We start from the raw sequence: 57671 nt of genomic DNA on the forward strand, positions 1-57671 counted from the left end.
TAAGGGAGGTGCTCTCCCAGCTGAGCTAATCACCCGATACTGCGCTGGATACTACTGTCTTACTGATGGGTCGTGCAGGATGACTCGGCTTTGCCTCGCCCTACGGCGCCGTTGCTGACGCAACGTTATCCTTCACGTTTGATTATCGCTTTCCACCGTAACGATTGGTGGGTCGTGCAGGATTCGAACCTGCGACCAATTGATTAAAAGTCAACTGCTCTACCAACTGAGCTAACGACCCACTTTTGCGCTGCTTTCGGTTTGTTTGATATCCCGTGGCAACGGCGGCATATATTACTGATTTCAGATTTCAGCGCAACTAAAATTTCGATGTAGATCACTCAACTGCTTATGAATCGCACGACACGACCAGAAATAATTCGATTTCTGGTCGTATGGTGTGCATTACATCGCGCCGAGACGTTTTTGCGCCTGTTTCGCCCCATCAGTACCTGGGTATTTGCTGATAACCTGCTGATAAACCGCTTTCGCTTTCGCAGTATCACCTTTGTCCTGCATGATCACACCGACTTTATACATCGCGTCAGCGGCTTTAGGCGACTTCGGGTAGTTCTTCACCACCGAGGCGAAATAAAACGCGGCATCATCTTTTTTACCCTTGTTGTAATTCAACTGACCGAGCCAGTAGTTGGCATTCGGCTGATAGGTTGAATCCGGGTATTTCTTGATGAAATTCTGGAATGCCGCAATCGCGTCATCCTGGCGGGATTTATCCTGCACCAGCGCAATTGCCGCATTATAGTCGGTATTGGCGTCACCGCTTTGGACCGGCGCGCCAGTGGCTGCCGCCCCTGCATCCGGTGCTGCCGTCGCTGCGCCCGTCGCCGTCCCCCCCTGAGCGCCGCCCGCAGACTGCGCGGCTGCGCCACCGCTGTTCAGACTGTCAATCTGCAGCAGGATCTGCTTCTGGCGTTCAACGACCTGATTCAGTTGATATTGGCTTTCCTGAATTTGACCACGCAGGGAATCGATATCGGCCTGATTATCAGAGAGTTGTTGCTGGAGTTGGGTTAAAAGCTGGCTGTGAGCATTCGAAATACGCTCGAGTTGAGTGACACGGTCTTCGACCGAGCCTGAGCCGACACTACTGATTGGCGCTTGAGCAAAAGCGGCCCAGGGGGCCGCTATGCCAACCAGTAACGACAGACTCAACACATGATGTCTGAAGTTACTGCTCATGCAATTCTCTTAGTAAACCAGTACGGCACGACGGTTTTTGGCATACGCCGCTTCGTCATGACCCAGTACTGCAGGTTTTTCTTTACCGTAAGAAACGATGGAGATCTGGTCAGCAGAAACGCCTTTACCCTGCAGGTACATCTTAACAGCGTTCGCACGACGTTCACCCAGGGAGATGTTGTACTCAGGCGTACCACGTTCGTCCGCGTGACCTTCTACGGTGACTTTGTAAGACGGGTTGCTACGCAGGAAGTTTGCGTGCGCATCCAGCATCGCAGCGAAGTCAGAACGGATATCGTACTTGTCCAGATCGAAGTAAACGATGTTGTTCTGCTGGAGCTGTTGCATTTGCAGACGCGCCTGCTCTTCGGAGGACATGTTGCCGCCGCTGCCGTTTGCATCCATACCAGTGCCGGCACCCAGCATGCCTTCGCTGCCGTCATTGCTGGCGTTCTTGTTGGAAGAACATGCCGCAATAGCCATAACAGGCAGAGCAATCATCAGCCCTTTCAGCACTTTGTTCAGTTGCATTTCAATGATTCCTTTATTAATCAATTATTTATTATCACAGATACGGCGACCAGGCAGGGAATTTAACCTGTCCATCAGTTGCCGGAAGACGCGCTTTGAAACGCCCATCTGTAGAAACCAAATTCAGCACGGATCCCATCCCCTGAGAAGAGCTGTAGATAACCATAGTGCCGTTAGGTGCCAGACTTGGCGTTTCGTCCAGGAACGTTGACGACAGAACCTGTACGCCACCCGCTACCAGATCTTGTTTGGCAATGTGCTGCTGACCGTTAGTCGTGCTTACCATTACCATAAATTTCCCGTCGCTGCTGACATCAGCATCCTGGTTTTGTGAACCTTCCCAGGTAATACGCTGCGGAGCACCGCCGTTGACGTTAACTTTATACACCTGTGGACGTCCGGCCTGGTCAGAGGTAAAGGCCAGGTTCTGGCTGTCCGGGAACCAGGTCGGTTCCGTGTTGTTGCTGCGACCATCGGTTACCTGACGGATCTGACCGGAGCCGATATCCATCACGTACAGGTTCAGACTACCGGTTTTTGACAGGGCAAACGCCAGTTTGCTGCCGTCCGGAGAGAACGCAGGCGCACCGTTGTGACGCGGGAAAGAGGCAACCTGACGCACCGCACCGTTAGATAATGTCTGAATAACCAGCGCAGAACGACCGCTTTCAAAGGTGACATAAGCCAGTTTCGAGCCATCCGGAGACCACGCCGGAGACATCAGCGGCTGCGGGGAACGGTGAACCACGAACTGGTTATAACCATCGTAGTCAGAGACGCGCAGCTCATACGGGAACTGACCGCCGTTTGTCTGCACAACGTAAGCGATACGGGTACGGAAAGCGCCCTTAATGCCGGTCAGCTTTTCGAACACTTCATCACTGGCGGTATGGCCCGCATAGCGCAACCACTGCTTATTCACTTTGTAAGAGTTCTGGGCCAGTACAGTACCCGGCGCGCCGCCAGTGTCAACCAGTTGATAGGCGACATTATAGGAACCGTCCGGATTCGGCGTTACCTGACCGACAACCACCGCGTCGATACCCAGCGCAGACCATGCCGCAGGCTGAACCTCCTGCGCGGTACCCGGCTGCTGCGGCAGACGGGAGCGATCTAATGGGTTAAATTTCCCGCTGTTACGCAAGTCTGCGCCAACGATGCCGCCGATATCTTCAGGCGCCGCCCCCGGCCCCGCCCACTGGAATGGCACAACGCCAATCGGGCGCGCCGAGTCCACCCCCTGGGTGATCTCGATACGGACTTCTGCGTGCAGCACCGCCGCCCACAGCATCAGAAAACCAAATGCTACTCGTAATGCCTGCTTCATCATATCTCCCTTATCTGGACGGAAAGCCCACGATAATTTAGCAGAATGTTAACAAACTCAAATACACAAAACTACCGAAACCCAGGGACTGCCGACGTTTGTTTTCCCCGCGGTGACGGGGAAAGTTTAGCTTACGGTTTAAAGTCCAGAGGCGCGTTTTTAAACACTTCATACACTGCCTGGCTTGGCGGTTTTGGAATCTTCGCCTGTCGGGCCGCCGCAAGCGCTGCCTGACAAAGCGCCGGATCGCCACCTTCAGACTGAATATCCAGCAGCAGGCCGTCCGGCGCGAGTTTTATCCGCAGCGTACAGGTCTTGCCTGTATAGGACGATGCGTCATAAAACTTGCTCTCGATAGCAGATTTGATCTGCCCGGCATAGTTACTGATATCCGCGCCTGATGCGCCATTATTTTTAGTATTACCACTCCCCGCCGGAGAAGCGTTGTTCCCTTTCGCCCCACCGCCGGTTTTCGGCGCATTCTTACCGGAGCTTAAGTCGCCCAGCAGATCGTCCACGCCAGCTGCTGCCGCGGCCTTTTCCGCAGCGGCTTTTTCGGCGGCCGCTTTTTTAGCCGCTGCCGCTTTCTTATCGGCAGCCGCTTTCTCCGCAGCGGCTTTTTTCTCTGCGGCGGCCTTTTCGGCGGCGGCTTTCTTCTCGGCCGCCGCTTTTTCAGCGGCTGCCGCTTTGGCTGCAGCGGCTTTTTCTGCGGCCGCTTTCTTCTCCGCGTCGGCCTGAGCCTGCTTAGCAGCCTCCGCTTCCGCCTTTTTCTTCGCATCCGCGGCCGCTTTCGCCGCCTCGGCTTCGGCTTTCTTCTTCGCGTCAGCAGCGGCCTTTTTCGCCGCCTCCGCCGCTTCTTTCGCCTGCGCGTCCGCTTTCGCTTTTGCGTCGGCGGCAGCTTTCTTCGCGGCTTCCTCAGCCTGTTTCTGCTGCTCCTGCGCTTTCTTCGCCTCAGCCTCGGCCTGCTTTTGCTGTTCCTGCGCCGCTAAGCGCTCTTTTTCAATCTGCTTAAGCCGTTCCTGTTCCGCAGCCTGCTTCTCGCGAAGCTCTTCCGCCTGCTGTTGCGCCAGTTTTTCACGCTGCTCTTTAGCACGCTGCGCGCTGGACTGTTGCTGCTGCTGACGTTCGTACTGCTGAACCACGGCGCCAGGATCAACCATCACGGCATCGATGGAAGAACCACCGCCGCCGCCGGCTGAAGCCTCTATATGCTCATCGAACGAACTCCAGATCAGCACTGCAAATAAGATGACATGCAGCACCGCTGAAATAATTATCGCCCGCTTGAGCTTGTCGTTTTGTTCGGTTGCCTTTGACACTCTCGGTTCCCAAAAACTGTTCGCCTGTTACACGCTCTTTTCACGCCTGAGAAGCGGATGATCAGATAGGCTGGGTCATTAAGCCGACCGACTTCACACCCGCGCTGTGTAACAAGTTCAGCGCTTTAATTATTTCATCGTAAGGCACGTCTTTCGCGCCACCGATTAAGAAGACCGTTTTCGGATTGGATTCCAGGCGGCTTTTCGCTTCCGCAACAACCTGTTCCGGTGGCAGTTGATCCATACGATCTTTTTCCACTACCACGCTGTACTGCCCTACCCCGGACACTTCAATAATCACCGGCGGATTGTCGTTACTGCTCACCGCCTGCGACTCCGTGGCGTCCGGCAGATCGACTTCCACGCTCTGGGTAATGATCGGCGCTGTCGCCATAAAGATCAGCAGCAGCACCAGCAGCACGTCGAGCAACGGTACGATGTTGATTTCGGACTTCAGGTCGCGACGACCCCGTCCACGCGATCTCGCCATGGTTTACCCCTTGTTGCTCTCGCTAACGGTAAACGCCTGACGGTGCAGAATCGCGGTAAACTCTTCCATAAAGTTGTCGTAATTCAATTCCAGCTTGTTCACACGCTGGTTCAGGCGGTTGTAGGCCATAACCGCAGGGATCGCCGCAAACAGACCAATCGCCGTCGCGATCAGCGCTTCCGCGATCCCCGGCGCGACCATCTGCAGGGTGGCCTGTTTTACCGCCCCCAGGGCGATAAACGCATGCATAATCCCCCACACGGTACCAAACAGACCGATATACGGGCTGATAGAACCGACGGTGCCGAGGAACGGAATGTGCGTCTCAAGATTCTCAAGCTCGCGGTTCATTGAGATGCGCATCGCCCGGGAGGCGCCTTCAACGATCGCTTCCGGTGCATGGCTGTTGGCCCGATGCAGGCGGGCAAACTCTTTGAACCCGCTATAGAAGATTTGTTCCGACCCCGCCAGACTATCGCGGCGGCCCTGGCTTTCCTGATACAGGCGAGACAGTTCGATCCCGGACCAGAATTTGTCTTCAAACGCTTCGGCTTCACGCGCAGCAGCGTTGAGAATACGGGTCCGCTGGATGATGATGGCCCAGGATGCGATTGAAAAACCAATCAAAATCAACATGATAAGTTTAACCAGAAGGCTAGCCTTCAGGAACAAATCAAGGATATTCATGTCAGTCACTGCTTAAACTCCGCGACAATGGACTTGGGAAGCGCACGAGGCTTCATTTTGAGTGGATCAACGCAAACAATCAGCACTTCTGCTTCATTGAGCACCGTGTTTTCTGCGTTGACAATGCGTTGCGTGAACACCATTGAGGTACCACGCATTGACGTAATTTCAGACTGAACTTCGAGCATGTCGTCGAGTCGCGCAGGCGCATAGTATTCCAGCGTCATTTTACGCACCACGAAGGCCACTCGCTCTGCCAGCAAAACCTGCTGACTAAAGTGGTGATGACGCAGCATCTCTGTACGCGCTCTTTCATAAAAAGCGACATAGCTGGCGTGGTAAACCACCCCACCGGCGTCAGTGTCTTCATAATAGACACGAACCGGCCATCGAAATATATACTTATTCATTCCTGCGGCCTCGTTGTCGGCGCCATCCGCTCATCTCCGTCACTTACGTTTGCAAGTGTCTGGTGACTCGCGTCATTGCCCTCGCGACGCATCAAGAATGCTGTTGTATATCGCGTTGTATTCACTTTACATCCCGGTAATGCAACAAAAGAGAGAACTTTTAAACGTTGCTACTATACGCGCGCTATCAGGGCTTGGGAATGGGGGGAAGTTAAGGGAGAGTAAAAATATATGGGCTTATGCAAGCCCATCGTTCTTTCAGGATGTTTCTTATTCAAAAGAAGAAGAAAAACAGCCCCACGATAAGGACTATGTCGGCCAGCAGAGGGGAGAAGATCCCTTGCCAGTGCACGGCGCGAGGGCGAAAACCAACGCCATGTATGATGCCTGCGCAGACGGCCCACATCAGCAGTAAACCGTGCCAGATTTCCAGCGTACTGGTCTTTGCCGCGAAGCGGGAGGGATCCCAAAACATACATCCTGCTAACACCAGCGCCATGACGAAAGAAAGCGCCCGTAACGGGCGCTTGTCCATTATCGCATACAGCATCGCGATAAGTTTCATCAGTGTTCTTCTTGACCGTTTTTGCTTGCCTCGACGTGCTCAAGGGCCAGCGCGGTGATGATCCCAAATGCACAGGCAAGAAGCGTTCCCAGAATCCAGGCGAAATACCACATACAATTGCTCCTTACTTAGTACAGAGAGTGGGTGTTGCTTTCAATGTGTTCTTTGGTAATACGACCGAACATTTTCCAGTAACACCAGCTGGTGTAGATCAGGATGATCGGCACGAATACCACAGCAACCCAGGTCATCAGGTTCAGCGTCATCTGGCTGGACGTCGCATCCCACATCGTCAGGCTCGCATTCATCATGGTGCTGGAAGGCATCACGAACGGGAACATCGCGATGCCCGCGGTCAGGATGATGCAGGCCAGCGTCAGAGAAGAGAACAGGAACGCCCATGCCCCTTTTTCCATCCGCGAGGTCAGGATCGTCAGCAGCGGCAGTACCACGCCCAGCGCCGGAATCAACCACAGGATCGGTGCGTTGTTAAAGTTCACCAGCCATGCGCCCGATTCACGAGTCACTTCTTTGGTCAGTGGGTTAGACGCGGCATGGTGATCGATAGCAGAGGTCACCACATAACCGTCGATACCGTACATCACCCAGACACCCGCCAGCGCGAAGCAGACCAGCGTGACCAGCGCGGCGATCTGTGAGGTCGCGCGGGCACGCAGATGCAGTTCGCCCACGGTACGCATTTGCAGGTAGGTCGCGCCCTGGGTGATGATCATCCCAACGCTGATCACGCCTGCCAGCAGACCGAACGGGTTCAGCAACTGGAAGAAGTTACCGGTGTAGTAGAGACGCAGATACTCGTCGACATGGAACGGTACGCCCTGCAACAGGTTACCAAACGCCACGCCAATCACCAGCGGCGGCACAAAGCTACCGATGAACACGCCCCAGTCCCACATGTTGCGCCAGCGCGGATCTTCAATCTTGGAACGGTAGTCAAAACCGACCGGACGGAAGAATAACGATGCCAGCACGAGGATCATCGCCACATAGAAACCGGAGAACGCGGCGGCATAGACCATCGGCCAGGCGGCGAACAGCGCGCCGCCGGCGGTGATCAGCCACACCTGGTTACCGTCCCAGTGCGGGGCGATGGAGTTAATCATAATTCGACGCTCGGTGTCGTTACGACCGAGGAAACGGGTGAGCATGCCCACCCCCATGTCGAAGCCATCGGTAACCGCAAAACCAATCAGCAGAACGCCAACCAGCAGCCACCAGATAAAACGTAGTACTTCATAATCGATCATTTGACGACTCCTGTCTTAGCGTGCCGGCTGAGAAGCCACGGTGGACTGCTCAAAGTGATAGCGACCGGTTTTCAGGCTGCTTGGGCCAAGGCGTGCAAACTTGAACATCAGGAACAGTTCTGCCACCAGGAACAGGGTGTACAGGCCGCAAATCAGGAACATGGAGAACAGCAAATCGCCTACCGTCAGCGACGAGTTCGCCACGGCGGTGGGCAGCACTTCGCCGATAGCCCATGGCTGACGGCCATATTCCGCAACAAACCAGCCCGCTTCTACGGCGATCCACGGCAGTGGAATACCATACAGCGCAGCGCGCAGCAGCCATTTTTTCTCGCCGATGCGGTTACGGATAACGCTCCAGAAGGACAGCGCGATGATCGCCAGCAGCAGGAAGCCGCATGCCACCATGATACGGAACGCGAAATACAGCGGCGCAACGCGAGGAATAGAATCTTTCGTCGCCTGCTGGATCTGCGCTTCCGTCGCGTCGGAGACGTTCGGAGTATAGCGTTTCAGCAGCAGACCGTAGCCCAGATCTTTCTTCATGCTGTTGAACTGATCGCGAACGGTCTGGTCGGTAGAACCGGCGCGCAGTTGCTCGAGCAGTTCATACGCTTTCATCCCGTTGCGGATACGTTCTTCGTGCTGGACCATCAGGTCTTTCAGACCGATCACCGGCGTATCGACGGAGCGGGTAGCGATAATACCCAGCGCGTAAGGGATCTGGATCGCAAATTTGTTTTCCTGCGAATCCTGATCCGGAATACCGAACAGGGTAAAGGCAGCCGGTGCAGGCTGGGTCTCCCACTCGGCTTCGATGGCGGCGAGTTTGGTTTTCTGCACGTCGCCCATTTCGTAACCGGACTCATCACCCAGAACGATAACAGACAATACAGCGGCCATCCCGAAGCTGGCGGCAATGGCAAAGGAGCGTTTAGCGAAGGCAATGTCGCGGCCTTTCAGCAGATAGTAAGCGCTGATACCGAGGATGAACATCGCACCCGTGACATAACCCGACGCCACGGTATGAACGAATTTCACCTGTGCAACCGGGTTGAGCACCAGTTCAGAGAAGCTCACCATTTCCATGCGCATGGTTTCAAAGTTGAAATCCGACGCGATAGGGTTCTGCATCCAGCCGTTAGCGACCAGGATCCACAGCGCAGAAAGGTTAGAGCCTAATGCCACCAGCCAGGTAACAGCCATGTGCTGGACTTTGCCCAGACGATCCCAGCCAAAGAAGAACAGACCTACAAAGGTGGATTCGAGGAAGAAGGCCATCAGACCTTCGATCGCCAGCGGCGCACCGAAGATATCCCCAACGTAGTGGGAATAGTAAGACCAGTTTGTCCCGAACTGGAACTCCATGGTCAGCCCTGTTGCCACACCCAGAGCAAAGTTGATACCAAACAACTTGCCCCAGAACTTAGTCATATCTTTATAAATCTGTTTGCCGGAAAGGACGTAGACCGTTTCCATAATGGCCAGCAAAAACGCCATACCGAGCGTCAGTGGCACAAAGAGGAAGTGGTACATCGCGGTCAAGGCAAACTGTAAGCGCGACAGTTCGACTATATCTAACATCATGACTCCTTGCTCATCGCATGAAGACTCCGAGAGTGAACCCCGTTAGAAAGGGTCACACGCATGCCCCAATACAAATTTGTTTGCGCGCCTTCACCGGTATCCTTTTTCCGTATAAGGAAATAGAATGGGTGAAAGGTTACAAACATGTTAATAAAAAACTCAAATTGATCCCGCAATTATATTACGCCGCAAAATCCTTACAATAAACAGGTTTTTATTGAGGAAGATTTGCGTTTTTCGACAGTGATCAATTTATAGCGAATTTCTCACTTTTCCATCAATTTGATCGGCGACAATTTATCGCGTTTCCTTATCTTTTTCCAATCATTAAACATTGATTTAAATCAAAAACGCCCTTTTATGTTAACCATGTTTAGATGTGGTGACCGAAGTAAAAAACATGTTGCACATGTGTGTCTTTGATTGATTGCGGAGTTACGCCAATAAAATTCTTATATAAAAAGACGGTGTTTTAATTAACGTGGCAGGCCGTTCTACCAGGGTTTGCTGAGGGGCTATTTTTCGAAGTCCGGGTATCATTTTCGTCGCGTCTGAAAAGCCCGCCTTTCATCATTCACATTAATTTTACTTTAAGGTTAATTTGAATTAACACCACAACGTTATTATTGTGAAAATAACAACGCCACGCTAAGCGTGGCGTTGTTCCGATTGCTGACATTTCAGACAAGCTGGTAGCGGAAGGTCCGCGATTGCCCGGGTAAAAACGTCCCGGGAAGGATATCGTCCCGCTCGTGAGCCGAAACGACCTGCTCGCTCATCATCACTTCCGCGCAGTTTGCCACCGTCCGGGTAAAGGTGACGGTGGTATCACTCGACGTGCTGTCCGACGGATTAAACAGGCGCAAAATCAGCGCTTCGCCGTCTTCCGCTTTCTTTAGCGCGCTTATCTGGCAGCCGACGGGCGGCATGGTCAGTAAACTGTAACGCTCAGGTACCGTAAAACGGGCCTTGTTGAGCTTCATCGCGTCCCACGGAATTTTATTGTAACACTGTACCGGCGTCAGCCACGCCCGCGCCTGTTGCGCCAGACCCGCAGAGAACGGCGTACCGCTAAAGCTAAACAGACTTAGCCGACAATGCAGGGTTCCCCGCAGTTGTGAATCCGGTACCGGCATTTTGATGCCGGAAGGACGCCCTGGGCGCAGCAGTAAATCCTCTTTACCCAGTAGCCCCACGCCGCGCAAGAGCGTAATGGCGAAGGTTTTTTTCTCCTCGCCCGTCACCTCAAATTCGCGCAAACCTTCCGTAAAGACCGCCAACCCGTTACGCCCTTCCTGTAACGCAGCATAATTGAGCAGATTCCAAACCGGCACAGGCGCCTCTTTCCACCCTTCTTCCCGCCAGTTAGTCATCGCGTCGTCCTCTACCGGACGCGTCACAGAGCCAAACTGGGTATCCGCCAACACCTGATCGGTAGTAAAAGGCGTTGGAATTAATACCCGCACCCGATGATCGTCGGCCTGGTTGTCCAGTGTTATTCCGACATCAATTCGTCTGCTGTTATGGGAAAGCGTCACCGCAATCTCCACCCCTACCCTGCCGCTGCGCTGGCGCAGGGCGCGTTCAGCGAGATCACGCGGAACCGCCAGGTCATAACGGATCAGCGCCTGGCTCTGCCACGCCTCATGGCGGATCTCGCAGTGGGGTTGCACACCGGCCGACGTCAGCCGCCACTCTTCTCTTGCTGGCGAATAATCATATTCATCGCCATCGTCAGAACCTTCTTCCAGCTCCAGCACCCGGTCATAGCAGACGCCGCTGTCTTTATCATACAGGCGCAGCGTGCCGTCTTCGTTGAGCGAAATTTGCCAGAAAGCGTTCTCCAGCAACGTTTCCGGGGTCGTTTTCGCAGTATGCTGAAGTCCAGGGACATTGGCATCAATGTACAGGGTGCGGTACCCCATCGACGGGACGATCTGATGAATCTGGATGTCGTACTCCATAAACGGGTCGTAGTTGCCGTAGTGAACAATTTGCCGGTCGATCAGTCCCGGGTCCAGCTCTCGCGCCTCACGAATGAAATAAGGCACAGCGTTCCCTCTGTCATCACGCAGGCTGAACTGGCTGGCGCGCAGGCGAAGGGTGGTATTAATGACCTCTTCGCGCGGCCACGGCATCAGGTTAAACAGCACCAGTTTGTCGGCGTCGCTGTGGGGCATGTTGTCCACCACTTTACGCAGATAAAAACGGATCAGGTTGTCGGCCATGTCTTCCGCCAGCATAAATCGCGCCGCAATTTCGCGGTGCACCGGGTCACTACAGCAACAGCCGATGCTGTCGTGGGCGTGATTCTTTAATATCTCCTTCCACATTTTTTCCAGCAGACCGTGGTGGTAATCAAAACCCAGCGTCCATGCCAGCGTCGCCAGCGGTTCGAGAAGATTGACGATTTTATTTTCGATCCGCGCGTGAGCGATTTTGATGTCCATCCGCGTCGAGCCTATGGTGCGGTGTACGCGCATGTATTTGCCGTCGATAAATTCGCCCTTCAGGGTGGCTAATTGCTCGCGATGGGCCTCTGTGCGTTCAAAGACCTCCTCGAAACGACTCATGACAAAAGTCCGTTGGGGATAAATTTCCCGCAACTTATCCATCACCGCAAAGATATTTTGCTGAAGCGGCATCTGGTCGTGACCGTTAGGCAGCAGGATCTCTTTTGTTACCGATGCCTTTTCCAGCACCTCGAAATAACCGTCGAGTCGTTTACGTAATCCGGCTTCGTCCTCCGGTAAGTACTTACCAATCGCGTAGCCCAGCGGCAGCACCTGCGCCACCACTTCGCTGCCATCGCGACTCTGCCACAGAAACTCGGTTTTATCGGTGCCGTGGCGTTCTGAACAACCGCGCCAGAACAGGGTGCGGGTGATGCCAAAGCCGTTGTAAATATGCGGAAGCTGGCCGGACATGCCAAACGAGTCCGGCAGATAGCCAATTTTCATCGGCTCGCCAAAGGCCAGACAGTCACGCATCCCATACATCAGGTTACGCACAATCGATTCACCGGAAACAAGAGTGGTATCCGTCTGGGTATACCACGGGCCGATAATCAGCTTCCCGGCCTGAACCAGTCGTCTGACCCGCTCTTTATTTTCCGGCACCACCGCGAAGTAGTCCTCCAATATCGCCGTCTGCCCGTCCAGCACGTAATATTTGTATTCGGCATCCTGCTCCAGACGGATAAGGATCTCCTCCATATTATTGACCAGCAAAATGCGTGATTCTTCGGTGGTGAAATACCACTCACGATCCCAGTGCATATGCGGGGTGATGTGAACACGAGAGACTGCTTTCATCGTCGTTTCCTGTTAGTGAGTGTTTACCGGCACGCGGTCGGTGACGTATTTGCCCTGCTTCACCGCCTGACGACGCCAGAGCAGCAGAATCAGCGTGGAAATCAACGTTCCCGCCAGCGCCGCGCCAAACCAGCCTGCCGCCGCCATGACGCCGCCTAATCCGCCATCATGGAGTAAAAAGAGGGAGAAAATCCCTGCGCCGGGCGTCGACAGCCCAATATTCATGGCGCCAACGATCGCCCCGGTGATCATCGACCCGAGGACAAAAGCGCTAATGACCCGCAGCGGATCTTCTATCGCCATCGGGATAGCCCCTTCGGTGATCCCCGCCAGCCCCAGTAGCCAGGTAGATTTACCGGTTTCGATTTCAAACTCTTTAAATAAACGTGGCGAGAGTAGCGTGGAGGCCGTTACCGTAAAGGCTGAAACCATTTTGACGGAGGCAAAAATGGCGTAAGGCCCGTAAACGCCGTTGGCCATTGCGCCCAGGCAGAAGGCGTAGGCAGCTTTATTCACCGGCCCGCCCAGGTCGAAGGAGCACATAAAGCCGAGGATAGCGCCAAGCAACAGCGCGTTGGCGCCGCTTAAGCCATTCAGCCAGGCCGTCAGCGCGTTGTTGATCCACGCCACCGGCTCGCCAACCACGAACAGCATCAGGCTGCCCGCGCCGAGCGTGCCGATGACCGGGTACAAATAGAAGGTTAAAAACCCGTTGAACTTACTGCTCAGCCGGAGATGATTTTTCACCCAGCGCATCAGGTATCCGGCGATAAGCCCGCCCGCTACCGCGCCAAGAAAGCCGGAACCGATCATATTAGCGGCCAGTCCGGCGGCGAAGCCCGGCGCCAGCGCGGGTTTATCCGCCAGCGAATAGGCGGTATAGGCCGCCAGTACCGGCACCATGAGAATGCCAAGCATTCCGCCGCCCAGTTTGCGGTACATCCACAGCCAGGAGTTTTCCTGATCGAAAAGGTGTTGCAGCCCCAGCATCTGCGCCAGCAGTACCGCGACGGCAAGGACGGTGCCGCCCGCGACGATCAGCGGCACGGCGAATGAGATGCCGCTCAGCAGCGCCTGTTTGAGTTCGGTTTTTAGCCCCTTCGCAGGCGGCGCATCCTGCTGAAGCGCGCGCGTTTCACGCTGCGGTAGCGCCAGCGCCTGCTGGATCAGTTGCTCCGCATGGCGAATCGGCTCCGCGACCGGTACCGTAAGCGTCGGCAGTCCGGCAAAGCGTTCACTCTCTTTTATGGCCACCTCAGCGGCGAAAATACACGCCGTCGCCGCATTCAGTTGGTCCGCCGTCAGCCTGCCTTCAATGCCGTTAGCGCCCTGCTTTTCGACATACACATTCACGCCCAACTTACGACCCGCTTTTTCCAGATACTCCGCGGCCATATAGGTATGCGCAATCCCCGCCGGACAGGCAGTCACGCAGACCAGCGTTGGCGCCTGCGCCAGCGGCGGTGTGAATGCAGCATGAACCTCGTCGTCCAGCGCCGCCAGCAACGCATCTGCGCTTTCGGCAGCCATCACCCGTGCCCGCGTCTCGTCGTCCGCCAGACGGGTGGTAAGCGCGGTCAGCAAGTGCATATGCGTACTGCCCGCTTCATTCTGCGGGATGGCGAGCAGAAAGATCAGTTCCACCGGTTCGGGTCCATCGACACCGTCCCATTCCAGTGGTTCGCTGAGGGTCGCCACCGCGAACGCGGCCTCCTTCACAGCGGACGTTTTACCGTGCGGTACTGCCAGCCCTTCGCCCAGCGCGGTGGGACCGAGACTTTCGCGGGAAAAGACCTCCGTTAAAAACGCCTGGGGATCGGCAATCTTACCCAACGCCGTTAGCCGTTGCGCTAATGCGGTGATTGCCTCGTCACGACTGGCGAAGCGGGCATTCAGGCACAGCGCATCGCGGTGGGTTAACGTTGTCAGGTTCATCATGTTCCTCACCCTGTGGTGGTTTTATGCGCGAAGAATTGTGCCAGACGAAATAATACATTTATGTGATCATTTTCACTATTGCGCGATAATTTGTATTAAATTTGTATTATTTACAGCGCCGGGATGTCAGGCATAATGAGCGAATTCGTATTAACCTTCCCGGAAAACCATGAGCCGAAAGCCGCTATACCGCCAGATCGCAGACCGTATCCTTGAGCAAATTCAGCGAGGTGAGTTGAAGCCAGGCGACGCCCTGCCGACGGAATCCGCGCTGCAGGCAACGTTTAACGTCAGCCGCGTCACGGTGCGCCAGGCGCTCAGGCAGCTTACGGAACAGCATATTGTCGAAAGCATCCAGGGTAGCGGCACCTATGTGAAAGCGGAGCGGGTTAATTACGACATCTATCAGTTAACCAGCTTCTATGAGAAGCTCGCCGACCGTAACGTCGACACTCACAGTGAAGTGCGGGTCTTTGAAGTGATCCCGGCAGATGACTTTTTGCAGGAACAGCTCCAGCTTGCCCAGGGCAGCCGCGTCTGGCACGTCAAGCGGGTACGCTTTATCAAGCAAAAACCGGTAACGCTGGAAGAAACCTGGATGCCGCTGGCCCTGTTCCCGGATCTGACCTGGGAAGTCATGGAAAAATCGAAGTACCATTTCATCGAAGAGGTGAAGCAAATGGTGATCGACCGAAGCGAGCAGGAGCTGATCCCGGTGATGCCCACCGAGGAGATGAGCCGACTGTTGGCTATCGATCCCGGCAAGCCGATTCTGGAAAAAGTCTCGCGCGGATATTTGAAAGATGGCCGGATATTTGAATACAGTCGAAATGCGTTCAATACCGACGATTATAAATTTACCCTGATCGCCCGTCGTAAACAGCGTTAAAATTTCCCTTGCGCCACAGGCGATAAATAAAAGTGATGCGCTGCGCGAAAAAACACGTTATACGGCGATACAAAACAAATCATTAGCATTTGTTTATTTTTATTAACAACCAATAAATGCCGTATCTCAAGCACTTTTTAAATTCCGTTACCTTACTCACAATTCTCTCGCTTTCATTATTTTTCATGAATATTTTTGTTGCTGATTATAAATAAGATTCAGATCACAAAGGTGACATTTCGTTTTTCACCATTATGGTTATATAAATATATTCCCACTCGGAAATAGAATTTAACCACATGATATTTATGGTTAAATTTTATCAGCATCCAGTATCGCCGTTTTACGCATGATTTTTTGAAAATAGATCAATTGCATCGATAACGCCGCCCCAGGACACTCCCTCACTATTAAAGGCCGCCACCCCAGAGGGCGCCATATATCATCATTTTTATTTTTACCCTGAGTCCTGGAGAGGATTACCCATGAAGAAATCAACACTTGTTATTGGCGTCATTGGTGCTGACTGCCATGCAGTAGGCAATAAAGTTCTGGACCGTGTTTTTACTGCCCATGATTTTCGCGTAATCAATCTGGGCGTTATGGTAAGCCAGGATGAATATATTGACGCCGCCATCGAAACCGGCGCCGACGCCATTGTCGTTTCCTCTATTTATGGCCACGGTGACATTGACTGTCTGGGGCTACGCGAACGCTGCATCGAACGCGGTATTGGCGAGATTCTGCTTTATGTGGGCGGAAATCTGGTTGTCGGTAAACATGACTTTGCCGATGTGGAAGCGAAATTCAAGGACATGGGCTTTAACCGTGTCTTCGCGCCAAGCCATGACCTGGAAGATGTGTGCCGGTTAATGGCCGCCGATATCAACCAGCGCCACGGCGTCGCGCAACGCTGTCTGGAAGAGGCCATCTGATGCAAATCGTCTCTGTCGACATCGGCTCGACGTGGACCAAAGCGGCTCTCTTTGCCAGGGAGGGCGACGCACTCACACTGGTCAATCATGTTCTGACGCCGACCACGACTCACCATCTGGCAGAAGGTTTCTTTGCCAGCCTTAACCAGGTTCTGAACGTGGACGATGCGCGCCCGCTGCTCAACAGCGGCGATGTGACGCTGAAATATTCCTCTTCCGCCAAAGGCGGGCTGGCCGTCGCGGCGATGGGGCTGGTGCCTTCAATCACCCTGGAATCCGCGAAAGTCACCGCCCACTCTGCGGGGGCGAAAATCGCGCAATACTACGCCTACAAGCTCAACCGCCACGACATTCAGGCGCTGGAAGCCTCGCCGCCTGACATCCTGCTGTTTACCGGTGGAACTGACGGCGGTGAAGAGAGCTACGGTCTGGCTAATGCCCACGCGCTGGCGAACTCGCGTCTGGACTGCGCCATCATCTACGCGGGTAACCGCGACATTCAGGACGAGATCCAGGCGATTCTGGGCCATAAAGATCTCATCACGGTGGACAATATTCTGCCGGATCTCGATCACCCAAACCCGTATGCCGCGCGCAAAGCGATTTGCGACGTGTTCCTGTCACGCATCGTCAAAGGAAAAGGGCTGGATGTGATTGTCGGCGAAACAGGTGAAGAGCCAATGCCGACGCCGTGGACCGTGTATGAACTGGTGAAAGCGATCAGCGATGTCGACAGCGCGTGGAAGGAGTTCATGCTGATCGACATGGGCGGCGCCACCACCGACGTCTACTCCGCCAGCGCCAACACGCTCTCCCCTGACACCGTCCTGCATGGCGTCCCGGAGCCATTTGTTAAACGCACGGTGGAAGGCGATCTGGGTATGCGCGTCTCCGCGGTGGTGGTGGGTGAGAGCACCCGGGATCTGGTCAACGTCGTTTTTGCCCGGCAGCCGCAGCGCCAGGAGGCCTTCTTTGGCTATCTGCGTCATCTGGTGGCCCATCCGGACTACCTGCCGCAGGGGGAGGAGGAGCGTTATTTCGACAGCCTGTTAGCCGGACTGTGCGTCGGCTATGCCGCAGAACGGCATGCCGGCACGAAAAAACAGGTCTGCACCTGCGTGGGCAACGTCGATCTCCAGATGGGACGCGATCTGACCACGGTGCGTAAAGTGGTGGGATCCGGCGGCTGGCTGTCGCGCGCCAGTCAGTTCGACATTCATCACTGGCTTAAGTACCGCGAACTGGACGACGACGGCAGGCGCATTCTTCTTCCCACCCAGTTTGACTATTACCGCGATGCAAAAGGTCTGCTCCCGCTGCTGGCGAACGTCGCCAGGATCGATCCCCAGGCCGCGGCACGCACCAGCATTCACTGTTTAACCCTCTAATCCCAAAGGCAGCGACGAATGGAACTTCGAAATAAAAAACTGACCCATGACGAGTTTATGACCGAACGGCACCAGGTGTTGCAGACGTGGTCAACCGGCAAAGATGTCGAACAATTTGAAGATGGCGTGAAGTACCAGCAGACCATCCCGGAGAAAAAACGCTTCTCTCATGCCCTGCTAAAAGCCGATCAGCAGGGAAAAACCCTGAGCCAGCCGCGCGCGGGCGTGGCGTTAATGGACGAACACATTGCGCTGCTGAAAACGTTGCAAACAGAGTGCGATCTTCTGCCCAGCACCATTGATGCCTACACCCGTCTGAACCGCTATGAAGAAGCGGCGATCGGCATTCAAAAATCGATCGAAGCCGGCACCTCAAAACTTAACGGCTTACCGGTGGTAAACCACGGCGTAGCGGCTTGCCGCCGGATGACCGAAGCGCTGGAAAAGCCGATTCAGGTACGCCACGGTACGCCGGATGCCCGCCTGCTGGCGGAAATCGCAATGGCCAGCGGCTTCACCAGCTACGAAGGTGGCGGCATCTCTTACAACATTCCTTACGCCAAGCGCGTCACGCTGGAAAAATCGATCCGCGACTGGCAGTACTGCGACCGCCTGATGGGGCTGTACGAGGAACACGGCATACGCATTAACCGCGAGCCGTTCGGCCCGCTGACCGGCACATTGATCCCTCCGTTTATGTCCCATGCCGTAGCGATTATCGAAGGCTTACTGGCGCTGGAACAGGGAGTTAAATCCATTACCGTGGGTTACGGACAGGTCGGCAGTCTGACCCAGGATGTTGCGGCGATCCAGTCGTTGCGCGAGCTATCCCATGAATACTTCCAGAACTACGGTTTCGATGACTATGAGTTGAGCACCGTGTTCCATCAGTGGATGGGCGGCTTCCCGGAAGATGAATCGAAAGCGTTCGCCATTATCTCCTGGGGAGCGGCGGTGGCGGGGATGGCTGGCGCCACCAAAGTCATCACCAAAAGCCCGCACGAAGCCTTTGGTATTCCTACCGCAGCGGCGAACGTGCAGGGGCTGAAGGCGTCCCGACAGATGCTCAACATGGTCAGCGACCAGAAATTCCCGCCGTGTAAAGCGGTCGAGCAGGAAGTCGAGCTGATTAAGAGCGAAGTGCGCGCGGTGTTGAAGAAAGTCTTTGAACTGGGCAACGGCGACGTGGCGCGCGGAACGGTGCTGGCCTTCGAAGCCGGGGTGCTGGATGTGCCGTTCGCGCCTGCCGCCTGTAACGCGGGCAAAATCCTGCCGGTGCGCGATAACAGCGGCGCGATCCGTGTACTCGAAGCCGGCGCGGTGCCGCTACCGAAAGACATTCTCGCGCTGCACCATGACTATGTTGCCGAGCGAGCGCGCTTTGAAGGACGTAAACCCTCATTCCAGATGGTTGTTGATGACATCAACGCGGTATCCCACAGTCAATTAATAGGAAGACCATAATGAAAATCAAAAAAGCCCTTTTCACCGCTGGCTACTCCTCTTTTTATTTCGACGATCAGCAGGCGATCAAAAACGGCGCGGGTCATGACGGGTTTATTTACACCGGCGCGCCGGTTACGCCAGGCTTTAGCGCCGTGCGTCAGGCGGGCGAATGCGTATCGGTCCAGTTGATTCTGGAAAATGGCGCGGTGGCGGTTGGCGACTGCGCCGCCGTGCAGTACTCCGGCGCGGGTGGCCGTGACCCATTGTTCCTCGCAGAGCATTTTATTCCGTTCCTTAACGATCATATTAAACCGCTGCTGGAAGGCCGTGATGTGGACGCGTTTCTGCCCAACGCCCGCTTCTTCGACAAGCTGCGTATCGACGGTAAGCTGCTGCACACCGCCGTACGTTACGGCCTGTCCCAGGCGCTGCTTGACGCCACGGCGCTGGCCTCCGGTCGCCTGAAAACGGAAGTGGTATGTGACGAATGGCAACTGCCGTGCGTCCCGGAAGCCATTCCCTTATTCGGACAAAGCGGCGATGACCGCTATATCGCCGTCGACAAAATGATCCTGAAAGGCGTTGACGTCCTGCCTCACGCGTTGATCAACAACGTCGAAGAAAAACTTGGCTTCCACGGTGAAAAACTGCGTGAGTACGTGCGCTGGCTGTCGGATCGCATCCTGACCCTGCGCACCAGCCCACGCTATCACCCGACGCTGCACATTGACGTTTACGGCACTATCGGCCTGATTTTCGATATGGATCCTGTACGCTGCGCTGCGTACATCGCCAGCCTTGAAAAAGAGGCGCAGGGGCTGCCGCTGTACATTGAAGGCCCGGTGGATGCAGGTAACAAGCCGGATCAGATCCGCATGCTGACCGCCATCACCAAAGAGCTGACCCGTCTGGGCTCAGGGGTAAAAATTGTCGCGGACGAATGGTGTAACACCTACCAGGACATTGTGGACTTCACCGATGCCGGCAGTTGCCACATGGTACAGATCAAAACCCCGGATCTCGGCGGCATTCACAACATCGTTGACGCGGTGCTGTACTGCAACAAACACGGCATGGAAGCTTACCAGGGCGGCACCTGTAACGAAACCGAAATCAGCGCCCGTACCTGCGTTCACGTGGCGCTCGCCGCGCGGCCAATGCGTATGCTGATCAAGCCGGGCATGGGCTTCGATGAAGGTCTTAACATTGTGTTTAACGAAATGAACCGCACTATCGCGCTGTTACAGACTAAGGATTAACTGATGGCCCGTACTTTTAAGATCTTATCACCGACGGCCATTCTCGGTTATGGCTTCCCGGAAGACAGTTTTCGCAAAGCCATGGAAGCGTCACCGGATCTGATCGCCGTTGACGCGGGTTCTTCCGATCCTGGCCCCCACTACCTGGGGGCGGGTAAACCGTTTACCGACAGGGCCGGCGTGAAGCGCGATCTGCGCTATATGATCGTCGCTGGCGTGAAAAACAACATCCCGGTGGTGATTGGCACCGCCGGGGGGTCCGGCGCGGCGCCGCATCTGGAATGGTGCCGCCAGATAATCCTCGAGATCGCGCAGGAAGAAAACCTGTCATTCTCGCTGGCGCTGATCCCTGCGGATGTCGATAAAGCGATCGTGCATGCGGCGCTGGACAACGGCAAGATCACCGCGCTGGATTTCGTTCCCGAACTCACCCATGAGGCGATTGAAGAGAGCACCTACATCGTGGCGCAAATGGGCGTAGAGCCCTTCCAGCGTGCGCTCGCCGCCGGTGCGCAGGTCGTGCTGGGGGGACGTGCTTACGATCCGGCGTGCTTCGCAGCCCTGCCCATTATGCAGGGATTCGATGAAGGCCTGGCGCTGCATTGCGGGAAAATCCTTGAATGCGCGGCGATTGCCGCCACGCCGGGGTCCGGTTCCGACTGTGCGATGGGGATCATTGACGACAACGGCTTCACCCTGAAAACGTTCAACCCGAAGCGGAAGTTCACCGAAACCTCAGCCGCGGCGCACACCCTGTATGAGAAGTCCGATCCTTACAGCCTGCCGGGGCCTGGCGGGGTGCTGAATCTGAAAGGCTGTCATTTTAAAGCGGTCAACGATGGCGAGGTGTACGTTAGCGGTTCACGTCACGAAACCACGCCGTATGCGCTGAAGCTGGAAGGGGCGCGCCAGGTAGGATTCCGCTGCCTGACCATCGCCGGCACGCGCGATCCGATCATGATTGCCGGAATTGATACCATTCTGGAAGACGTGAAAGCCAGCGTGGCGCAAAACCTCTCGCTAAATGACGACAGCATTCGCATGACGTTTCACCTGTACGGCAAAAACGGCGTGATGGGCAACCATGAGCCGGTCAACACCGCCGGGCATGAGCTGGGCATTCTGCTGGATGTGGTGGCGCCGACCCAGGATATCGCCAACAGCGTCTGTTCGCTGGTGCGCTCTACCCTGCTCCACTACGGCTATGAAAACCGGATCGCCACCGCGGGCAACCTCGCCTTCCCGTTCTCGCCTTCCGATATCCAGAGCGGGCCGGTGTATGAGTTCTCGGTCTATCATCTGATTGAAGCGAGCGACGATCTGCGTTTTGACTTCCGCCTCGAGCAGGTGACGCCAGAAGGAGTAACGGCATGAAATACCCTATTTGCACCCTGGCTCAGGTGATTCGCTCTAAAAATGCCGGGCCGTACGAACTGGTGTTAGATATTTTATTTAAAACACGTGAAGACTATCAGCGGGTTAAACGTTCAGAGCAATTAACGCCACAGTTAATTGCCGGCCTGTATAACGTGGCGCCTGACTTTATTCATCGCATTGTCTGGTTTGACCCGGCGAATGCGGTAAAAATCGTCATGCCTCGCGATATTATTTCCGGCAATGTTGGCGACAATGATGTTTATGGCGCACAGCAACATGCCCCGCTGTTAAATATTACATTCGACCTTGAGTAATTAATAACAATAACATCCACCGGCGTACAGGGTTTCGCTGTATCACTGTATTCCAGTTTATTTAAATGGTTGGTCACAACAGGTTGGCGTCCGGCTGCTGCTGCTGCGGTGCGGACGCCCCTTCTCCTGCTGCCGCCAACCCTTATCCGTATCCGATGGAGTGAAAATGAAAAAAATAAGTCTGACCAAAATGATCATATTAGGCCTGATTCTCGGCATGATTGCCGGGGTGGCTATTAATAATATGGCATCAGCCGATACTGCAAAAACCTATGCGCAGGAAATTTCTATTTTTACCACCATATTTCTGCGCATGGTTAAAATGATTATCGCGCCACTGGTTATTTCAACGCTGGTGGTGGGTATCGCCAAAATGGGCGACGCAAAGACGCTCGGACGTATCTTTTCAAAAACCTTTTTTCTGTTTATTTGCGCTTCGCTGCTGTCAATTGCGCTGGGTCTGGTGATCGTCAACCTGTTCCAGCCGGGGGCAGGCATTAACTTTGTCGCCCACGACGCGGGCGCCGTAGCCGCCGTCCAGTCAGAACCGTTTACTCTGAAGGTGTTTATTTCCCATGCGGTGCCCACCAGTATCGTGGATGCGATGGCGCGTAACGAGATCCTGCAAATCGTGGTGTTCTCCATTTTCCTCGGCTGTAGCCTCGCGGCGATAGGCGAAAAAGCGGAACCGATCGTCAAAGTGCTCGACTCGCTGGTTCACGTGATGCTTAAACTGACCGGCTATGTCATGCTGTTCGCTCCGTTGACGGTTTTCGCCGCGATCTCCGGCCTGATTGCCGAACGCGGACTGGGCGTCATGGTGAGCGCCGGGATCTTTATGGGCGAGTTCTACCTGACGCTGGGGATGCTGTGGGCAATCCTGATTGGCTTGTCGGCAATGCTTGTCGGTCCGTGCATTGGCCGCCTGACCAAATCCATCCTCGAACCGGCGCTGCTGGCCTTTACCACCTCCAGCTCAGAGGCCGCCTTCCCCGGCACGCTGAACAAACTGGAAAAATTCGGCGTCTCGTCCAAAATTGCCAGCTTCGTCCTGCCGATTGGTTACTCCTTTAACCTTGTCGGTTCCATGGCCTACTGCTCGTTTGCCACTGTGTTTATCGCCCAGGCGTGCAACATTGAGCTGAGCATGGGCGAACAAATCACCATGCTATTGATCCTGATGCTCACGTCTAAAGGCATGGCGGGCGTTCCACGCGCCTCAATGGTGGTGATTGCCGCCACCCTCAACCAGTTCCACATCCCTGAAGCGGGGCTGATCCTGCTGATGGGCGTCGATCCGTTCCTCGATATGGGCCGCTCCGCCACCAACGTGATGAGTAACGCAATGGGCGCGGCGATCGTTGGCCGCTGGGAAGGCGAGCACTTCGGTGAAGGCTGTCGCGGCACCGCGCCCGCGCCGGTTAAGGCCCCCGAGCAGGAACGTCCAGCGACTGAGCCGTCAGAAGTGGCCATGTCCTGAGCGCGCAACAATGCCGGATGACGCCACTGCTTATCCGGCCTGCGAATCGCACATTTTTCCAGGCCGGATAAGGCGCAACGCCGTCTTCCGGCGTAATTTGTCGAGCGAGATTGCACCATGAACGTGAAACTTTTTGGCTCAGCTATCATTATCGCCAGCCTGTATTTCAACGCCCCTGTGCTGGCACAGCCTGCGCCGGACTATGCCGCGCTGATTGAACAGGCGCACCAGAAATTCAAAAGTAACGCAGACGGAAAAGTCGCCGACTACATTCCTGCGCTGGCAACCTACAGCCCCGCTAATTTCGCCATTACCCTCGCCACGGTGGACGGTAAAATTTACCAGACGGGCGATGTGAAAAAAGCGTTTCCGATGGAATCGCTCAGCAAAGTGTTCACGCTGGCACTGGCCATGGAACAGCATGGCCCGCACGTGGTGCTGGAGAAACTCGGCGCCAACGCGACTGGCCTGCCCTTCAACTCCGGCCTTGCTGTCGAGCTGACCAAAGGCGCGCCGGAGAATCCATTGGTCAACGCGGGCGCTATCAGCACCGTGAGCCTGATTGACGCGAAAGACAAAACGGACCGCTGGAACAAAATTCTCAACAACCTCAATGCCTGGGCCGATGCAACCCTCACCGTCAATGAACCGGTATTCACCTCGGAAATGGAAACCAACCAGCACAATCAGGCACTGGCAGCGTTGATGGCGTCATACGGCAGCCTCTACGGCGATACCGACGAGGCCGTTGAGATTTATACCCGCCAGTGTTCGGTGGATGTCACCGTTGAACAGCTCGCCAAAATGGGCGCGGTGCTTGCCAATAACGGTAAATCCCCCTTCAACGGCAAGCAGCTTCTGAATGTACGCTATGTACCGCAGGTGCTGGCGGAAATGGCGATTGCCGGACTGTATGACGGCAGCGGCAAATGGCTTTATACCGTCGGTATTCCGGCGAAATCCGGGGTGGGCGGCGGCATGGTTGCGGTCGTACCGGGACAATACGCCATTGCCGTCTATTCGCCGCCGCTGGATGAAGCGGGTAACAGCGTTCGCGCACAGCAAACCATCCACTATGTTGCTAACGCCACGCAGGCCAATCTTTTTATGACACGTTAAACCCCGTAGCGGATGGCGTTTGCGCTTATCCGCCTACGACTCGTTCATTTTTGCAGTTCAAACGCCGCCATCCGGCAAAAAAACAGAAAGGTGAGAAGTCCTATGTCTAAACCCTTTGTCTGGCAGGAACTCTTTGTACAAAGCAAAGAAAGCACAGAATATGAACTACTCAGTAATCAGCATATTACGGTAAGCGAGCTTGACGGTGAGGAAGTGATCAAAGTGGCGCCGGAGGCGTTAACGCTGCTGGCGCAGCAGGCATTTTATGAAGCGTCATTCTTCCTGCGCGCCAGCCATCTGAAACAGATTGCCAGCATTCTGCACGACCCGCAGGCCAGCAGTAACGATAAATACGTCGCGCTACAACTGCTACGTAATGCCGAGGTCTCGGCGAAAGGCGTACTGCCAAACTGTCAGGACACCGGTACCGCGACGGTAGTCGCCAGCAAAGGGCAACGGATCTGGACCGGCGGCGATGACGCCGAAGCGCTGAGCAAAGGCATTTACACCACCTTTCAGGAGCATAACCTGCGCTATTCCCAAAACGCGCCGCTGGATATGTATCGCGAAGTGAATACCGAGACCAACCTGCCCGCACAGATCGATATCAGCGCCACGCCGGGCAGCGAATACCATTTCCTTTTCGTCAACAAAGGCGGCGGTTCGGCCAACAAAGCCGCACTGTTCCAGGAGACCAAATCGCTTCTGCAACCGGAAAAACTGACCGCCTTCCTGATAGAAAAAATGAAATCACTCGGTACCGCCGCCTGTCCGCCGTACCACATCGCTTTTGTGGTCGGCGGTCTGTCAGCGGATCAGGCGCTGAAGGTCGCGAAGCTGGCCTCGACGAAGTATTACGACAATCTGCCCACTCACGGTAACGAACTGGGGCAGGCGTTCCGCGATACGGCGCTGGAAACGACCCTGCTCAACGCCAGCCGTGAATTTGGTATTGGCGCGCAGTTCGGCGGTAAATATTTCGCGCATGATATTCGCGTTATCCGTCTGCCGCGCCATGGCGGCTCCTGTCCGATCGCGATGGCCCTTTCCTGCTCGGCGGACCGTAATATCAAAGCAAAAATAAACAAACACGGTATCTGGCTGGAAAAACTGGAACATCATCCAGGCAAGTTTATTCCTGAGTCCTGTCGCGTGGAGAACAGCGCACAGACCGTGAAGCTGGAGCTGAACCGTCCCCTGCGAGAAATTCTGCACGATCTGTCCCGACTGCCCGTCGGTACCCGCCTCTCCTTAAGCGGTCCGATCGTGGTTGCCCGCGATATTGCGCACGCCAGAATCAAAGCACGACTCGACAGCGGCGAACCGTTGCCAGCGTACCTGTGTAACCACATTGTCTATTACGCCGGTCCGGCCAGAACGCCGGACAATATGGCCTGTGGCTCGCTCGGGCCAACCACCGGCGGGCGCATGGACGGTTACGTCGACGCTTTCCAGGCGGCGGGCGGTAGCCTGATCATGCTGTCCAAAGGCAACCGCAGCCAGCAGGTTACTGACGCCTGCCACAAACACGGCGGCTTTAATCTCGGCAGCATTGGCGGTGCCGCAGCTCTGCTGGCGCAGCAGTATGTGAAAAGCCTGCGCTGCCTTGAGTATCCCGAACTGGGAATGGAAGCGGTCTGGATGATGGAGGTTGAAAACCTGCCCGCTTTCGTGCTGGTTGACGACAAAGGAAATAACTTCTTCAGTCAGTTTGAGCAGCAGCACCGGTGCGCAACCTGCCCGGCGGGGCACTAAGGAGCGTCTATGGAAACGCGAGCCAACGATGCGCGGCATCGCCAGCGCCAGCAAAAGCTGAAAGAACAGGTCGAGGCCCGGGTCGCCGCGGCCACCGGGAAAAAAGGGATCCTGATTGTTTTTACCGGCAACGGTAAAGGGAAATCCACCGCCGCGTTCGGCACCGTCACGCGCGCTGTCGGCCACGGTAAAACCGTTGGCGTCGCGCAGTTTATCAAAGGCCAGTGGGACAATGGCGAATACAACACCCTGCATCCGCTGGGCGTCGAATTCCACATTATGGGTACCGGGTTTACCTGGGAAACGCAAAACCGCGAGGCGGATATCGCGGCGGCGCTTGTCGTCTGGACAGAAGCGCAGCGGATGCTGGCCGACCCGCAGTACGATCTGGTGGTGCTGGATGAACTCACTTATATGCTGGCGTATCACTATCTTGATACCGACGCGGTGATCGCCGCCATAACGGCGCGTCCGGCGCAGCAGAGCGTGATCGTCACCGGTCGCGGCTGCCACGCGCGGCTGCTGGATCTTGCGGATACGGTCAGTGAAATGCGCCCGGTGAAGCATGCTTTTGACAGCGGTATTCAGGCGCAGGTGGGCATTGACTGGTAGTCACATCGTTGCCGGATGGCGCATGCGCTTATCCGGCTTCCCGTTTGCCCGTCATCCGCCGTCAGCGTTCCAGGTGAGATACCACCGATTTTTGTAACAGCCACTCGCGGAAAACCTGTAAATGACGGGATTCCGCTTTTTCTTCCCGCCAGGTCATGATGAAACGATTACCCGTGCGCATGGGCACATCGCAAGGGATCACCATGTCACCGTTATCCAGATCGTGCTGGATCGCAAACCGTGGGAGCAGCGCAACCCCCAAATTCGATCGCACCGCGGCGATCAGCATCGACAGCAGATCAAAACGCGGGCCTTTGTTGACCCGTGGGCTACTGACATCTGACAGGGCAAACCACTCCTGCCAGCCGTTAATTCGCGTACTTTGATGCAGCAAGGGAAACTCATTGAGCAACTCTTCAACCGCCAATTTCTGGTTAGGCTGTGACAGCAGACTGCCGCTACAAACCGGGAGGATTTCCTCTTCGAACAGATACTCCACTTCTGACCACGGCGAACAGAAGTCTTCACGCATAATGGCCGCATCATATTCACGGTTGAGGAAATCGCCCATGTTCGCCAGCGAGTGAATATTAACGATAATATCGGGGTTAAGTTTGTTGAATTCACGCAGATTGGGGATCAGCCAATGGGTGCTGAAGGTCGGGTTGACCGCCAGTTCAATGACTTCGACCGTGGGCTGCCAGGTCATAATGGTATTAGTATCACGCTCAAGTTTATTGAGCGTTTCCTTAACAATGCTCAAATAATGCTTCCCGGCCTCGTTTAAAAAAATCCGCTTTTTGGCATGATTAAATAATGCAGTATGCAGAAAATCCTCAAGTGCATTCACCTGGCGAAATACAGCACTTTGCGTTAATGCTAACTCCTCCGCCGCACGCGTATAACTTTCATGACGTGCCACCACTTCAAACGTCACCAGTAATTCAGTCTTTGGTATCTTTCCTCTCATAACGTCTTCCATATGCCGCGTACAAAAATAGTTTAATTTATAAAAAATAAATGCAACCGACTCCCGATTGGCCTAAGAGTTATATTTTATTTCCTACCTGTATGTCATTGATCCACTCCATGGTTTATTCACACAGGAGTCGAACAAATAATAACCAATAATACGCAAAACTGGCCATAAACACAATTTAAATAAGGTTATTATGCGACAAATAGCGCCAATAAGTTCTTAATAATTTTTCAAGATAACTTGTTTATTGGCGAAAAAACTTTGCGGGTTTAATCAATATTATTTACTTATTATTTCAGGAGAATTCAGCTCACTAAACGATAAGCAAACGATGACGTTTTTTTATCTGCTTTTACTCTTTTTACCGTTTTTCCCGACAATAATTAAGGACGACATATGAAAAACTCCGGAAAAGTCTGGCTGGTTGGTGCAGGCCCTGGTGATATCAGCTTACTGACCCTTAAAGCCCTGCAGTGTATTCAACAGGCTGATGTCATCATTTACGATCGGCTGGTCAATCCTAAAATGCTTGAGTGGTGCTCAGCGAGCTGTACCTGCATCAACGTTGGCAAAAGTCCGGGCTTTCATAGTGTTCCTCAGGAGGAGATCAATGCCCTGATTATCCAGCATGCGCGAGCACAGCGGAACGTTGTGCGCCTGAAAGGTGGCGATCCTTACGTGTTTGGCCGCGGTGCCGAAGAGGTGGAATGTCTGGTCGAAGAAGGCATTGACTTCGAAGTGGTGCCGGGGATCAGTTCCGCCATTGGCGGGCTGGCCTGCGCCGGGATCCCGGTGACCCACCGCGATCTGGCATCGGGTTTTCATGTTGTGACAGGACATACCCGCGAAGGTAATCAGCAGCAGGACTGGCGGCAGTTGGCGAAGCTCAACGGCACGCTGGTGATTGTTATGGGGATCGCAAACCTGCCATTTATTTGTGAAGAACTGCTAATGGGAGGCAAATCACCGGACACGCCCGCGGCGATTGTGATGTCAGTTACCCGGGACAATCAGCGGCGCTTAACCTGTACGCTCGGTACATTACTCACGAAAGCGCAGGAAGCGAATATTGTGCCACCGGCACTGATTGTGGTTGGTGATGTTGTCCGTCTGAGCGACCGACTCTCTTTTATTCCAGAGGTGATGGAACGCGCCTACAGCGAAAGGTGTTCATGACGGCATAACTGCGGAGACGTCTGGTGAGCCGCCCGGAACACCCGACACAAATAGCTCGTCTGCGCATACTGAAGTTTCCGGGCGATGCTGTCGATAGAGTTCTACGGATCGCACAGCAACTCACTCGCCCGCTGCATTTTTTCTGGCTCACCCAGGTTTTAAAATTCGCTCCCTGCCGTTTCTTAAAGAAACGGCTAAAGTAGTTGGCGCTTAAACAGACATGTGCGGCGACCCGTTTCTTTTCGTGGCGAGAAAGTTCCATTGCTGACAGACGCAGGTCGTTCTACTGCGCATCAGCGGTGTCCACCGTTTTACGCTGAACCGGATTGAGATTGTTAATAATAAAGCTGAGCAGGTTTGCCGCTGCCACCAGATGATTATTTTCTACAATCGCGATCTGATTCCAGGCTGATTTAATTTTAGGATCGAAAGCCCACTGCCGATCGTCATCGATGACAATAGTTTTATATTCCGGATACTTTGCGCACGCCTGATCGCAAATAATAAATCCCAGCAGATGCCCCTGACGAATTAACGCCATAGAGAAAAAACTCAACCCGGCATGACAGCAGAGTATTCTGATTTTTTCTTCTTTTACCCCTTCAAAAGCACAATATTTATCACGTTTTTGACAAGTTTTTGGTATTGCAGATTGGCGCGCAGTAATGAACAGAACGAATTAAAATTATGACAGGCAGAGATTTCCAGACCATTTATGTCTACCACCACGGCGGCGAGTCCGGTCGCCTTAGAACACACCTCTGCCAGTGAGTAAAAAGTGTGTAAGACATCGTCCTGAATATGCTGAGGCACGTTACGCTCCGTCAGTGGCCTGGATAACGTCGCTACTATGCTTAATTTGTCCAGGTGAAAAAATGACCCTGACCGCAAAAAATAATCTTATTTATTCAGGTGATTATGATCAAATTGCAAGAGCGTCCCCGCGCCCTCGAAACCAGACCACCGACTGCTGTGACAACTTTTCCCAAAGATTAACGAATCTTCACATCTCCCTGTGAGCTTCATTTCAATACCACTCATCACTTTATATATTATTTTCAATTAGTTAAAAAAATTTCATACGATTTTATGATGTGCTTATTTGTGAGAATCATCATGTGAATGTGAAACGCCCTCCTGAATAATAGGCTCAATGACAAGATAATCTGAACGGAGTGGATGTATGCCCGTCACGACAGGTGTTATCGCCGACGACTTTACTGGCGCAACGGATATAGCAAGTTTTATGGCTGAGCAAGGCTGGAGGGTCGCGCTGCTGCCCGGGATGCCAGACGCCGCCCTGCCCTGGAATGAAGAGGTCGACGCGATTGTCATCTCGCTGAAAAGCCGTTCTCTACCGGCTGACCAGGCCATCGATCAATCATTACGCTGCTGGCAATGGCTGCACAACACGGCAGGTGCGCGGCAGATTTACTTTAAATATTGCTCCACTTTTGATTCCACCCCCGCCGGGAATATCGGTCCGGTCAGCGATGCGCTGATGGAAGCAATGCACGCGCCGTACATCGTTCACTGCCCAGCCCTGCCGCAAAACGGACGTACGGTGATTCACGGTTATCTGTTTGTGAATGGCGTATTACTGAATGAATCCGGCATGGAGAAACATCCGCTCAACCCAATGACCGATGCGAACCTGATTCGCCTGCTCACAGCGCAAACTGCCAGCGCTGTCGGGCGCATTGACCTCCGCACGATACAGAAAGGTGTGGAAGCGGTCACTCACGCGCTGGAACGCTGCCAGTCTGAAGGTGTACGTCACGTGATCGCGGATACCTTTAGCGAAGCCGATCTGCAGACCCTCGCTCAGGCCTTACGTCATACACCGCTGCTGGCGGGCGGTTCCGGCCTGGGTGGCGCACTGGCCGCTTGCGCTGCGTCACAGCGTGGGCGGGAAGCGGTACATCCCTTCCCGCTGCCGGCCAAAACGGTGGTTTTTTCCGGAAGTTGTTCCACCATGAGCAACCGCCAGGTGAATCGCTATAAAGCACAGGCCGCTTCCCTTCTACTCGACGTAGCGCGCTGCCTGACAGACGCAGAGCGTTACAGTGACGAGCTGTCGCTGTGGACAATGACTCATGTCGATGACGCGCTCGCTCCATTGATTTACGCTACCCAGCCGCCGGAAGCGCTGAAACGTATTCAACAGGAGTACGGCGAGCAGCGCGCCAGCCGGGCGATTGAGCAAACTTTTGCCAGACTGACGGCCAAACTGCAGGCCGCGGGCGTAACCGGTTTTATCGTCGCCGGTGGTGAAACGTCCGGCACCGTAGTGGAGGCGTTACAGGTGACGAGACTGACGGTCGGCAAAGCCATCGCGCCCGGCGTGCCATGGGTGTTCTCCGCCGAGCCGCCGCTCGCGCTGGCGCTGAAGTCAGGCAACTTCGGTGACGAAGACTTCTTTTTCACCGCGCAGGAGTCTGCATTATGAGTCAGCTTAACGAACAACAACTCCGCGAACAGCTGGTGCATTACGGTCGTTCTCTGTTTATGCGCGGCTTCAGCAGCGGTGGTTCGGGCAACCTGAGCGTAAGACTGCCGGACGGCGGCTATCTGGTCACGCCGACCAACTCCTGTTTGGGCGAGCTGAACGCCGCGACGCTCAGTAAACTGGATGCCAACGGCGTTTACCTCAGTGGCGATAAACCGTCAAAAGAAGTGCCCATGCACCTGGCCTGGTACCGTCATCGTCCGGCCTGCGGCGCGGTGGTTCATCTGCATTCGCCATGGCTGACCGCCCTTTCCTGTCTGCCATGCAGCACACCGGAAAATTGTCTGCCGCCGTTAACGCCGTACTACGTAATGCGCGTCGGGCAGTTGCCTCTGTTGCCCTATTTCAAACCCGGTCATGAGGGTATTGCCAGCGCACTCAGCGAGATTGCGGCGGACCATACTGCCGCGCTCCTGGCAAATCACGGTCCGGTAGTCAGTGGTCGCTCACTTCGTGAGGCGGTGTTTAATGCCGAAGAGCTGGAAGACAGCGCCCGCATCTGGCTGACCTTAAAACCACTCGGCTACGTGCCGCTAACGGCGGAAGCAGTAGCTGAACTCGAACAATCCCGGCGAGCATGAGGTGAGAGGATGATCCCCGAACAACGACGTGATTTTATCTACCGCTACGTGCATGAAAAAAACGTTGCCTCGTTTAATGAGCTGGCGGATCTGATGAGCGTGTCGCACATGACCGTGCGCCGCGATATTCAGTTGCTGGAGGAAGAAGGCAAAGTCATCTCGATCAATGGCGGGGTGAAACTCAACAATCTGCTGAAATCGGAGCTACCGTGGCGGGAAAAGGCTGAGCTGCATCATGACGTGAAGCGACGGATGGGGCAACTTGCCGCGATGCTGATAGAGCCAGGGCAAACGCTGTATCTCGATGCGGGAACGTCGTTGTTTGAAGTGGCGAAAGCCGTCGCCGCCAGCCACTGCTTCAACCTGACGGTGGTGACGAACGATTTTTCCATCAGCCACTACCTGATGGATATGCCGCACATCACGCTGTATCACACCGGCGGACTGGTGGATCAGCGCAACCGCTCATGCCTTGGGAAAAGCGCCGCCAGTTTTCTGCGCACGATAAACATCGACGTGGCGTTTCTCAGTTCGTCCTCGTGGGATACCGAACGTGGAATGTCGACCCCCAGTGAAGGCAAAGCCTCGGTGAAAGAGGCGGTGCTCACCGTCTCCCGCCGTCGGGTGCTGGTCTGCGACAGCAGTAAATTTGGCAAATACGGAATGTTCCACATCTGCTCGCTGGATCAACTGACCGACATTATTTCGGACAACCGGTTGCCCGACGTAGCGCAGGATACTATTGCCAGCAAGGGCGTGAAACTACACCTGGTGGATTGCCGGGAGGGAACGCATCATGCTGAAGTTAGCGGCTAACCTCGACTGGCTGTTTTGCGAACGTCCCATTGCGGAGCGCTTTCGATCCGCAAAGGCGGCGGGTTTTCACGGCGTTGAAGGGCTGTTTCTGTGGCAGCATCCGCTGGAGGTGCTGCTGGCGGCGCAACGGGAAACCGGCCTGCCGGTGGCGTTGATGAATGCGCCGGCGGGTAACTGGCAAGCCGGTGAACGCGGACTGGCCTCCCTGCCAGGCAGTGACGAGGAATTTCATCGTAGTCTGCTGATTGCCCGCGATTACGCCACGGCACTGGGCTGTCGCAAGGTGCACGTCATGGCCGGATTGCGCGTGGCTGGACTTTCCGCCAACGCCCAGTATGAGCAATTAACCGACCGACTGCGTATCGCCTGCGACGTCATGGTCGGGGCCGATATCGACGTGTTGATTGAACCGTTGAACCCGGACGATATGCCTGGTTATTTTGTCGATAGCTTTCCACTGGCTGAACGTCTTATTCGCGAAGTGAACAGAAAAAATATCGGCTTACAGTTTGACATTTACCACTGCCAAAAAATACACGGTAATGTTACGCATCTTATTGAACATTATTTACCGTTCATTAAACACTTTCAGATTGCTTCTGTACCCGGTCGCCATGAACCGGGAACGGGAGAATTAAATGAAACATGGCTTTTTGAATTTATTAAGCAAACAGGCTATCAGGGCTGGATAGGTTGTGAATATAAACCGTCAACACCAGGGCCCGAATCGTTACGTTGGATAACACCGTACTTATAATTTTAATATCTCTGTACCGGAAAACCGGAGGAACACATGTCGGATACTGTTATTATTTCGCTGGCACCCGTTGCCGCGGATTGCCCCAGAGTTATACCTGAAGAACTGGCGCAGGAAATACTGGCAAGCGTCGAACATGGTGCAGCCATCGTGCATTTACACGTTCGCGATAAGCAGGGGCGCCTGACGCCGGACACCACCGATTTTCAGGCGACGATCGACCACGTCATGCGCCATTCCGACCTGATTATTCAGGCCTCAACCGGTGGCGTCTCCGCCATGTCGATTGCCGAGCGCTGCGCGCCACTGGACTGTCCCGGTGTTGAAATGGCGTCGCTGAACGTCGGCTCCGTTAACCTCGGCGATGCCGTATACTTTAATCCCGGACCGGACGTCGAATATTGTTCGCAACAAATAACCCAACGTTCCATTATTCCTGAATTTGAAGTTTTCGAAATTGGCATGATTAATAACATTCTGGCGCTGGAAGAAAAAATACCGTTCAAGAAACCGATGTTATTTAATATCGTCCTCGGACACCGTGGAAGTTCACCCGCGACAGTTGATGCGTTAATTGCCTTGCGCAGTATGATCCCTCGCGACGCCTTATGGGGAATTACCCATTTTGGCCGCAAGAATTTCGATATTATTGCGGCAGCGGTCGGCATGGGCGCCAGTGAAGTAAGAATTGGTTTTGAAGACAGCTATTATTTAAGCGCCGAAGAGAAAGCTCAGCATAATTATCAGCAGGTTGCAAAACTCGCCACGCTTATTCGCAGTATGGATAAAAAGGTCGCCACGCCGGATATTGCGCGGCAAATGTTAGCTATTCCACCACGGCAGTAATAGCGAGAGAAAGGACATTTCACCATGACTATCACAACCGTTATTCACAAAACCGGACTGGGCGTCTGCATCGTCGGTGGCGCCCTGGCGGCAATTGGCGCGCTGATGCAGTCTCCCGCCCTCTGGCAGCCGGGGCTGGTGATGCTGACGACAGGCTTCGCGGCAGGCGCGGGCTACTGGACAAATCTTCGCAGCTACCAGTTTACCCTGTGGATCATTGCCGGCTTTGTCGCGGCGATGACCTGGTCAACCGATCTGATCGTCTGGGGCGGATTCAACATCACCCATAAATGGATCGTCTTTTTAGTGATCAAGGCGACCATGTTCAGTATGGGCACCAAACTCACGATTCAGGACTTTATCGACGTCGCTAAAATGCCCTGGGCGGTGTTTATCGGCACCTTCTGTCATTTCGTCATCATGCCTCTGCTCGGCCTGAGCATCACGCTGATCTTTGACTTTCCGCCGGAAGTGGCGGTGGGGATTCTGCTGATTGGTTCCTGTCCCAGCGGGCTCTCCTCCACCGTCATGGTGTATATCGCCAACGCCAACCTGGCGCTGGCGGTCTCGATCGCCGCCGTCTCGACGCTGGCGGCGACGGTCATGACCCCGCTGTGGGTGAATCTGCTGGCGGGTTCAATGATCGACATCCAGCTTACGGCGATGGTGATGGACGTCGTGAAAATCGTGTTGATCCCGATTGGCGCGGCGATTTTACATGACTACCTGAAAACCTATGCCGGCGTGCAGGGGCGTCGTACCGTGCAAACGCTGGCCGGGATCAGCGCCATCTGGCTGCTGTATATGCTTGCCGGCGGCTGGAACACGCTGTTTGGCAGCGCCAGCGCCGACGCGCAAATGTATGCAGTGGTGCTGAACTTTGTGGCAGGCGGGATCATCTGGGCGCTGTTCTATAACTGGCTGTATGGACGCGTGGCCGGCGTCAAGAAGATCATGCCGACCATCTCGATGATGGGCATCATTTTCTTCACCACTACGGCAGCGGCGGCCGGGCGCGACAACCTGGTTCAGGTCGGTTTCTTGCTCTGCTTCGCCATGCTGATGCACAACCTCGGCGGCTTCCTGATTGGCTATTTGATGAGCCGCTGGATCTTCCGCATGGATGTTCAGTCCGCCCGGACGGTAGCCTTCGAAGTCGGCCTGCAAAACGGCGGGATGGCATCAGGTCTTGCCGCCGCGATGGGAAAACTGGCCACCGTTGGTCTCGCCTCTGCGGTCATGACGCCGCTTGGCAACGTCAGCGGCTCGCTGCTGGCTAACTACTGGCGCAAAAAGGATGCCCGACAGGCGCAGGCCCAGAGCGAGTGTTCGCCTGCTCAGCCGGTATCAGAACCTCTGTCAAAAGGATAACTCACCATGATGACTTTAACCCTGCAACAGGCACGACGTGCGGTAGACAGCGCGCTCGATCTCACCGACACCCGTTATGCGCAACGTCCGCTCAGCGTGGCGGTATGCGACGCTCACGGCGAGTTACTGAGCTTTGCCCGTATGGATAACGCCAAACTGTTGACCATTGAGCTGACGCAGCGCAAAGCACGCACCAGCAGCCGTTTAGGTTGCACAACTCAGGCGTTTTTGCAACGTCTGCAAGATGAGTCACTGGATATCAGCTACTTTGCTGACCCACGATTTACCGCCCTGCCCGGCGGCGTACCGATTCTTCACAACGGTAAATGCGTGGGGGCCGTTGCGATTGGTGGACTGTCCGCCCAGGAAGATCACGATGCGGCCATGGCCGTTGCCGAATGTTTGCTCAAGGAGATCGCAGAATGAAAAAGATCGCTATGCTTCACACCAGTTCCGCCACGCTCGCCATGATGCAGCAACTGATCGGCGACATCATGCCAGAAGCGGACGTAATGCACCTGGTCGAAGAGTCGATGATTAAGCAGGTGATGAAGGCCGGAGGCGTGACGCGGAACATTGCGGCACGCATTGCCGACTACGTCCACATAGCCGAAAAAGCGGATTGTGAGATTCTCATCACCGCCTGTTCGTCCATTGGCACGGCGGTTGAACAGTGTCAGTTTATGACGCCGCTGCAGCTTGCGCGTATCGACTGCGCGATGGTGGAACAAGCCATTAGCCTGGGTGAGAATATTGCCGTGCTGGCCACCGTCGCCACGACCATGAAACCGACGCTGGAGTATGTGCAGCGCAAAGTACAGGCCAGTGGTAAGCAATGCACCGTGACGCCGATATTGATGGAAGAGGCCTTCCATGCCCTGCTGGCGGGCGATATGGAAACCCACGATCGCATCGTCAGCGAAGGATTGCACAGCGCGTATAAACAGGCTGATGTGGTTATGCTGGCGCAAGCGTCGATGGCGCGCGTTCTGCAACAGCTTCCGTCGCCGCCCGTCCCGGTGATGACCTCTCCGGAAAGCGGGATCCGTTGGCTGAAAACACTGGCGGAAAGCGCATAACCTGGCAAGTCAACACTCCCCGTAGGCGGATAAACGCCAGCGCCATCCGGCAAACAGACAGGCAAAAAAAAGGCCATCATCAGATGGCCAACCATGTCGAAAATGGACCAGCCCTTTCCCCTGCATCACGGGTAAATGCAGGGGTTAGGCTGTTTTATTGCTTTTACTTAATGACAGCTTTCAGCGCTTCGCCGATATCGGCCAGGCTGCGAACCGTTTTCACGCCTGCGGCTTCCAGCGCAGCGAATTTCTCATCCGCCGTGCCTTTACCCCCGGCGATAATGGCGCCTGCGTGACCCATACGCTTACCTTTCGGCGCGGTCACACCGGCGATATAGCCCACAACCGGCTTGGTGACGTGATCTTTGATGTAAGCAGCCGCTTCTTCTTCCGCGCTGCCGCCGATCTCACCGATCATCACGATCGCTTCAGTCTGCGGATCTTCCTGGAACAGCTTCAGGATGTCGATGAAGTTAGAGCCCGGGATCGGGTCGCCGCCGATGCCCACGCAGGTGGACTGGCCGAAGCCGTAATCGGTGGTCTGCTTAACCGCTTCATAGGTCAGCGTACCGGAACGGGAAACGATACCCACTTTACCCGGCTTATGGATGTGGCCCGGCATGATGCCGATCTTGCATTCGCCTGGGGTGATCACGCCCGGGCAGTTCGGCCCGATCATGCGCACGCCCGCTTCGTCCAGCTTCACCTTCACGGTCAGCATATCCAGCGTCGGGATACCTTCGGTGATGGTGATAATCAGCTTAATGCCCGCGTCGATCGCTTCCAGAATGGAATCTTTACAGAACGGAGCCGGAACGTAGATCACAGAGGCAGTCGCACCTGTTGCTTCTACCGCTTCACGCACGGTGTTGAACACCGGCAGGCCCAGATGGGTGGTGCCGCCTTTACCTGGCGTGACGCCGCCAACCATTTGCGTACCGTAAGCGATCGCCTGTTCGGAGTGGAACGTCCCCTGGCTACCGGTGAAGCCCTGACAGATAACCTTGGTGTTTTTATCGATTAAAACAGACATTATTTCCCCTCCACTGCGGCAACAACCTGCTGAGCTGCATCCGTCAGACTTTTCGCTGCAATAATATTCAGGCCGCTGTCAGCCAGTTTCTTCGCGCCGAGTTCGGCGTTGTTGCCTTCCAGACGCACAACCACCGGCACGTTAACGCCCACTTCTTCCACCGCGCCGATAATACCGTCTGCGATCAGGTCGCAACGGACAATACCGCCGAAGATGTTAACCAGCACGGCTTTCACGTTGTCGTCAGAGAGAATAATTTTGAACGCTTCGGTCACGCGCTCTTTGGTCGCGCCGCCGCCCACGTCGAGGAAGTTCGCCGGTTCGCCGCCGTGCAGCTTAACGATGTCCATGGTGCCCATCGCCAGACCCGCGCCGTTCACCATACAGCCGATATTGCCGTCCAGCGCCACGTAGTTCAGTTCCCACTGCGCAGCCTGCGCTTCGCGCGGATCTTCCTGCGACTGGTCGCGCATTTCGCGCAGATCCGGCTGGCGGAACAGCGCATTGCCGTCAGCGCCCAGCTTGCCGTCGAGGCAGATCAGATCGCCTTGTTTGGTGATAACCAGCGGGTTAATTTCGATCAGCGCCAGATCGCGCTCCAGGAAAATGGTCGCCAGGCCCATGAAGATCCGGGTGAACTGCTGCACCAGTTTGCCTTCCAGACCCAGTTTGAACGCCAGCTCGCGTCCCTGATACGGCATCGGTCCGGTCAGCGGATCGAGCGCCACTTTATGGATCAGGTGCGGGGTTTCTTCCGCCACTTTTTCAATTTCCACGCCGCCTTCGGTAGAGGCCATAAAGACCACGCGACGGGAGCTGCGGTCAACAACCGCGCCCAGATACAATTCTTTGTCGATATCGGTCGCCGCTTCAACCAGAATCTGGTTAACCGGCTGGCCGTTCGCATCTGTCTGGTAGGTCACCAGGCGTTTGCCCAGCCAGTGTTCAGCAAACGCGCGAATCTCTTCTTTGCTGTTAACGACCTTCACACCGCCCGCTTTACCACGGCCACCAGCGTGAACCTGACATTTTACTACCCACGGACCGGCACCGATTTTCGATGCCGCTTCTTCAGCCTGGCGCGGAGTAGTACAGGCATAACCCACCGGCGCCGGTAAGCCATAGCGGGCAAAAAGTTGTTTTGCCTGATATTCATGTAAGTTCATGTGTTCTGTCCATCCTTCAGGTAATCGTTATCTTTAAACCCGTAGACCAGAGCGGTATCTTTGCCGGACGGCGCTACGCTTAATCCGGCCTACGGGGCAGGTGACGCTAAAAAATGACTATACGTCCAGCAGCAGACGCGTTGGATCTTCCAGCAGCTCTTTAATCGCCACCAGGAAGCCCACGGATTCGCGGCCGTCGATCAGGCGGTGATCGTAAGACAGCGCCAGGTACATCATCGGCAGGATTTCAACCTTGCCCTCCACCGCCATCGGACGATCTTTAATGGCGTGCATCCCGAGGATCGCGCTCTGCGGCGGGTTGATGATCGGGGTGGACATCAGGGAACCGAACACACCACCGTTGGTGATGGTAAAGTTACCGCCGGTCAGGTCTTCTACCGTCAGCTTGCCGTCACGGCCTTTGACGGCCAGCTCTTTAATTTTCTTCTCGATGTCAGCCATGCCCAACGTATCCACGTCACGCAGGACGGGCGTCACCAGGCCACGCGGCGTAGACACCGCCATGCTCACGTCGAAATAGTTGTGATACACCACGTCGTCGCCGTCGATAGACGCATTCACTTCCGGATAACGCTTCAGCGCTTCAACCACCGCCTTCACATAGAAGGACATGAAACCCAGACGGATACCGTGACGTTTCTCGAACGCTTCGCCGTACTGCTTACGCAGATCCATGATTGGCTTCATGTTGACTTCGTTGAAGGTGGTCAGCATCGCGGTGGAGTTTTTCGCTTCCAGCAGACGCTCGGCCACGCGCTTGCGCAGTCGGGTCATCGGGACGCGTTTTTCACTGCGAGCGCCAAGCGCTGGCTGTGCCGCCGCAGCCGCAGCGGATGTGTTGGACGCTTCTTTCGCCGGCGCTTTCGCCAGATGTTTTTCTACATCTTCACGGGTGATGCGGCCACCGACGCCGGTGCCTTTAATGGCGCTGGCATCCAGGTTGTGTTCGGCCAGCAGGCGACGGATCGCCGGGCTGAGCGCATCGTTGTTTTGCTCTTCCAGAGACGCCTGCTGGCGCTGCGCCGGGGTGGACGCTTTCTCTTCGGATTTCGCGCTGGTTTCTTTACCGGCGCTGTTGCCTTCACGCAGGCGACCCAGGATCTGGCGAGAGGTCACGGTAGTGCCTTCGTCTTCCAGAACCGCATCCAGAATGCCGTCCGCTGATGCCGGTACTTCCAGTACCACTTTGTCAGTTTCGATTTCGACCAGCACTTCGTCACGAACTACGGCATCGCCTGGTTTTTTGTGCCAGGTGGCGACGGTCGCGTCCGCTACGGACTCAGGCAGGTCGGGAACAAGAATATCTACGCTACTCATTATTTATCCTTTATTTAATCGACGTTCAGCGCGTCATTAACCAGATCTTGTTGCTGCTTCTGGTGAACGGACATATACCCTACCGCCGGAGAGGCGGAGGCCGGGCGACCTGCATAACGCAGGGCGGACCCAAATGGAATCACTTCACGGAAATGATGCTGGCTGCAGTACCAGGCGCCCTGGTTGAGCGGCTCTTCCTGACACCAGACAAAATCATGTACGTGAGCGTACTGTTTCAGCACGTCCTGCATCGCCTGATGCGGGAACGGATAAAGCTGCTCGATGCGCACAATGGCGACATCTTTCTGATCGTTCTTACGGCGCTGTTCCAGCAGGTCGTAATAAACCTTACCAGAACACATCACCACGCGCTTCACGCCTTTCGGATTGATATCATCAATTTCGCCAATGGCCGGCAGGAAGGTGCCGTTGGCCAGCTCATCCAGGCTGGAAACCGCCAGCGGATGACGCAGCAGCGATTTCGGCGACATGACCACCAGCGGACGGCGCATACCGCGCAGCGCCTGACGACGCAGCATGTGGTACACCTGAGCCGGGGTGGACGGCACGCAAACCTGCATGTTCTGCTCGGCGCAAAGCTGCAGATAACGCTCCAGTCGCGCGGAGGAGTGCTCCGGCCCCTGGCCTTCGTAACCGTGCGGCAGCAGCATCACCAGGCCACACATGCGGCCCCACTTCTGTTCGCCGGAGGAGATGAACTGGTCAATCACCACCTGCGCGCCGTTGGCGAAGTCACCGAACTGCGCTTCCCAGATCGTCAGGGTACGCGGTTCCGCCGTGGCGTAACCGTATTCAAACGCCAGTACCGCTTCTTCAGACAGAACGGAGTCCCATACCCGGAAGCTGCCCTGGCCGTTATGCACATGCTGCAGCGGGGTGTAGGTTGAACCGTTAGACTGATTATGAATCACCGCGTGGCGGTGGAAGAAGGTGCCGCGACCGGAGTCTTCGCCGGACAGACGTACCGGGATACCTTCATCAACCAGCGTGGCGTAAGCCAGATTTTCGGCGCCGCCCCAGTCGAACAGTTTCTCGCCCGCCGCCATCGCCTGGCGGTCAGCGTAAATTTTGGCCACGCGGGACTGCATCTCAACCGCTTCCGGCACCGTACTGATGCGTTTCGCCAGCTCCTGCAGACGCTTCATCTCCACCTTGTTCGGGTATGCTTCGTCCCACTCGTGGTTGAGGTACGGCGACCAGGTAAAGGAGTGCATGTTCATCGGACGCCACTCTTTCACCACGCATTCGCCGGCGTCCAGCGCGTCACGGTAAAGGTTGACCATTTCGGTCGCGTCTTCCAGCGTGGCGACGTTGTCGGCTTCCAGTTTGTCGGCGTAGATCTTACGCGGGGTCGGGTGTTTTTTGATTTTCTGGTACATCAGCGGCTGGGTTGCGCTCGGCTCGTCGGCTTCGTTATGGCCGTGACGGCGGTAGCATACCAGGTCGATGAAGACATCACGTTTAAAGGTGTTACGGAAGTCCAGCGCCAGACGGGTGACAAACGCCACCGCTTCCGGATCGTCCGCGTTGACGTGGAAGATCGGCGCCTGCACCATTTTACCGATGTCGGTGCAGTACGGCGTGGATCGGGCATCCAGCGGATTAGAGGTGGTGAAGCCCACCTGGTTGTTGATAACGATGCGAACGGTCCCGCCCACTTCGTATCCCCGCGCTTTCGACATGTTCAGGGTTTCCTGAACCACGCCCTGCCCGGTCACCGCGGCGTCACCATGAATGGTGATCGGCAGCACTTTGTTGCTGCTCGGCTCGTCGAGTCTGTCCAGTCGCGCCCGCACGGAACCGATAACCACCGGGCTGACGATCTCCAGGTGCGACGGGTTAAACGCCAGCGCCAGGTGGACCAGGCCGCCTTCGGTTTCAATATCGGACGAGAAGCCCATGTGGTACTTCACGTCACCGGTACCGAGGTGTTCTTTATGTTTGCCCGCAAATTCGTCGAACAGATCCTGCGGTTTTTTACCCAGCACGTTGACCAGCACGTTCAGACGACCACGGTGGGCCATTCCCAGCACCACTTCACGGGTGCCGCTGTTGCCCGCATGGCGGATCATCTCTTTCAGCATCGGTATTAACGCGTCGCCGCCTTCCAGCGAGAAGCGTTTCGCGCCCGGGAACTTCGCGCCCAGATAACGTTCCAGGCCTTCCGCCGCGGTCAGTTCGCTCAGGAAACGTTTTTTCTCATCGGCGCTAAACGCCGCGCGTCCGGATTCGATACGCTGTTGCAGCCAGCGTTTTTCTTCGGTGCTGGTGATGTGCATGTACTCGGCGCCGATCGGGCCGCAGTAAGTTTGTTTGAGGGCGGAGAGCAACTCGCCCAGCTTCATCGTCTCTTTGCCGCCAGCAAAAGAACCTACGTTAAAGCTTTCCTGGAAGTCGGCCTCGGTCAGATCGTGGAAGGAAGGATCCAGATCCGCCACGGTTTCTTGCTTCCACAGTCCCAGCGGATCGAGATTCGCATGCTGGTGACCGCGGAAACGATAAGCGTTAATGAGCTGCAGGACTTTAACCTGCTTCACATTGGTGTCAGGGTCGGAAATCGAAGAAGAGTAACGTGAGGCATCCTTCGCCAGACGACGGAAATAATCACGCGTTTTTGAATGGAATTGATCCGGTTTGACCCCTGTACCAGGCAACTGCTGGAACGTGGAACGCCAGTTCGCGTCCACAGAGTCAGGATCGGTTAAGAAGTCTTCATAGAGCTGTTCTATCCAGCTCTGGTTTGCGCCAGAGAGGTAAGAAGAGTCCAGCCAGGCTTTCAAAGCGCTGTTCTGCATCGTGATCCCTTAAGCATTTTTATGCTTACTTTCGCCGTAGAAACTACCACGCACACCGAGTGTACGTGCCGGGGTTCACCTGCGAGCTCTTACTGGCCCGCGAAGGAACCTTTAAAAACTGCCATTCATCTTCTGCGTTCAGGCTGCGACGTTGTTGGCTGCCTTGTCTCGTCCTGTACGCCTCGATGACGGGTACTGCAATGTAGCGGTTTTTAAAGATTTCCTGCATCACCGGGGAATCGCTTCCCCGGCGTTTACACGTTATGCACTGCGCTGCAACAGCATCGACTTAATATGGCCGATGGCGCGCGTCGGGTTTAGCCCCTTAGGACACACACTGACGCAGTTCATGATGCTGTGACAGCGGAATACGCTGAATGCATCGCTCATTCCTTCCAGGCGGCTGTCGGTTTCGGTATCGCGGCTGTCGATCAGGAAGCGGTATGCCGCTAACAGACCGGCCGGGCCGATGAACTTATCCGGGTTCCACCAGAAAGACGGGCAAGACGTTGAGCAGCACGCACACAAAATACATTCATACAGCCCATCGAGTTTTTCCCGCTGCTCGGGCATCTGCAAATGCTCGCGCGCCGGAGGATTTTGCCCATTATTCAACAAGTAAGGCTTAATCTTCTCATATTGTGCGTAGAATTGCCCCATGTCTACCACCAAATCGCGGATCACCGGTAACCCTGGCAGTGGACGGATGACAATTTTCTTACCCGGCTGATTCAGCGCCGAAATGGGCGTGATGCACGCCAGGCCGTTTTTGCCGTTCATGTTCAGTCCGTCAGACCCGCAGACCCCTTCACGGCAGGAGCGACGGAAAGAGAGGCTCGGATCTTTTTCTTTCAGCTGCATCAGTGCATCCAGCAGCATCATATCGCGCCCTTCTTCGCCTTCCAGGGTGTAATCCTGCATGCGCGGAGCGTCATCAACATCCGGGTTATAGCGATAAATTGAAAACTCGAGTTTCATTGTCCTGTCTCCGCATTAGTAAGTACGAATCTTCGGCGGGAATGCCGGGCGCAGTTTCGGTTCCATATTGACCTGACGTCGCGTCATGGACTCCGTCTCTGGCAGATACAGGGAATGGCACAGCCAGTTTTCATCATCACGCTCCGGGAAGTCGAAGCGGCTATGCGCGCCGCGACTTTCGGTACGGAAGTTTGCTGAAACCGCCGTGGCGTAGGCAGTTTCCATCAGGTTATCCAGCTCCAGGCACTCAACGCGCTGAGTGTTGAACTCGCTGGAAGTATCGTCCAGACGGGCGTTTTTCAGCCGCTCGCGGATCGCCTTCAGTTGTTCCAGCCCTTTCGCCATCGCGTCGCCTTCACGGAATACCGAGAAGTTGTGCTGCATACATTCCTGCAGCGCTTTGCGAATCACGACCGGATCTTCACCGTCGCGGTTATTGTTCCAGCGGTTCAGGCGCGCCAGTGAGGCGTCGATTTCGTCGTCGGTCGCATCGCGCAGTGCGCCCTGCTCCGCGATAGACTCCTGCAGATGCAGACCCGCCGCACGGCCAAACACCACCAGATCCAGCAGCGAGTTGCCGCCCAGACGGTTGGCGCCGTGTACGGAGACGCAGGCGATTTCGCCCACCGCAAACAGGCCCGGAATCACCACGTCTTCGCCCTGCTCGTTCACGGTCAGCGCCTGGCCGGTCACTTTGGTCGGGATTCCACCCATCATATAGTGGCAGGTCGGGATAACCGGAATCGGCTCTTTCACCGGGTCGACGTGGGCAAAGGTACGGGAAAGTTCGAGAATACCCGGCAGACGGGACTCCAGAACCTCTTTCCCCAGATGATCAAGTTTCAGCTTGGCATGCGGCCCCCACGGACCGTCGCAGCCGCGACCTTCGCGAATTTCAATCATGATGGAACGCGCCACCACGTCGCGACCCGCCAGGTCTTTCGCATTCGGCGCATAACGCTCCATAAAGCGTTCGCCGTGTTTGTTCAGCAGATAGCCGCCTTCGCCGCGGCAACCTTCGGTGACCAGTACGCCCGCACCGGCGATACCGGTCGGGTGGAACTGCCACATTTCCATGTCCTGCACCGGCACGCCTGCGCGAATCGCCATGCCCACGCCGTCGCCGGTATTAATATGGGCGTTGGTGGTGGATTGATAAATACGGCCTGCGCCGCCGGTCGCCAGCACCGTGGCGCGGGCTTTGAAGTAAACCACTTCACCGGTTTCAATGCACAGCGCGGTACAACCCACGATCGCGCCGTCGGCGTTCTTCACCAGATCCAGCGCATACCACTCGGAGAAAATGGTGGTGTGGTTTTTCAGGTTCTGCTGATACAGCGTGTGCAGCAGCGCATGGCCGGTACGGTCAGCTGCCGCTGCGGTACGTGCCGCCTGCTCGCCGCCGAAGTTTTTCGACTGGCCGCCAAACGGACGCTGATAGATACGACCGTCATCAAGACGGGAAAAAGGCAGCCCCATGTGCTCCAGCTCCAGAATCGCTTCCGGTCCGGTCTTGCACATATATTCAATCGCGTCCTGGTCACCAATGTAGTCCGACCCTTTGACGGTGTCGTACATGTGCCATTCCCAGTTATCCTCATGGGTATTACCGAGCGCGACGGTAATGCCGCCCTGCGCGGAAACGGTATGGGAACGGGTTGGAAAGACTTTAGAGAGCAGCGCACAGGTTTGTCCGCTCTGGGAAATTTGCAGCGCCGCACGCATACCCGCGCCGCCTGCGCCTATGACCACTGCATCAAATTCTCTGACTGGCAATTTCATTACACACCCCACACCACAACAAATCCATAAATGACGTAAACCACCAGCGCAACGACGATAGCCAGTTGCAGGCCTAAACGAACGGCCAGCGGTTTAACGTAGTCGGTCAACACCTGCCACATGCCGATCCAGGCATGAATCAAGATGGAAAAAAGGGCCAGCAGAGTGAAGACTTTGGTGAAGGCCGATGAGAAGAAACCGGTCCAGACTTCCCAGGTCAGGTCGCCGCTCGTGGCGAAGAACCCCACCATGTAGATGATGTATAACGTCAGAACGATAGCGGTAGCGCGGACCAGGATGAAGTCATGTACGCCATTGCGTCCTAATGCGGAGGCGTTGCTTACCATACGAGGACTCCTGCGAGAAGTGAAAGCACGACAGTGATAACGAAAGAGATTTTGGCCGAGCGTTGACCCGCTTCGAATGTTTCTTCCAGATAGCCAAAATCCATTAACATGTGACGCACGCCGCCCACCACGTGGTACGCCAGCGCGGTGAGAATGCCCCACATGATAAATTTAACGAAGAAGCTCCCCATGATGGCGGACGCCTGCTGGAATCCTTCCGGGGAAGAGAGGCTGGTACCCAATAACCACAACAGAATCCCGACCGCCACGAAGGTGATCACGCCGGAAACGCGATGGAGAATGGACGCTATCGCCGTGATTGGGAACCGGATCGTTTGCAGATCCAGATTGACAGGTCTTTGTTTTTTCACATTTCTTATCATGAATAACGCCCACATGCTGTTCTTATTATTCCCTTTAGACTTCGGGTACAGAGGCTCATCCACCTGTAGCCTGAAAGACGACGGGATTTCCTTCCTCCGGTCTGCGTGCGGGTCAGACAGCGTCCTTTCTATAACTGCGCGTCATGTAAAACACTGCTTCCAGATGCTAAAACGACACGTTACAACGCTGGGTGGCTCGGGATTGCAGGGTATTCCGGAGACCTGGCGGCAGTATAGGACGTTCACAAAATCATTACAATTAACCTACATATAGTTTGTCGGGTTTTATCGCGAACAGTGACCTACGTCACGATAACAACATTTTTTTAATTTTTAATCATCTGATTTGACAATCATTAAACAAAGTTGTTACAAACAACACCAGAAAAAGCATATAATGCGTAAAAGTTATGGGGTCACTCTTTAACCTGCAAATAAGTTATGTAACAGTAAGAAGATATTGACCGATCCCTTCAGTACAGTTAATAGTGATAGACAGGTTGAATAATTCGGATTGCTAAGTTGTTGATTTGTTGCTATTTCACCATGAGTTAACTGATTTACCTGCAAGCGCCCATTGCTCTGTACCCTGGTTTTCTCCTCTCACGCAGAGCGGCGAGCCGAATAACAAACCGGTAACAGTTAATTTTATGTTTACACAAACTCATTCCCGCTGCGTCAACGCGGCACGCGTGAAGGACGATGTGTAGAAGACAGATCTCACCTGTGCAGTCTCAAGCAATAAGGCGCTAAGGAGACCGTAAATGGCTGATACAAAGGCAAAACTCACCCTTAATGGTGATGCTGCTATCGAACTGGACGTGCTGAAGGGCACGCTGGGTCAGGACGTTATTGATATTCGTAGTCTGGGTTCAAAAGGCATGTTCACTTTTGATCCGGGTTTCACCTCTACCGCATCCTGCGAATCCAAAATTACGTTCATCGACGGCGATGAAGGGATTTTGTTACACCGCGGCTTCCCGATCGATCAGCTGGCCACCGACTCCACCTACCTGGAAGTGTGCTACATCCTGCTGTACGGCGAAAAACCGACGCAGGCTGAATACGACGAGTTCAGAACCACGGTGACCCGTCATACCATGATCCACGAGCAGATCACCCGCCTGTTCCACGCCTTCCGCCGCGACTCACATCCCATGGCGGTAATGTGCGGGATCACCGGCGCGCTGGCGGCGTTCTATCACGACTCGCTGGACGTGAACAATCCGCGCCACCGCGAAATCGCGGCTTTCCGTTTGCTCTCCAAAATGCCGACGATGGCAGCGATGTGTTACAAGTATTCGATCGGTCAGCCATTCGTTTACCCGCGTAACGACCTCTCCTATTCCGGTAACTTCCTGAATATGATGTTCTCTACGCCGTGCGAAACGTATGAAGTGAACCCGGTGCTGGAACGTGCAATGGACCGTATCCTGATCCTGCACGCTGACCACGAGCAGAACGCGTCCACCTCCACCGTTCGTACCGCAGGTTCTTCCGGCGCCAACCCCTTTGCCTGTATCGCGGCGGGCATCGCTTCCCTGTGGGGACCGGCACACGGCGGCGCAAACGAAGCGGCCCTGAAAATGCTGGAAGAAATCAGCTCAGTTAAACACATTCCGGAATTTGTTCGTCGCGCGAAAGATAAAAACGACTCTTTCCGCCTGATGGGCTTCGGCCACCGCGTGTACAAAAACTACGACCCGCGCGCCACCGTAATGCGTGAAACCTGCCATGAAGTGCTGAAAGAGCTGGGCACGAAAGATGACCTGCTGGAAGTGGCCATGGAGCTGGAACACATCGCGCTGAACGACCCGTACTTCATTGAGAAGAAGCTCTACCCGAACGTGGACTTCTACTCCGGTATCATTCTGAAAGCGATGGGGATTCCGTCCTCTATGTTCACCGTGATCTTCGCGATGGCACGTACCGTCGGCTGGATTGCGCACTGGAATGAAATGCACAGCGAAGGCATGAAAATCGCCCGTCCTCGTCAGCTGTATACCGGCTACGATCAGCGTGATTTTAAGTCTGACATTAAGCGTTAATGCTTTACGCATCCGGCGTCCCCCACGCCGGATGCGTGCCAGCGCGCTCCGGCTCTCCCCCCTGCCGGATGGCCTGTTAACCGCACCATCCCCTCTTTTATTGACCCGCGTTATTTTAATCTGCTCACACTTTCTCTATGATTTCCTGAGATTTCGCTAAACGTTATTCAGGAGCAGGGAATGCCATCTTTGCAGTGGGGCGCCTTATTTGTCTTGTCGTTACTTCTTTCCCTGCTGTTCCTGTACGTTCATCTCCCGGCGGCGCTGTTGCTCGGCCCGATGCTGGCAGGCATTGTGTTTAGTCTGCGCGGGATGCCCCTGAAACTGCCCCGTACCGCCTTCCTCGCCGCCCAGGCGATCCTCGGCTGCATGATTGCGCAAAACCTTACCGGCTCCATCCTCACCACGCTTGCCCTTCACTGGCCGATGGTCCTGGCGGTGCTGTTGGTTACGCTGCTTTCCAGCGCGGTAGTGGGCTGGCTGTTGGTGCGCTACAGTTCGCTGCCGGGCAACACCGGCGCGTGGGGCTCTTCGCCCGGCGGTGCGGCGGCGATGGTCGCCATGGCGCAGGACTATGGCGCGGACATCCGTCTGGTGGCATTTATGCAGTATTTACGCGTGCTGTTCGTTGCGGGGGCGGCGGTGCTGGTCACCCGCCTGATTCTGGGCGACAGCGCAGAGGCCGTCAGCCAGCAGGTGGAATGGTTTCCGCCGCTAAGCATTAACTTACTGTCTACCCTGCTGCTGGCGGCCATTGCGGGTCTTGCCGGACGGCTGTTGCGGATCCCGTCCGGTACGATGTTGCTGCCGATGCTGGCAGGCGCGTTGCTGCATACCAGCGGGACGATGGTGATTGAACTGCCGGAGTGGCTGCTGGCGATTGCCTATATGGCGATTGGCTGGCGCATCGGTCTGGGCTTCGATAAACAGGTGTTTTTCATGGCGCTGCGCCCCCTGCCGCAAATACTCGCCTCCATCTTTTCCCTGATGGCGATTTGCGCGGCAATGGCCTGGGGCCTCGCGCACTACATGCAAATTGATTTTATGACCGCCTACCTCGCCACCAGCCCCGGCGGGCTGGACACCGTGGCGGTGATCGCCGCTGGCAGCAACGCCGATATGGCGCTGATCATGGCGATGCAAACCCTGCGCCTGTTCAGCATCTTGCTGACCGGCCCGGCGGTGGCGCGTTTTATTTCCACCTACGCGCCAAAACGGCCATCACAGCGCTGAAAAACGTCGCGTGGTCAGACTGCTCACTATTTTTGACAGTGCGGACACCAGTAAAATGGGCGCGACGAAAGCGTGGTTTTTTCAATGATCCCGCCACAGCGCTCGCACGTTTCACCGTCACGGTGGAACACATGAAAGCGAAACAGCGCGCCATGGTGTTTATTCTCATCCACCCGCCCACGCGTGGTATAGGACAGGCGTGGAATATCCAGCAGCGCGTGGGATAACGCGTCGAGTTGTATCGCATTCAACGCGTTCGCTTTGTGACTGCCGTTTAGTCCCACCTGCCAGAGGATCTCGACGCGCAGGTAGTTACCCAGCCCGGCGAGAAATGCCTGATCCAGTAGCAGCCCGGCAAATTGTCGATTGCGAAAACGGGGCGAAAGCAGACGTTCTTTTACCGCTTCAGCCGTCAGACGCGGATCGAGCACATCCGGGCCAACGCGCTGTAAAAAGGGATGGGTAGTAAGTTGCTCCGGCGTCAGCATCTCAATATCCGAGGCGCTGTAGAGCAGAATGGCTTTATCCGCCGTTTGCAGCCGCACACGCAGTACGCGGGTGGTCTGCGGCGCTTCACCGCTGTCCACCACTCGCCACACGCCGTAAAGCTGATTGTGGCTGTATAACGTCAGGCCGTCGGAAAAATGGGTCAACAGCGCTTTACCGCGCGTTTCCATTTCCGTCACTCGCTGCCCTTGTAGCTGTGATTCAAAGGGTTTTAACTGCGCAAAGGCAAACCAGACGTCCGTCAACGGTTTACCTTTGATCGCCGCCTCCAGGGTATCCGCCGCGCGGCGGATCTCCGGGCCTTCAGGCATGATACTGTCCTTATCGATAGTGTTAGTGGGTTGCGCCGCCCGTCACCACAAGATCCTTTTCGACCTGTAGCGCGGTCTCAATGGCGATTTCCAGTGCCTGACGCACCGTTTCCGCCGCCATGCTGGGCGCGCCCGGATGCGCCGCCGCCTGCTGCGGTAGATAAGGGATATGAATAAATCCGCCCTTCACCTCCGACAGGCCGCTTAATTTATGCAGCAGCCCGTACATGACATGGTTGCAGACAAAGGTGCCGGCAGTTTGCGATACCGACGCCGGCACGCCCGCCTCACGCATCGCGCTCACCATCGCTTTGATCGGCAGCGTGCTAAACCAGGCCGCCGGACCGTCGATCACTATCGGCATATCCACTGGCTGCTGGCCTTTATTATCCGCAATGCGGGCATCATCGACGTTGATCGCCACGCGCTCAACGGTGATATCCGAACGCCCCCCGGCCTGACCAACCGCCAGCACCAGCGCCGGAGAGAGCGCGTCAATCGCCGCATTCAGTACGCTGAGCGATTCGCCAAACACGCAGGGTAACTGGCGCGCAACCACGCGACATCCGCAGATAATTGCGTTGTCGAGGCGCGACACCACTTCCCAGGAGGGGTTAATCTGTTCGCCGCCAAACGGCTCAAAACCGGTGATCAATACCGTTTTCATCCTTCCTCCTTACAGGAACATCAGGAAATACATCAGGAACACGTTGACGATAAGCAGCAACACGCCGGTCGGCACCTGCGCTTTAATCACCGCGTTTTTATCCGGCAGCTCCAGCAACGCGGCAGGAACAATGTTGAAGTTTGCCGCCATCGGCGTCATGAGCGTACCGCAGTAGCCGGAAAACATGCCAATCGCCGCCATCACCGCCGGATTGCCGCCGTGCTGGAGCACCAGAATCGGAATGCCAATCCCTGCCGTCACGATCGGGAAAGCGGCAAAGGCGTTGCCCATCACCATCGTCAACAGCGCCATCCCGAGGGTATACACCGCCACCGCGATAAAGCGGCTGTCAACGGCGAGGTATTCCTGAGTCAGATACGAAATGCCGCTGCCCACGCCTGCGGCGGTGAACAACAGTCCCAGCGTCGCGAGGATCTGCGGCAGAATAAACGCCCAGCCGATGGAGTCGAGCAAACGCCGCGCTTCCTGAATCGGCTGATGGACCTTCTCGTGCGTCATTTTGATCGCCATGCCGAGGCCGATCAGCGAACCTGCGGTCATGGAAAACAGCGTGACCAGGGTAGCGTGGTTACCCGGCCCGAACAGCCCTTCCTGTAAACCGGGAATATGGTTGAACATCAGCACGCCGATCACCGTCACTACCGGAATCGCCAGCGCCGGATAAAACAGGCGGTTGCCGAGACGCGTCGCGCTCTCTTCACGTTGCTCACGGGTACGCTGATGATAGCTGCCGAGCTTTACGCCGCCAAATCCGGCAATCAGCGCCATCAACACCACGGCAATGCCAACGGCGATATTCACCGCGCGCTTGTCGCCCACTAACTGATAGGTCCAGTCGCCCAGTAAAAACAGCAGACCGTAGACACCCCAGAATAATCCCGTCGTCAGCCGTCGCGGGTTGGCTTTGTCCCGCCAGGACATCAGAGCGACAATCAACAGAATAACGCCTGCCAGCCAGTAGAGGTAGCTTTGCTGAAAATTCATTGCGCATCTCCTTTACCCGCGTTCGCCGCACTGGCTTTCGCCATCTCACGTTGCAGATAGTTATCGAGCCGCCACAGGCGCGCGCCGTGGATCAGAAACGCGCAGATCGCCGTGGGGATCCCCCACAGCGCAATGTGCAGCGGTTCGGTCTGGATCCCGCCGGATTCCAGCATAAAGTTGTGCATGAAGATGATCGCGCCGAACGCGACGAAGATATCTTCGCCAAAGAACAGCCCAACGTTATCTGTCGCCGCCGACATCGCCCGCAGGCGATAGCGTACCGCGCCAGGCAACTGACCGTAATTCTTCTCCGCCGCGCCTTCCGCCATCGGCGCCAGCAAAGGACGCACCATCTGCGGATGGCCGCCGAGGCTGGTCAGCCCCAGCGCCGCCGTCACTTCACGGATAAAGAGGTACACCACCAACAGACGACCCGCGGTGGCGCTGCGAATTTTCGCGATCCACGTCTGGGCGCGTTCTTTGAGACCGTGACGCTCCAGCAGACCGATCACCGCAAGCGGGATCAACAGAATAAACGGCAGATTGCGGGTATTGAGAAAGCCTTCTCCCAGTTTTTCGAGGATCGTGGCGATCGGCATCTGCGCCGCCAGTCCGGTGACGATCCCGGCCACAATGACCACCAGCACCGGGTTAAAGCGTAAAAGAAACCCGACCACAATGACGGCAATGCCCATCAGTGGCCAGAGAGTGATAGCATCTCCCATAATCCATTCCTTGTCTGTTGTGTTTTTGTTGTGTCGTACGTCAGCGCGTCGTCCTCTTTGGGACGACGTCATTGTTTAAGCTGTAATGTGAATACCGCGCGTCGTAAACGCTTCGCGCAGACGTCGGGCAAAAGCGAGTGCGTGCTCGCCGTCACCATGAATGCACACTGTCTGGGCGACCACGCTGGCCCACGCGCCGGTCACACTCTGCACGCGGCCGCTTTCCACCATCCCCAGCGTTTGCGCCAGCGACTGTTCCTCGTCGTCGATCAGCGCTCCCGGCTGGCTACGCGGCACCAGCGAACCGTCAGGCTGGTAGCCGCGGTCGGCGAATACTTCCTGGCGGGTGACAAGTCCGTAACGCTCACCCGCACGGATCAGTTCGCTGCCCGCCAGTCCGACCAGAACCAGCGCGGGGTCGCAGGCATGTACCGCTTTCGCGATCGCGTCCGCAAGCTGCGGGTCTTTCGCCGCCTGGTTGTAGAGCATCCCATGCGGCTTGACGTGACGCAGAACGCCGCCCTCCGCTTTCGCGATAGCCGCCAGCGCGCCGACCTGATACAGCGTCTGCGCGTAGACGGTTTCCGGCGGCAGGGTCATTGCCGTACGGCCAAAGTTTTCCCGGTCGGGAAAGCTGGGGTGCGCGCCAATGGCGACGCCGTTTTTCAGCGCATTTCGCACGCTCGACAGCATGGTTTGCGCATCCCCGGCATGAAACCCGCAGGCAATATTGGCCGAAGAGACCAGCGTTAACAGTTCCGCATCGCTTGCGCAGCCTTCGCCGAGGTCCGCATTCAAATCAATGTTCATTGCTCAACCGCCATGTCAGTTGTTCAAGATAGCGCCGCTGGTCCTGGCGCGCTTTCAGCGCGTCTTCCAGCGAACACTGGACAAAATGAATCGGCTGACCGAGCGGGATCTGCGCCAGATGGTACATATCCGCTTCGATAATACAGGCGATTCGCGGATAGCCGCCGGTGGTCTGAGCGTCGTTCATTAATACAATCGGCTGACCGTTGTGCGGCACCTGCACCACCCCGGGCAGCAAACCGTGGGACAGCAGTTCACGTTCGGTGGTGCGTTTTAGCGGCTGTCCCTGCAGCCGGTAGCCCATCCGGTTACTTTGCGGACTGAGGTACCACGGCGAACGCCAGAACGACGCCTGCGATGCCGTATCAAACTCGTGATATTCCGGCCCCGGCAGTGCGCGAAGCCGGTTTCCCCACAGCAGCTGTTTTACCCCCTGGGCGCCGAGGAATTGCCGCGCCGGTGCGCCAATGGCGAGGCGGTCGCCGTCCCGGAGCAGACGCCCTTCGAAACCGCCAATCCCGACTTTCAGGTCCGTACTGCACGACCCCATGACTTCAGGTACGGCAATGCCTCCGGCCACCGCCAGGTAGCTGCGCATACCGTGTTGCGGACGCTTTAACGTCAGACGCTGACCCGCTTTTACCGGCAGTCGCCAGCCTGTCCAGACCGGGTGCTCATCCAGTTTCGCTTCGCATCCTGCGCCGGTCAGGGCAAACCAGCCGTCGGCCTCAAATTCGACCACCAACTGTCCGAGCGTAATTTCCAGCACGGGCGCGTTGGCGTCGTTGCCGACCAGTAAATTGGCGATATGCATGGCGGGTCGATCCAGCGCGCCGCAGTGGCTGATACCGGACTGGCGAAAACCGTGACGGCCACCATCCTGTACCGAAGCGTACATTCCCGCGCGAATAATCTTCAACATACCCCCTCCTTCTGCGGGATAAAGCGCACGTTGTCGCCGGGACGCAGCAGGACCGGTTCATCCTGCGTCGGATCGAACAGTTTCCGCGGCGTGTGTCCGATGAGCTGCCAGCCGCCCGGCGTCGCGAGCGGATAAATGCCCGTCTGCGAGCCACCGATCCCGACAGAACCTGCCGGAACGATCAGGCGCGGTTCGGCGCGTCTGGGCGTATGCAACGGTTCCGGTAAGCTCCCAAGATAGGGAAAACCGGGTTGGAAACCTAAAAACCAGACCACGTACTCAACCGACGCGTGTAGTTCGACCACCTGCTTTTCGCTCAGCCCACTGTGACGAGCCACCAGAGCGAGATCGGGACCGCCCGCGCCGCCGTAAACCACCGGGATATCAATATTGCGCGAGTCGGGCTCCAGCGCCTCGCTTTCTTCCCACCAGCGCTGCAAACGCTCAATGGCATCCAGCGCCAGGGTTTGCGGCTCCCGCAGGATCACCGTGATATTGTTCATCCCTGGGATAGCTTCAATCACATTTGGCATGTCGACCAGACGCTGGGTCAGTCGCCAGATACGTTTCTGGCTCGCCAGCGTCACGGGGGGTTCCAGCTCCAGTACCACCGCCGTTTCGCCTAACAGATAACAGCGCGCTCGTTGCACTTGCGTTCCTCTTCGTCTTTTTTACGCGGGATTCGGTATGTCAATAAACGTCACATCCAGATCGGTATTTTCATTCAACCAGTCGCTGAGGGCGCGAATACCGCCGCGTTCGGTGGCATGGTGCCCGGCGGCGTAAAAATGCAGCCCCTGCTCGCGCGCTGAATGAATGGTTTGTTCAGAGACTTCGCCCGTAATGAACGCGTCTACGCCAAAGCGGGCGGCGCTGTCGATAAAACTTTGTCCGCCGCCGGTGCACCAGGCGACGCGGGTGACCGTCTCCGGCCCGGTATCGCCGCACCATAACGGTTTACGCCCAAGACGCGCTTCAATCCATGAGGCCAGTTCCAGTCCAGGCACCGGCATCGACAGTTCGCCCCAGGGCACCAAGGGTTCGATCTCCCCCATCACGTTGATGCCAAGCAGGGCGGCAAGCTGCGCGTTGTTGCCCAGTTCAGGATGCGCGTCCAGCGGCAGGTGCCAGCCGTAGAGGTTGATATCATTTGCCAGCAGCGTTTTCAGGCGGTTACGCTTCATGCCGCGAATCACCGGGGATTCGCCTTTCCAGAAGTAGCCATGGTGAACGATGACCGCATCAGCCTGCAGGCGTACCGCTTCATCCAGCAATGCCTGGCTGGCCGTGACGCCGGTGACGATTGTTTGCACCGTCGCTTTGCCTTCAACCTGTAAACCGTTAGGCGCGTAATCGCTTATCGCCGCGCTGTTGAGTTTCTCGTTGATCAGTTGTTCCAGTTCGGTGTTTTTCATCATCGCTCCCTTGTTCGTCTATGCGATACGTTAAAATAGCCTTCGGGCGTCCGTTCGTCGATAGCCAATTCACTGACACATTAAGAAACAATCCCGTCGTTTTTTAGCGTGAAAAGCGCGCCCTTCCGTGAGCGAATTCATGTATATTTATGCAATCAGACAGCATATTGCAAAAATAATCCTATCTGTATCGACATTGTAACGTTAAGGAACCCCCGCCGCGCGGCGTTTTATCCGCTGGGCGCGCAAGCTATTCTGGTATCACAATGAATAAAGCATCATCTCAACCGCGGGCGATTTACTACGTCGTCGCGCTGCAAATCTGGGAATACTTCAGTTTTTACGGCATGCGCGCCCTGCTGATCCTCTATCTCACCAACCAGCTTAAATACGACGATACCCACGCCTATGCGTTATTCAGCGCTTATTGTTCGCTGGTCTATGTCACGCCGATTCTTGGCGGTTTTCTCGCTGATAAAGTGCTCGGTAACCGCATGGCGGTAATGCTTGGCGCTTTTCTGATGGCGGTCGGGCATCTGGTCCTCGGCGCCAGCGAAATTGCGCCCACCTTCCTTTATTTGTCGCTGGCAATCATTGTTTGCGGCTATGGCTTGTTCAAGTCGAACATCAGTTGTCTGCTGGGTGAGTTATACCAACCGGACGATCCACGCCGTGACGGTGGGTTTTCGCTGCTATACGCGGCGGGCAATGTGGGTTCGATCGTCGCACCGATCGCCTGCGGGTATGTCCAGGAAGAATACAGTTGGGCGATGGGCTTCGCGTTGGCGGCCATCGGCATGATCGCCGGGTTGATCATCTTCCTGTGCGGCAATCGCCACTTCGCGCACACCAAAGGGGTGA

The 57671-nt window shown here is 55.6% G+C and carries 55 protein-coding genes and 1 tRNA gene (1 of these 56 running past the window's edge); 23 read left to right on the forward strand and 33 right to left on the reverse strand.

The genetic code is table 11. The features are described 5' to 3' along the window. Positions 1–165 precede the first annotated feature (165 nt). The 14 genes from APU02_RS00010 to mngA form a co-directional block, all read right to left on the reverse strand. A tRNA-Lys gene (locus APU02_RS00010) sits at positions 166–241 on the reverse strand. 164 nt (positions 242–405) lie between these two features. Then, positions 406–1200, reverse strand: coding sequence for a cell division protein CpoB (gene cpoB / locus APU02_RS00015; RefSeq protein ID WP_042285238.1), 795 nt, complete (start codon positions 1198–1200; stop codon positions 406–408). A gap of 9 nt (positions 1201–1209) precedes the next feature. After that, positions 1210–1731, reverse strand: coding sequence for a peptidoglycan-associated lipoprotein Pal (gene pal / locus APU02_RS00020; protein WP_012905064.1), 522 nt, complete (start codon positions 1729–1731; stop codon positions 1210–1212). 34 nt (positions 1732–1765) lie between these two features. Then, a complete protein-coding gene (tolB, locus tag APU02_RS00025; RefSeq protein WP_042285242.1) occupies positions 1766–3058 on the reverse strand; it encodes a Tol-Pal system beta propeller repeat protein TolB in 1293 nt (430 codons plus the stop codon). A 131-nt stretch (positions 3059–3189) separates the two neighbouring features. Then, positions 3190–4377: a cell envelope integrity protein TolA gene (gene tolA / locus APU02_RS00030; RefSeq protein WP_042285245.1), complete on the reverse strand. Its 1188-nt coding sequence runs from the start codon at positions 4375–4377 to the stop codon at positions 3190–3192. A gap of 61 nt (positions 4378–4438) precedes the next feature. Further along, complete coding sequence (tolR, locus tag APU02_RS00035; RefSeq protein WP_042285249.1) at positions 4439–4867, reverse strand: colicin uptake protein TolR; 429 nt, start codon at positions 4865–4867, stop codon at positions 4439–4441. Between the two features lie 3 nt (positions 4868–4870). Beyond that, positions 4871–5563: a Tol-Pal system protein TolQ gene (gene tolQ / locus APU02_RS00040; RefSeq protein WP_082636750.1), complete on the reverse strand. Its 693-nt coding sequence runs from the start codon at positions 5561–5563 to the stop codon at positions 4871–4873. Then, the gene (gene ybgC, locus APU02_RS00045; protein ID WP_042285256.1) at positions 5560–5964 is read right to left on the reverse strand and encodes a tol-pal system-associated acyl-CoA thioesterase; all 405 of its coding nucleotides are present in this window, start codon (positions 5962–5964) and stop codon (positions 5560–5562) included. Before ybgC ends, tolQ begins: the two co-directional genes overlap by 4 nt. A 274-nt stretch (positions 5965–6238) precedes the next feature. Beyond that, positions 6239–6532, reverse strand: coding sequence for a cyd operon protein YbgE (gene ybgE, locus APU02_RS00050; RefSeq protein ID WP_120714852.1), 294 nt, complete (start codon positions 6530–6532; stop codon positions 6239–6241). Beyond that, positions 6529–6642: a cytochrome bd-I oxidase subunit CydX gene (gene cydX, locus APU02_RS00055; protein ID WP_042285261.1), complete on the reverse strand. Its 114-nt coding sequence runs from the start codon at positions 6640–6642 to the stop codon at positions 6529–6531. The genes ybgE and cydX overlap by 4 nt, the downstream gene beginning before the upstream one ends. A 15-nt stretch (positions 6643–6657) precedes the next feature. Then, on the reverse strand, positions 6658–7797 hold the full coding sequence (gene cydB, locus APU02_RS00060; RefSeq protein ID WP_060568865.1) for a cytochrome d ubiquinol oxidase subunit II: 1140 nt from the start codon (positions 7795–7797) through the stop codon (positions 6658–6660). A gap of 15 nt (positions 7798–7812) precedes the next feature. Continuing rightward, positions 7813–9381, reverse strand: coding sequence for a cytochrome ubiquinol oxidase subunit I (gene cydA / locus APU02_RS00065; RefSeq protein ID WP_042285266.1), 1569 nt, complete (start codon positions 9379–9381; stop codon positions 7813–7815). A gap of 683 nt (positions 9382–10064) precedes the next feature. Then, on the reverse strand, positions 10065–12698 hold the full coding sequence (mngB, locus tag APU02_RS00070; protein ID WP_060568866.1) for a mannosylglycerate hydrolase: 2634 nt from the start codon (positions 12696–12698) through the stop codon (positions 10065–10067). A gap of 12 nt (positions 12699–12710) precedes the next feature. Next, complete coding sequence (mngA, locus tag APU02_RS00075; protein ID WP_060569118.1) at positions 12711–14633, reverse strand: PTS 2-O-a-mannosyl-D-glycerate transporter subunit IIABC; 1923 nt, start codon at positions 14631–14633, stop codon at positions 12711–12713. A 172-nt stretch (positions 14634–14805) separates the two neighbouring features. Between mngA and APU02_RS00080 the strand changes: the two genes are divergently transcribed. From APU02_RS00080 to cobO, 11 genes are all read left to right on the forward strand, one after another. After that, positions 14806–15525, forward strand: a complete 720-nt coding sequence (locus tag APU02_RS00080) for a GntR family transcriptional regulator (RefSeq protein WP_060568867.1) — start codon at positions 14806–14808, stop codon at positions 15523–15525. 485 nt (positions 15526–16010) lie between these two features. Continuing rightward, positions 16011–16460, forward strand: coding sequence for a methylaspartate mutase subunit S (glmS, locus tag APU02_RS00085; RefSeq protein WP_042285273.1), 450 nt, complete (start codon positions 16011–16013; stop codon positions 16458–16460). After that, positions 16460–17848 carry a methylaspartate mutase accessory protein GlmL gene (gene glmL, locus APU02_RS00090; protein ID WP_060568868.1) on the forward strand — a complete coding sequence of 463 codons (1389 nt, stop codon included), beginning with the start codon at positions 16460–16462 and terminating at the stop codon, positions 17846–17848. Before glmS ends, glmL begins: the two co-directional genes overlap by 1 nt. An 18-nt stretch (positions 17849–17866) precedes the next feature. Continuing rightward, the gene (locus APU02_RS00095; RefSeq protein ID WP_042285278.1) at positions 17867–19312 is read left to right on the forward strand and encodes a methylaspartate mutase subunit E; all 1446 of its coding nucleotides are present in this window, start codon (positions 17867–17869) and stop codon (positions 19310–19312) included. Next, a complete protein-coding gene (locus tag APU02_RS00100; RefSeq protein WP_042285281.1) occupies positions 19312–20553 on the forward strand; it encodes a methylaspartate ammonia-lyase in 1242 nt (413 codons plus the stop codon). Before APU02_RS00095 ends, APU02_RS00100 begins: the two co-directional genes overlap by 1 nt. A 3-nt stretch (positions 20554–20556) precedes the next feature. Beyond that, positions 20557–21927 (forward strand): acyclic terpene utilization AtuA family protein, encoded by a 1371-nt coding sequence (locus APU02_RS00105; RefSeq protein WP_060568869.1) that lies wholly within the window; start codon positions 20557–20559, stop codon positions 21925–21927. Then, positions 21924–22244 (forward strand): DUF4387 domain-containing protein, encoded by a 321-nt coding sequence (locus tag APU02_RS00110; RefSeq protein WP_060568870.1) that lies wholly within the window; start codon positions 21924–21926, stop codon positions 22242–22244. The genes APU02_RS00105 and APU02_RS00110 overlap by 4 nt, the downstream gene beginning before the upstream one ends. 166 nt (positions 22245–22410) lie before the next feature. Then, positions 22411–23724 (forward strand): dicarboxylate/amino acid:cation symporter, encoded by a 1314-nt coding sequence (locus APU02_RS00115; protein ID WP_042285290.1) that lies wholly within the window; start codon positions 22411–22413, stop codon positions 23722–23724. Positions 23725–23841: 117 nt separating this feature from the next. Beyond that, complete coding sequence (gene glsA, locus APU02_RS00120; protein ID WP_060568871.1) at positions 23842–24843, forward strand: glutaminase A; 1002 nt, start codon at positions 23842–23844, stop codon at positions 24841–24843. Positions 24844–24945: 102 nt separating this feature from the next. After that, a complete protein-coding gene (locus APU02_RS00125) occupies positions 24946–26598 on the forward strand; it encodes a class I fumarate hydratase (RefSeq protein ID WP_060568872.1) in 1653 nt (550 codons plus the stop codon). A gap of 9 nt (positions 26599–26607) precedes the next feature. After that, positions 26608–27210 carry a cob(I)yrinic acid a,c-diamide adenosyltransferase gene (gene cobO, locus APU02_RS00130; protein WP_042285298.1) on the forward strand — a complete coding sequence of 201 codons (603 nt, stop codon included), beginning with the start codon at positions 26608–26610 and terminating at the stop codon, positions 27208–27210. A 61-nt stretch (positions 27211–27271) separates the two neighbouring features. Here cobO and APU02_RS00135 read toward each other — a convergent pair whose 3' ends face one another. Continuing rightward, positions 27272–28180, reverse strand: coding sequence for a LysR family transcriptional regulator (locus APU02_RS00135; protein ID WP_042285301.1), 909 nt, complete (start codon positions 28178–28180; stop codon positions 27272–27274). Positions 28181–28585: 405 nt separating this feature from the next. Between APU02_RS00135 and cobA the strand changes: the two genes are divergently transcribed. Continuing rightward, positions 28586–29365 (forward strand): uroporphyrinogen-III C-methyltransferase, encoded by a 780-nt coding sequence (gene cobA, locus APU02_RS00140; RefSeq protein ID WP_060568873.1) that lies wholly within the window; start codon positions 28586–28588, stop codon positions 29363–29365. Positions 29366–29648: 283 nt separating this feature from the next. Here the strand turns inward: cobA and APU02_RS26780 are convergent, their stop codons facing one another. Together APU02_RS26780 and APU02_RS27100 are read right to left on the reverse strand one after the other, a co-directional pair. Then, positions 29649–30038, reverse strand: a complete 390-nt coding sequence (locus tag APU02_RS26780) for a PocR ligand-binding domain-containing protein (protein ID WP_343285940.1) — start codon at positions 30036–30038, stop codon at positions 29649–29651. Next, complete coding sequence (locus tag APU02_RS27100) at positions 29960–30178, reverse strand: PocR ligand-binding domain-containing protein (RefSeq protein WP_060568874.1); 219 nt, start codon at positions 30176–30178, stop codon at positions 29960–29962. The genes APU02_RS26780 and APU02_RS27100 overlap by 79 nt, the downstream gene beginning before the upstream one ends. Positions 30179–30548: 370 nt before the next feature. On the opposite strand from APU02_RS27100, the gene otnK reads away from it, so the two are divergent. From otnK to APU02_RS00190, 8 genes are read left to right on the forward strand one after another with little or no spacing between them, the layout of a single operon-like run. Beyond that, on the forward strand, positions 30549–31814 hold the full coding sequence (otnK, locus tag APU02_RS00155) for a 3-oxo-tetronate kinase (RefSeq protein ID WP_060568875.1): 1266 nt from the start codon (positions 30549–30551) through the stop codon (positions 31812–31814). After that, complete coding sequence (locus APU02_RS00160; RefSeq protein ID WP_042285314.1) at positions 31811–32455, forward strand: aldolase; 645 nt, start codon at positions 31811–31813, stop codon at positions 32453–32455. Before otnK ends, APU02_RS00160 begins: the two co-directional genes overlap by 4 nt. A 9-nt stretch (positions 32456–32464) precedes the next feature. Then, positions 32465–33271 (forward strand): DeoR/GlpR family DNA-binding transcription regulator, encoded by an 807-nt coding sequence (locus APU02_RS00165; RefSeq protein ID WP_060568876.1) that lies wholly within the window; start codon positions 32465–32467, stop codon positions 33269–33271. Then, positions 33252–34028, forward strand: a complete 777-nt coding sequence (locus tag APU02_RS00170; protein ID WP_060568877.1) for a TIM barrel protein — start codon at positions 33252–33254, stop codon at positions 34026–34028. Before APU02_RS00165 ends, APU02_RS00170 begins: the two co-directional genes overlap by 20 nt. 36 nt (positions 34029–34064) lie before the next feature. Next, positions 34065–34874 carry a 3-keto-5-aminohexanoate cleavage protein gene (locus APU02_RS00175; RefSeq protein WP_060568878.1) on the forward strand — a complete coding sequence of 270 codons (810 nt, stop codon included), beginning with the start codon at positions 34065–34067 and terminating at the stop codon, positions 34872–34874. 24 nt (positions 34875–34898) lie between these two features. Then, complete coding sequence (locus APU02_RS00180) at positions 34899–36245, forward strand: bile acid:sodium symporter family protein (RefSeq protein WP_060568879.1); 1347 nt, start codon at positions 34899–34901, stop codon at positions 36243–36245. Positions 36246–36251: 6 nt separating this feature from the next. Next, a complete protein-coding gene (locus tag APU02_RS00185; protein WP_042285329.1) occupies positions 36252–36671 on the forward strand; it encodes a heme-binding protein in 420 nt (139 codons plus the stop codon). Then, positions 36668–37324, forward strand: a complete 657-nt coding sequence (locus tag APU02_RS00190) for an aspartate/glutamate racemase family protein (RefSeq protein WP_060568880.1) — start codon at positions 36668–36670, stop codon at positions 37322–37324. Before APU02_RS00185 ends, APU02_RS00190 begins: the two co-directional genes overlap by 4 nt. A gap of 163 nt (positions 37325–37487) precedes the next feature. Here APU02_RS00190 and sucD read toward each other — a convergent pair whose 3' ends face one another. The 8 genes from sucD to sdhC form a co-directional block, all read right to left on the reverse strand. Continuing rightward, on the reverse strand, positions 37488–38357 hold the full coding sequence (sucD, locus tag APU02_RS00195) for a succinate--CoA ligase subunit alpha (protein ID WP_042285336.1): 870 nt from the start codon (positions 38355–38357) through the stop codon (positions 37488–37490). Then, positions 38357–39523: an ADP-forming succinate--CoA ligase subunit beta gene (gene sucC / locus APU02_RS00200; protein WP_042285338.1), complete on the reverse strand. Its 1167-nt coding sequence runs from the start codon at positions 39521–39523 to the stop codon at positions 38357–38359. The genes sucD and sucC overlap by 1 nt, the downstream gene beginning before the upstream one ends. 117 nt (positions 39524–39640) lie before the next feature. Then, positions 39641–40861 (reverse strand): 2-oxoglutarate dehydrogenase complex dihydrolipoyllysine-residue succinyltransferase, encoded by a 1221-nt coding sequence (gene odhB, locus APU02_RS00205; RefSeq protein ID WP_060568881.1) that lies wholly within the window; start codon positions 40859–40861, stop codon positions 39641–39643. A gap of 14 nt (positions 40862–40875) precedes the next feature. Then, positions 40876–43677 carry a 2-oxoglutarate dehydrogenase E1 component gene (gene sucA / locus APU02_RS00210; RefSeq protein WP_060568882.1) on the reverse strand — a complete coding sequence of 934 codons (2802 nt, stop codon included), beginning with the start codon at positions 43675–43677 and terminating at the stop codon, positions 40876–40878. A 261-nt stretch (positions 43678–43938) separates the two neighbouring features. Then, a complete protein-coding gene (gene sdhB, locus APU02_RS00215) occupies positions 43939–44655 on the reverse strand; it encodes a succinate dehydrogenase iron-sulfur subunit SdhB (RefSeq protein WP_042285348.1) in 717 nt (238 codons plus the stop codon). 15 nt (positions 44656–44670) lie between these two features. After that, on the reverse strand, positions 44671–46437 hold the full coding sequence (gene sdhA, locus APU02_RS00220; RefSeq protein WP_042285351.1) for a succinate dehydrogenase flavoprotein subunit: 1767 nt from the start codon (positions 46435–46437) through the stop codon (positions 44671–44673). Beyond that, positions 46437–46784, reverse strand: a complete 348-nt coding sequence (sdhD, locus tag APU02_RS00225) for a succinate dehydrogenase membrane anchor subunit (protein ID WP_042285355.1) — start codon at positions 46782–46784, stop codon at positions 46437–46439. Before sdhD ends, sdhA begins: the two co-directional genes overlap by 1 nt. Next, the gene (gene sdhC / locus APU02_RS00230) at positions 46778–47182 is read right to left on the reverse strand and encodes a succinate dehydrogenase cytochrome b556 subunit (protein ID WP_042286197.1); all 405 of its coding nucleotides are present in this window, start codon (positions 47180–47182) and stop codon (positions 46778–46780) included. Before sdhC ends, sdhD begins: the two co-directional genes overlap by 7 nt. Positions 47183–47931: 749 nt before the next feature. Between sdhC and APU02_RS00240 the strand changes: the two genes are divergently transcribed. Further along, a complete protein-coding gene (locus APU02_RS00240) occupies positions 47932–49215 on the forward strand; it encodes a citrate synthase (protein WP_042285358.1) in 1284 nt (427 codons plus the stop codon). A gap of 180 nt (positions 49216–49395) precedes the next feature. Further along, a complete protein-coding gene (locus tag APU02_RS00245; protein WP_060568883.1) occupies positions 49396–50448 on the forward strand; it encodes an AbrB family transcriptional regulator in 1053 nt (350 codons plus the stop codon). 26 nt (positions 50449–50474) lie between these two features. Here the strand turns inward: APU02_RS00245 and nei are convergent, their stop codons facing one another. The 8 genes from nei to ybgI all read right to left on the reverse strand — a co-directional run bounded on the left by nei (position 50475) and on the right by ybgI (position 56810). Further along, a complete protein-coding gene (gene nei, locus APU02_RS00250) occupies positions 50475–51266 on the reverse strand; it encodes an endonuclease VIII (protein ID WP_060568884.1) in 792 nt (263 codons plus the stop codon). Positions 51267–51288: 22 nt separating this feature from the next. Further along, entirely contained in the window at positions 51289–51933 is a 645-nt protein-coding gene (gene pcp / locus APU02_RS00255) for a pyroglutamyl-peptidase I (RefSeq protein WP_060568885.1), read from the reverse strand. Between the two features lie 9 nt (positions 51934–51942). After that, on the reverse strand, positions 51943–52938 hold the full coding sequence (locus tag APU02_RS00260) for a DUF979 domain-containing protein (RefSeq protein ID WP_042285370.1): 996 nt from the start codon (positions 52936–52938) through the stop codon (positions 51943–51945). After that, positions 52935–53663 carry a DUF969 domain-containing protein gene (locus tag APU02_RS00265; protein WP_042285372.1) on the reverse strand — a complete coding sequence of 243 codons (729 nt, stop codon included), beginning with the start codon at positions 53661–53663 and terminating at the stop codon, positions 52935–52937. The genes APU02_RS00260 and APU02_RS00265 overlap by 4 nt, the downstream gene beginning before the upstream one ends. Positions 53664–53738: 75 nt before the next feature. Next, a complete protein-coding gene (pxpA, locus tag APU02_RS00270) occupies positions 53739–54473 on the reverse strand; it encodes a 5-oxoprolinase subunit PxpA (protein ID WP_042285375.1) in 735 nt (244 codons plus the stop codon). After that, on the reverse strand, positions 54463–55395 hold the full coding sequence (gene pxpC / locus APU02_RS00275; RefSeq protein ID WP_060568886.1) for a 5-oxoprolinase subunit PxpC: 933 nt from the start codon (positions 55393–55395) through the stop codon (positions 54463–54465). Before pxpC ends, pxpA begins: the two co-directional genes overlap by 11 nt. After that, complete coding sequence (gene pxpB / locus APU02_RS00280) at positions 55389–56045, reverse strand: 5-oxoprolinase subunit PxpB (protein ID WP_060568887.1); 657 nt, start codon at positions 56043–56045, stop codon at positions 55389–55391. The genes pxpC and pxpB overlap by 7 nt, the downstream gene beginning before the upstream one ends. Positions 56046–56066: 21 nt before the next feature. Continuing rightward, positions 56067–56810 carry a radiation resistance protein YbgI gene (ybgI, locus tag APU02_RS00285; protein ID WP_042285382.1) on the reverse strand — a complete coding sequence of 248 codons (744 nt, stop codon included), beginning with the start codon at positions 56808–56810 and terminating at the stop codon, positions 56067–56069. Between the two features lie 266 nt (positions 56811–57076). Between ybgI and dtpD the strand changes: the two genes are divergently transcribed. Continuing rightward, a protein-coding gene (gene dtpD, locus APU02_RS00290; protein WP_060568888.1) for a dipeptide permease DtpD crosses the window boundary here: on the forward strand, positions 57077–57671 show its 5' portion. It continues 887 nt past the right edge of the window; only the first 595 of its 1482 coding nucleotides appear in the window; it begins with the start codon at positions 57077–57079; its stop codon lies off the right edge, out of view.

It is taken from the genome of Citrobacter sp. 50677481 (assembly GCF_001463265.1).
Classification (GTDB): Bacteria; Pseudomonadota; Gammaproteobacteria; order Enterobacterales; family Enterobacteriaceae; genus Citrobacter_A; species Citrobacter_A sedlakii.

Bases quoted from the DNA above. Each gene is read 5' to 3' on its own strand.
- tolR (WP_042285249.1), bottom strand. From the start codon at position 4,867: ATGGCGAGATCGCGTGGACGGGGTCGTCGCGACCTGAAGTCCGAAATC.
- sucA (WP_060568882.1), bottom strand. From the start codon at position 43,677: ATGCAGAACAGCGCTTTGAAAGCCTGGCTGGACTCTTCTTACCTCTCT.
- cydA (WP_042285266.1), bottom strand. From the start codon at position 9,381: ATGTTAGATATAGTCGAACTGTCGCGCTTACAGTTTGCCTTGACCGCG.
- ybgC (WP_042285256.1), bottom strand. From the start codon at position 5,964: ATGAATAAGTATATATTTCGATGGCCGGTTCGTGTCTATTATGAAGAC.
- APU02_RS00175 (WP_060568878.1), top strand. From the start codon at position 34,065: ATGTCGGATACTGTTATTATTTCGCTGGCACCCGTTGCCGCGGATTGC.
- APU02_RS00265 (WP_042285372.1), bottom strand. From the start codon at position 53,663: ATGGGAGATGCTATCACTCTCTGGCCACTGATGGGCATTGCCGTCATT.
- mngB (WP_060568866.1), bottom strand. From the start codon at position 12,698: ATGAAAGCAGTCTCTCGTGTTCACATCACCCCGCATATGCACTGGGAT.
- cobA (WP_060568873.1), top strand. From the start codon at position 28,586: ATGAAAAACTCCGGAAAAGTCTGGCTGGTTGGTGCAGGCCCTGGTGAT.
- mngA (WP_060569118.1), bottom strand. From the start codon at position 14,633: ATGAACCTGACAACGTTAACCCACCGCGATGCGCTGTGCCTGAATGCC.
- sucD (WP_042285336.1), bottom strand. From the start codon at position 38,357: ATGTCTGTTTTAATCGATAAAAACACCAAGGTTATCTGTCAGGGCTTC.
- glmS (WP_042285273.1), top strand. From the start codon at position 16,011: ATGAAGAAATCAACACTTGTTATTGGCGTCATTGGTGCTGACTGCCAT.
- tolB (WP_042285242.1), bottom strand. From the start codon at position 3,058: ATGAAGCAGGCATTACGAGTAGCATTTGGTTTTCTGATGCTGTGGGCG.
- APU02_RS00260 (WP_042285370.1), bottom strand. From the start codon at position 52,938: ATGAATTTTCAGCAAAGCTACCTCTACTGGCTGGCAGGCGTTATTCTG.
- sdhD (WP_042285355.1), bottom strand. From the start codon at position 46,784: ATGGTAAGCAACGCCTCCGCATTAGGACGCAATGGCGTACATGACTTC.
- pcp (WP_060568885.1), bottom strand. From the start codon at position 51,933: ATGAAAACGGTATTGATCACCGGTTTTGAGCCGTTTGGCGGCGAACAG.
- APU02_RS00190 (WP_060568880.1), top strand. From the start codon at position 36,668: ATGAAAAAGATCGCTATGCTTCACACCAGTTCCGCCACGCTCGCCATG.
- ybgI (WP_042285382.1), bottom strand. From the start codon at position 56,810: ATGAAAAACACCGAACTGGAACAACTGATCAACGAGAAACTCAACAGC.
- glsA (WP_060568871.1), top strand. From the start codon at position 23,842: ATGAACGTGAAACTTTTTGGCTCAGCTATCATTATCGCCAGCCTGTAT.
- cobO (WP_042285298.1), top strand. From the start codon at position 26,608: ATGGAAACGCGAGCCAACGATGCGCGGCATCGCCAGCGCCAGCAAAAG.
- APU02_RS00240 (WP_042285358.1), top strand. From the start codon at position 47,932: ATGGCTGATACAAAGGCAAAACTCACCCTTAATGGTGATGCTGCTATC.
- APU02_RS00180 (WP_060568879.1), top strand. From the start codon at position 34,899: ATGACTATCACAACCGTTATTCACAAAACCGGACTGGGCGTCTGCATC.
- pxpA (WP_042285375.1), bottom strand. From the start codon at position 54,473: ATGAACATTGATTTGAATGCGGACCTCGGCGAAGGCTGCGCAAGCGAT.
- sdhC (WP_042286197.1), bottom strand. From the start codon at position 47,182: ATGTGGGCGTTATTCATGATAAGAAATGTGAAAAAACAAAGACCTGTC.
- sdhA (WP_042285351.1), bottom strand. From the start codon at position 46,437: ATGAAATTGCCAGTCAGAGAATTTGATGCAGTGGTCATAGGCGCAGGC.
- APU02_RS00105 (WP_060568869.1), top strand. From the start codon at position 20,557: ATGGCCCGTACTTTTAAGATCTTATCACCGACGGCCATTCTCGGTTAT.
- otnK (WP_060568875.1), top strand. From the start codon at position 30,549: ATGCCCGTCACGACAGGTGTTATCGCCGACGACTTTACTGGCGCAACG.
- sdhB (WP_042285348.1), bottom strand. From the start codon at position 44,655: ATGAAACTCGAGTTTTCAATTTATCGCTATAACCCGGATGTTGATGAC.
- nei (WP_060568884.1), bottom strand. From the start codon at position 51,266: ATGCCTGAAGGCCCGGAGATCCGCCGCGCGGCGGATACCCTGGAGGCG.
- glmL (WP_060568868.1), top strand. From the start codon at position 16,460: ATGCAAATCGTCTCTGTCGACATCGGCTCGACGTGGACCAAAGCGGCT.
- APU02_RS00160 (WP_042285314.1), top strand. From the start codon at position 31,811: ATGAGTCAGCTTAACGAACAACAACTCCGCGAACAGCTGGTGCATTAC.
- APU02_RS00135 (WP_042285301.1), bottom strand. From the start codon at position 28,180: ATGAGAGGAAAGATACCAAAGACTGAATTACTGGTGACGTTTGAAGTG.
- APU02_RS00110 (WP_060568870.1), top strand. From the start codon at position 21,924: ATGAAATACCCTATTTGCACCCTGGCTCAGGTGATTCGCTCTAAAAAT.
- APU02_RS00125 (WP_060568872.1), top strand. From the start codon at position 24,946: ATGTCTAAACCCTTTGTCTGGCAGGAACTCTTTGTACAAAGCAAAGAA.
- APU02_RS00165 (WP_060568876.1), top strand. From the start codon at position 32,465: ATGATCCCCGAACAACGACGTGATTTTATCTACCGCTACGTGCATGAA.
- APU02_RS00245 (WP_060568883.1), top strand. From the start codon at position 49,396: ATGCCATCTTTGCAGTGGGGCGCCTTATTTGTCTTGTCGTTACTTCTT.
- cydX (WP_042285261.1), bottom strand. From the start codon at position 6,642: ATGTGGTATTTCGCCTGGATTCTGGGAACGCTTCTTGCCTGTGCATTT.
- pxpC (WP_060568886.1), bottom strand. From the start codon at position 55,395: ATGTTGAAGATTATTCGCGCGGGAATGTACGCTTCGGTACAGGATGGT.
- APU02_RS00185 (WP_042285329.1), top strand. From the start codon at position 36,252: ATGATGACTTTAACCCTGCAACAGGCACGACGTGCGGTAGACAGCGCG.
- APU02_RS00170 (WP_060568877.1), top strand. From the start codon at position 33,252: ATGCTGAAGTTAGCGGCTAACCTCGACTGGCTGTTTTGCGAACGTCCC.
- APU02_RS00100 (WP_042285281.1), top strand. From the start codon at position 19,312: ATGAAAATCAAAAAAGCCCTTTTCACCGCTGGCTACTCCTCTTTTTAT.
- odhB (WP_060568881.1), bottom strand. From the start codon at position 40,861: ATGAGTAGCGTAGATATTCTTGTTCCCGACCTGCCTGAGTCCGTAGCG.
- APU02_RS00095 (WP_042285278.1), top strand. From the start codon at position 17,867: ATGGAACTTCGAAATAAAAAACTGACCCATGACGAGTTTATGACCGAA.
- sucC (WP_042285338.1), bottom strand. From the start codon at position 39,523: ATGAACTTACATGAATATCAGGCAAAACAACTTTTTGCCCGCTATGGC.
- APU02_RS00080 (WP_060568867.1), top strand. From the start codon at position 14,806: ATGAGCCGAAAGCCGCTATACCGCCAGATCGCAGACCGTATCCTTGAG.
- APU02_RS00115 (WP_042285290.1), top strand. From the start codon at position 22,411: ATGAAAAAAATAAGTCTGACCAAAATGATCATATTAGGCCTGATTCTC.
- cydB (WP_060568865.1), bottom strand. From the start codon at position 7,797: ATGATCGATTATGAAGTACTACGTTTTATCTGGTGGCTGCTGGTTGGC.
- cpoB (WP_042285238.1), bottom strand. From the start codon at position 1,200: ATGAGCAGTAACTTCAGACATCATGTGTTGAGTCTGTCGTTACTGGTT.
- pal (WP_012905064.1), bottom strand. From the start codon at position 1,731: ATGCAACTGAACAAAGTGCTGAAAGGGCTGATGATTGCTCTGCCTGTT.